Source organism: Nocardia noduli, from assembly GCF_019038455.1.
In the GTDB taxonomy this organism is placed as follows: Bacteria; Actinomycetota; Actinomycetes; order Mycobacteriales; family Mycobacteriaceae; genus Nocardia; species Nocardia noduli.
In genome coordinates this window covers 57,672-115,342 of sequence record NZ_JAFMPL010000009.1, presented here as the reverse complement: position 1 = coordinate 115,342, position 57,671 = coordinate 57,672, and the positions used below count along the sequence as shown (strand labels likewise).

The 57,671-nt window shown below is 67.6% G+C and carries 55 protein-coding genes (2 of these 55 cut by a window edge); 20 read left to right on the top strand and 35 right to left on the bottom strand.

The genetic code is table 11. From position 1 onward, the window contains the following. Nucleotides 1–322: the 3' portion of an STAS domain-containing protein gene (locus JZ792_RS08365; RefSeq protein WP_216908496.1), read on the top strand. The gene continues 212 nt to the left of window position 1, outside the view; only the last 322 of its 534 coding nucleotides appear in the window; its start codon lies off the left edge, out of view; its stop codon occupies nt 320–322. On the opposite strand, the gene JZ792_RS08360 is transcribed toward JZ792_RS08365, so the two are convergent. The 3 genes from JZ792_RS08360 to JZ792_RS08350 are packed head-to-tail and all read right to left on the bottom strand — an operon-like array spanning nt 244 to nt 2,253. Continuing rightward, nucleotides 244–486 (bottom strand): helix-turn-helix transcriptional regulator, encoded by a 243-nt coding sequence (locus tag JZ792_RS08360; RefSeq protein WP_109527074.1) that lies wholly within the window; start codon nt 484–486, stop codon nt 244–246. The genes JZ792_RS08365 and JZ792_RS08360 overlap by 79 nt on opposite strands. Further along, the gene (locus tag JZ792_RS08355; RefSeq protein WP_216908494.1) at nt 476–1,327 is read right to left on the bottom strand and encodes an ABC transporter permease; all 852 of its coding nucleotides are present in this window, start codon (nt 1,325–1,327) and stop codon (nt 476–478) included. Before JZ792_RS08355 ends, JZ792_RS08360 begins: the two co-directional genes overlap by 11 nt. Beyond that, nucleotides 1,324–2,253: an ABC transporter ATP-binding protein gene (locus JZ792_RS08350; protein ID WP_216908492.1), complete on the bottom strand. Its 930-nt coding sequence runs from the start codon at nt 2,251–2,253 to the stop codon at nt 1,324–1,326. Before JZ792_RS08350 ends, JZ792_RS08355 begins: the two co-directional genes overlap by 4 nt. A gap of 618 nt (nt 2,254–2,871) precedes the next feature. Here JZ792_RS08350 and JZ792_RS08345 point away from each other — a divergent pair. Next, a complete protein-coding gene (locus JZ792_RS08345) occupies nt 2,872–3,123 on the top strand; it encodes a hypothetical protein (protein ID WP_216908490.1) in 252 nt (83 codons plus the stop codon). Nucleotides 3,124–3,219: 96 nt separating this feature from the next. Then, entirely contained in the window at nt 3,220–3,483 is a 264-nt protein-coding gene (locus JZ792_RS08340) for a hypothetical protein (RefSeq protein ID WP_216908488.1), read from the top strand. A gap of 181 nt (nt 3,484–3,664) precedes the next feature. Here the strand turns inward: JZ792_RS08340 and galK are convergent, their stop codons facing one another. Both galK and galT read right to left on the bottom strand, forming a co-directional pair. Further along, on the bottom strand, nt 3,665–4,825 hold the full coding sequence (gene galK, locus JZ792_RS08335; protein ID WP_308165204.1) for a galactokinase: 1,161 nt from the start codon (nt 4,823–4,825) through the stop codon (nt 3,665–3,667). Between the two features lie 118 nt (nt 4,826–4,943). Beyond that, nucleotides 4,944–6,065 (bottom strand): galactose-1-phosphate uridylyltransferase, encoded by a 1,122-nt coding sequence (gene galT / locus JZ792_RS08330; protein ID WP_308165203.1) that lies wholly within the window; start codon nt 6,063–6,065, stop codon nt 4,944–4,946. 41 nt (nt 6,066–6,106) lie between these two features. On the opposite strand from galT, the gene JZ792_RS08325 reads away from it, so the two are divergent. After that, on the top strand, nt 6,107–7,033 hold the full coding sequence (locus JZ792_RS08325) for an aldose 1-epimerase family protein (protein WP_308165202.1): 927 nt from the start codon (nt 6,107–6,109) through the stop codon (nt 7,031–7,033). Between the two features lie 9 nt (nt 7,034–7,042). Here JZ792_RS08325 and JZ792_RS08320 read toward each other — a convergent pair whose 3' ends face one another. Further along, nucleotides 7,043–7,441: a winged helix-turn-helix transcriptional regulator gene (locus tag JZ792_RS08320; protein WP_216908486.1), complete on the bottom strand. Its 399-nt coding sequence runs from the start codon at nt 7,439–7,441 to the stop codon at nt 7,043–7,045. A gap of 104 nt (nt 7,442–7,545) precedes the next feature. Here JZ792_RS08320 and JZ792_RS08315 point away from each other — a divergent pair, with 104 nt between their 5' ends. The 4 genes from JZ792_RS08315 (at nt 7,546) to JZ792_RS08300 (ending at nt 13,039) form a co-directional block, all read left to right on the top strand. Continuing rightward, a complete protein-coding gene (locus JZ792_RS08315; RefSeq protein WP_216908484.1) occupies nt 7,546–8,886 on the top strand; it encodes an MFS transporter in 1,341 nt (446 codons plus the stop codon). 131 nt (nt 8,887–9,017) lie between these two features. Continuing rightward, nucleotides 9,018–10,094, top strand: coding sequence for a phospho-N-acetylmuramoyl-pentapeptide-transferase (mraY, locus tag JZ792_RS08310; protein WP_216908482.1), 1,077 nt, complete (start codon nt 9,018–9,020; stop codon nt 10,092–10,094). A gap of 62 nt (nt 10,095–10,156) precedes the next feature. Then, nucleotides 10,157–11,599, top strand: coding sequence for a CYTH and CHAD domain-containing protein (locus JZ792_RS08305; RefSeq protein WP_216908480.1), 1,443 nt, complete (start codon nt 10,157–10,159; stop codon nt 11,597–11,599). 105 nt (nt 11,600–11,704) lie between these two features. Next, nucleotides 11,705–13,039, top strand: coding sequence for an NAD(P)/FAD-dependent oxidoreductase (locus JZ792_RS08300; RefSeq protein WP_216908478.1), 1,335 nt, complete (start codon nt 11,705–11,707; stop codon nt 13,037–13,039). 17 nt (nt 13,040–13,056) lie between these two features. On the opposite strand, the gene JZ792_RS08295 is transcribed toward JZ792_RS08300, so the two are convergent. The 3 genes from JZ792_RS08295 to JZ792_RS08285 all read right to left on the bottom strand — a co-directional run bounded on the left by JZ792_RS08295 (nt 13,057) and on the right by JZ792_RS08285 (nt 15,234). Next, nucleotides 13,057–13,512: a F0F1 ATP synthase subunit delta/epsilon gene (locus JZ792_RS08295; RefSeq protein WP_216908476.1), complete on the bottom strand. Its 456-nt coding sequence runs from the start codon at nt 13,510–13,512 to the stop codon at nt 13,057–13,059. A 108-nt stretch (nt 13,513–13,620) separates the two neighbouring features. Then, complete coding sequence (locus JZ792_RS08290) at nt 13,621–14,082, bottom strand: hypothetical protein (RefSeq protein ID WP_216908474.1); 462 nt, start codon at nt 14,080–14,082, stop codon at nt 13,621–13,623. A gap of 234 nt (nt 14,083–14,316) precedes the next feature. Then, nucleotides 14,317–15,234: a DUF1206 domain-containing protein gene (locus JZ792_RS08285; protein WP_254189487.1), complete on the bottom strand. Its 918-nt coding sequence runs from the start codon at nt 15,232–15,234 to the stop codon at nt 14,317–14,319. A gap of 604 nt (nt 15,235–15,838) precedes the next feature. On the opposite strand from JZ792_RS08285, the gene JZ792_RS08280 reads away from it, so the two are divergent. Next, nucleotides 15,839–16,048: a (2Fe-2S)-binding protein gene (locus tag JZ792_RS08280; RefSeq protein ID WP_216908472.1), complete on the top strand. Its 210-nt coding sequence runs from the start codon at nt 15,839–15,841 to the stop codon at nt 16,046–16,048. Between the two features lie 58 nt (nt 16,049–16,106). Then, on the top strand, nt 16,107–16,586 hold the full coding sequence (gene bfr, locus JZ792_RS08275) for a bacterioferritin (RefSeq protein ID WP_109527060.1): 480 nt from the start codon (nt 16,107–16,109) through the stop codon (nt 16,584–16,586). A 182-nt stretch (nt 16,587–16,768) separates the two neighbouring features. Here bfr and JZ792_RS08270 read toward each other — a convergent pair whose 3' ends face one another. Further along, nucleotides 16,769–17,605 (bottom strand): SMP-30/gluconolactonase/LRE family protein, encoded by an 837-nt coding sequence (locus JZ792_RS08270; protein ID WP_216908470.1) that lies wholly within the window; start codon nt 17,603–17,605, stop codon nt 16,769–16,771. A 257-nt stretch (nt 17,606–17,862) separates the two neighbouring features. Here JZ792_RS08270 and JZ792_RS08265 point away from each other — a divergent pair, with 257 nt between their 5' ends. Further along, nucleotides 17,863–19,395 carry a sensor histidine kinase gene (locus JZ792_RS08265; protein WP_216908557.1) on the top strand — a complete coding sequence of 511 codons (1,533 nt, stop codon included), beginning with the start codon at nt 17,863–17,865 and terminating at the stop codon, nt 19,393–19,395. Nucleotides 19,396–19,398: 3 nt separating this feature from the next. Here the strand turns inward: JZ792_RS08265 and JZ792_RS08260 are convergent, their stop codons facing one another. Next, nucleotides 19,399–20,151 carry a DUF1889 family protein gene (locus JZ792_RS08260; RefSeq protein WP_216908468.1) on the bottom strand — a complete coding sequence of 251 codons (753 nt, stop codon included), beginning with the start codon at nt 20,149–20,151 and terminating at the stop codon, nt 19,399–19,401. Nucleotides 20,152–20,743: 592 nt separating this feature from the next. Between JZ792_RS08260 and JZ792_RS08255 the strand changes: the two genes are divergently transcribed. Both JZ792_RS08255 and JZ792_RS08250 read left to right on the top strand, forming a co-directional pair. Further along, nucleotides 20,744–21,808, top strand: coding sequence for an LLM class flavin-dependent oxidoreductase (locus JZ792_RS08255; RefSeq protein ID WP_216908466.1), 1,065 nt, complete (start codon nt 20,744–20,746; stop codon nt 21,806–21,808). Further along, entirely contained in the window at nt 21,805–23,094 is a 1,290-nt protein-coding gene (locus tag JZ792_RS08250) for an MFS transporter (protein ID WP_308165200.1), read from the top strand. The genes JZ792_RS08255 and JZ792_RS08250 overlap by 4 nt, the downstream gene beginning before the upstream one ends. Here the strand turns inward: JZ792_RS08250 and JZ792_RS08245 are convergent. The 10 genes from JZ792_RS08245 to JZ792_RS08200 form a co-directional block, all read right to left on the bottom strand. Next, complete coding sequence (locus JZ792_RS08245; RefSeq protein ID WP_216908464.1) at nt 23,029–24,366, bottom strand: NtaA/DmoA family FMN-dependent monooxygenase; 1,338 nt, start codon at nt 24,364–24,366, stop codon at nt 23,029–23,031. The two genes, JZ792_RS08250 and JZ792_RS08245, sit on opposite strands and share 66 nt — an antisense overlap. Nucleotides 24,367–24,476: 110 nt before the next feature. After that, nucleotides 24,477–25,508 carry an aldo/keto reductase gene (locus JZ792_RS08240; RefSeq protein ID WP_216908462.1) on the bottom strand — a complete coding sequence of 344 codons (1,032 nt, stop codon included), beginning with the start codon at nt 25,506–25,508 and terminating at the stop codon, nt 24,477–24,479. Between the two features lie 41 nt (nt 25,509–25,549). Further along, nucleotides 25,550–26,776, bottom strand: a complete 1,227-nt coding sequence (locus tag JZ792_RS08235) for an acyl-CoA dehydrogenase family protein (protein WP_216908460.1) — start codon at nt 26,774–26,776, stop codon at nt 25,550–25,552. After that, on the bottom strand, nt 26,773–28,029 hold the full coding sequence (locus JZ792_RS08230; RefSeq protein WP_216908458.1) for an acyl-CoA dehydrogenase family protein: 1,257 nt from the start codon (nt 28,027–28,029) through the stop codon (nt 26,773–26,775). The genes JZ792_RS08235 and JZ792_RS08230 overlap by 4 nt, the downstream gene beginning before the upstream one ends. Next, on the bottom strand, nt 28,026–29,639 hold the full coding sequence (locus JZ792_RS08225) for a dipeptide ABC transporter ATP-binding protein (protein ID WP_216908553.1): 1,614 nt from the start codon (nt 29,637–29,639) through the stop codon (nt 28,026–28,028). The genes JZ792_RS08230 and JZ792_RS08225 overlap by 4 nt, the downstream gene beginning before the upstream one ends. A gap of 50 nt (nt 29,640–29,689) precedes the next feature. After that, a complete protein-coding gene (locus JZ792_RS08220) occupies nt 29,690–30,583 on the bottom strand; it encodes an ABC transporter permease (RefSeq protein ID WP_308165199.1) in 894 nt (297 codons plus the stop codon). Continuing rightward, a complete protein-coding gene (locus tag JZ792_RS08215) occupies nt 30,580–31,617 on the bottom strand; it encodes an ABC transporter permease (protein WP_216908456.1) in 1,038 nt (345 codons plus the stop codon). The genes JZ792_RS08220 and JZ792_RS08215 overlap by 4 nt, the downstream gene beginning before the upstream one ends. Nucleotides 31,618–31,661: 44 nt before the next feature. Continuing rightward, a complete protein-coding gene (locus JZ792_RS08210) occupies nt 31,662–33,299 on the bottom strand; it encodes an ABC transporter substrate-binding protein (RefSeq protein WP_216908454.1) in 1,638 nt (545 codons plus the stop codon). A gap of 151 nt (nt 33,300–33,450) precedes the next feature. Then, on the bottom strand, nt 33,451–34,086 hold the full coding sequence (locus JZ792_RS08205) for a cytochrome b/b6 domain-containing protein (RefSeq protein WP_216908452.1): 636 nt from the start codon (nt 34,084–34,086) through the stop codon (nt 33,451–33,453). Beyond that, nucleotides 34,070–34,804, bottom strand: coding sequence for a molybdopterin-dependent oxidoreductase (locus JZ792_RS08200; RefSeq protein WP_216908450.1), 735 nt, complete (start codon nt 34,802–34,804; stop codon nt 34,070–34,072). Before JZ792_RS08200 ends, JZ792_RS08205 begins: the two co-directional genes overlap by 17 nt. Nucleotides 34,805–34,967: 163 nt before the next feature. Here JZ792_RS08200 and JZ792_RS08195 point away from each other — a divergent pair, with 163 nt between their 5' ends. Next, entirely contained in the window at nt 34,968–35,558 is a 591-nt protein-coding gene (locus JZ792_RS08195) for a TerD family protein (protein WP_308165206.1), read from the top strand. A 130-nt stretch (nt 35,559–35,688) separates the two neighbouring features. On the opposite strand, the gene JZ792_RS08190 is transcribed toward JZ792_RS08195, so the two are convergent. Then, nucleotides 35,689–36,630 carry an alpha/beta hydrolase family protein gene (locus tag JZ792_RS08190; protein WP_438804306.1) on the bottom strand — a complete coding sequence of 314 codons (942 nt, stop codon included), beginning with the start codon at nt 36,628–36,630 and terminating at the stop codon, nt 35,689–35,691. 151 nt (nt 36,631–36,781) lie between these two features. On the opposite strand from JZ792_RS08190, the gene JZ792_RS08185 reads away from it, so the two are divergent. Further along, nucleotides 36,782–37,369: a TetR/AcrR family transcriptional regulator gene (locus tag JZ792_RS08185; RefSeq protein ID WP_308165198.1), complete on the top strand. Its 588-nt coding sequence runs from the start codon at nt 36,782–36,784 to the stop codon at nt 37,367–37,369. Between the two features lie 528 nt (nt 37,370–37,897). Further along, nucleotides 37,898–38,299, top strand: a complete 402-nt coding sequence (locus JZ792_RS08180) for a group I truncated hemoglobin (protein WP_216908444.1) — start codon at nt 37,898–37,900, stop codon at nt 38,297–38,299. A gap of 61 nt (nt 38,300–38,360) precedes the next feature. On the opposite strand, the gene JZ792_RS08175 is transcribed toward JZ792_RS08180, so the two are convergent. From JZ792_RS08175 to JZ792_RS08150, 6 genes are all read right to left on the bottom strand, one after another. Then, entirely contained in the window at nt 38,361–39,026 is a 666-nt protein-coding gene (locus tag JZ792_RS08175; protein ID WP_216908442.1) for a TetR/AcrR family transcriptional regulator, read from the bottom strand. Between the two features lie 75 nt (nt 39,027–39,101). After that, nucleotides 39,102–39,872: an ABC transporter ATP-binding protein gene (locus JZ792_RS08170; RefSeq protein WP_216908439.1), complete on the bottom strand. Its 771-nt coding sequence runs from the start codon at nt 39,870–39,872 to the stop codon at nt 39,102–39,104. After that, nucleotides 39,869–40,684 (bottom strand): ABC transporter ATP-binding protein, encoded by an 816-nt coding sequence (locus JZ792_RS08165; protein ID WP_216908437.1) that lies wholly within the window; start codon nt 40,682–40,684, stop codon nt 39,869–39,871. Before JZ792_RS08165 ends, JZ792_RS08170 begins: the two co-directional genes overlap by 4 nt. Further along, on the bottom strand, nt 40,674–42,686 hold the full coding sequence (locus JZ792_RS08160; protein ID WP_216908436.1) for an ABC transporter permease: 2,013 nt from the start codon (nt 42,684–42,686) through the stop codon (nt 40,674–40,676). Before JZ792_RS08160 ends, JZ792_RS08165 begins: the two co-directional genes overlap by 11 nt. A gap of 88 nt (nt 42,687–42,774) precedes the next feature. Continuing rightward, nucleotides 42,775–44,034, bottom strand: a complete 1,260-nt coding sequence (locus tag JZ792_RS08155) for an ABC transporter substrate-binding protein (protein WP_216908434.1) — start codon at nt 44,032–44,034, stop codon at nt 42,775–42,777. A 261-nt stretch (nt 44,035–44,295) separates the two neighbouring features. Next, nucleotides 44,296–45,741, bottom strand: a complete 1,446-nt coding sequence (locus JZ792_RS08150) for an MFS transporter (protein WP_216908432.1) — start codon at nt 45,739–45,741, stop codon at nt 44,296–44,298. Nucleotides 45,742–45,907: 166 nt separating this feature from the next. On the opposite strand from JZ792_RS08150, the gene JZ792_RS08145 reads away from it, so the two are divergent. Continuing rightward, entirely contained in the window at nt 45,908–46,813 is a 906-nt protein-coding gene (locus JZ792_RS08145; RefSeq protein ID WP_216908430.1) for a helix-turn-helix transcriptional regulator, read from the top strand. 99 nt (nt 46,814–46,912) lie between these two features. On the opposite strand, the gene JZ792_RS08140 is transcribed toward JZ792_RS08145, so the two are convergent. The 5 genes from JZ792_RS08140 to JZ792_RS08120 form a co-directional block, all read right to left on the bottom strand. Next, nucleotides 46,913–48,367 (bottom strand): glyceraldehyde-3-phosphate dehydrogenase, encoded by a 1,455-nt coding sequence (locus JZ792_RS08140; protein ID WP_216908428.1) that lies wholly within the window; start codon nt 48,365–48,367, stop codon nt 46,913–46,915. A gap of 155 nt (nt 48,368–48,522) precedes the next feature. Next, nucleotides 48,523–49,956, bottom strand: a complete 1,434-nt coding sequence (locus JZ792_RS08135) for an ABC transporter ATP-binding protein (protein ID WP_216908426.1) — start codon at nt 49,954–49,956, stop codon at nt 48,523–48,525. Nucleotides 49,957–49,964: 8 nt separating this feature from the next. Beyond that, nucleotides 49,965–50,771 (bottom strand): ABC transporter permease subunit, encoded by an 807-nt coding sequence (locus tag JZ792_RS08130; RefSeq protein WP_308165197.1) that lies wholly within the window; start codon nt 50,769–50,771, stop codon nt 49,965–49,967. Further along, on the bottom strand, nt 50,768–51,697 hold the full coding sequence (locus JZ792_RS08125; protein ID WP_254189485.1) for an ABC transporter permease: 930 nt from the start codon (nt 51,695–51,697) through the stop codon (nt 50,768–50,770). Before JZ792_RS08125 ends, JZ792_RS08130 begins: the two co-directional genes overlap by 4 nt. Continuing rightward, a complete protein-coding gene (locus tag JZ792_RS08120; RefSeq protein WP_216908545.1) occupies nt 51,694–53,178 on the bottom strand; it encodes an ABC transporter substrate-binding protein in 1,485 nt (494 codons plus the stop codon). The genes JZ792_RS08125 and JZ792_RS08120 overlap by 4 nt, the downstream gene beginning before the upstream one ends. An 868-nt stretch (nt 53,179–54,046) precedes the next feature. Here JZ792_RS08120 and JZ792_RS08115 point away from each other — a divergent pair. Further along, nucleotides 54,047–54,955: a CE1 family esterase gene (locus tag JZ792_RS08115; RefSeq protein WP_216908424.1), complete on the top strand. Its 909-nt coding sequence runs from the start codon at nt 54,047–54,049 to the stop codon at nt 54,953–54,955. A gap of 339 nt (nt 54,956–55,294) precedes the next feature. On the opposite strand, the gene JZ792_RS08110 is transcribed toward JZ792_RS08115, so the two are convergent. Next, nucleotides 55,295–55,993 carry a TetR/AcrR family transcriptional regulator gene (locus tag JZ792_RS08110; RefSeq protein WP_216908422.1) on the bottom strand — a complete coding sequence of 233 codons (699 nt, stop codon included), beginning with the start codon at nt 55,991–55,993 and terminating at the stop codon, nt 55,295–55,297. A 68-nt stretch (nt 55,994–56,061) separates the two neighbouring features. Between JZ792_RS08110 and JZ792_RS08105 the strand changes: the two genes are divergently transcribed. Then, entirely contained in the window at nt 56,062–56,868 is an 807-nt protein-coding gene (locus JZ792_RS08105; protein WP_216908420.1) for a DUF4386 domain-containing protein, read from the top strand. A gap of 38 nt (nt 56,869–56,906) precedes the next feature. Beyond that, entirely contained in the window at nt 56,907–57,245 is a 339-nt protein-coding gene (locus tag JZ792_RS08100; protein ID WP_216908418.1) for an STAS domain-containing protein, read from the top strand. A gap of 63 nt (nt 57,246–57,308) precedes the next feature. Here the strand turns inward: JZ792_RS08100 and JZ792_RS08095 are convergent, their stop codons facing one another. Beyond that, a protein-coding gene (locus tag JZ792_RS08095) for an LLM class F420-dependent oxidoreductase (RefSeq protein WP_216908415.1) crosses the window boundary here: on the bottom strand, nt 57,309–57,671 show its final stretch. The gene runs 675 nt beyond the window's last position; the window shows 363 of its 1,038 coding nt (coding positions 676–1,038); its start codon lies off the right edge, out of view — the gene reads right to left on this strand; the stop codon is at nt 57,309–57,311.

The window sequence follows — 57,671 nt, the reverse complement described above, 5'->3', positions numbered from 1 at the left end:
CGGGCATCGTCACCTGGTCCTGGACATGTCCGCGGTCGACTACGCCGACCCCTCCGGCATCAACGCCGTGCTCGACCTGCTCTACGGCGCGCACGATCGTCGCGGCACACTGAGGTTGATCCACGTGCCCGATCGACTGGAACGGCAACTCCGTCTGACCGGCCTGGCCGAACTCGTCGTCACCACATCCCGACCGGGGACGCCGACGGCCGACGACTCCGCGTCGCGGCCGCCGACCGAAGCTCACGCGGTGTCGGCACTCGATCCGAGACGGGGGAACGGCTCGGTGGAGAACACCACTTCGACCGCGACCTCGAAATAGGCGGCGATCCGTAGCGCCAGGTACAGACTGGGGCTGTACTCGCCGCGTTCGAGGTAGCCCACCGTCTGATAGTGGACTCCCAGCGCCTCGGCCAGTTCCCGTCGCGAGATGCCACGCTCGGCGCGCAACATCGCGAGACGGTTGTGGATGACCTCAGAAGGCACGCTGCATCGCTTTGTCACGCCGCGTGGCCATGCTCGATCCGGATTCGTGTCGCGCCATGCGTCCCAACACTATCGGCGCGAGCACCAGCCCTACCAGGGCCCACCCGCCCAGCACCCCGACCATTTCCGGATGCCGCCACGAACCGCCGATCTCGACGGAGACCGCCTCGGGCGGCAGCAGGACCGAGCGCATGCCGAGTCCGGTCCAGTAGATCGGGAACACCTGCGCCAGCCCCTGCAACCATCCGGGCAGGGCCGTCAGCGGATAGAAGATGCCCGAGATCGCGACCAGACCCATCAGCGGCATGGTCAGCAGGAATGTGGCGCGCGGCCCCTCGAGCACGCCGCCCAGGATCGCACCGGCGGGCAGGGTCGCCAGCAGACCGAGCAGCACGATGCCGGCGAAGCCCGCCCACGCCCCCGGACCGTCGAAAGCGGAACCGCCGATGATCACCGCGCCCACGGCCAGCACCACGACCACCTGCGCGCACACCGATCCCGCACTCGTCACGATCTTGCCGACGAAGTAGCTGATCATGCCCTTCGGGACGGTCTTGGCCCGCAGCAAGGTGCCGTCCTCGCGATCGAGTACCAGCACATTCGTGATGCCGAACAGGCCGTTGAACGCGACGATGCTGCCGATCAGCCCGGGCAGGGCGAGTTCGGCGATCGACATGCCGGTGTCGGCGTAGTCGCGGCCACGGATCAGGTACAGCACCGCGAGCGTGATGGCGGGAGTGAGGAATTGCCCGATCAGGTCGGGGGCGGCGGTGAACAGTTGCCGCAATTCGATTCGCCCGCGCGCCAGGCCGACGCGGAAGGCGGTCACGGTGGGATTCATCGCCCTACCTCCGCGAGAGTGCGGACGGCACCGTCGATCTCGCCCGATTCGTGGCGACGCACCAGGGTCATGTAGACCTCTTCCAGCGACGCCCGGCGCACCTCCAGTTCCCGGACCTCGGCACCGTGCTGGCCGAACAGTTCGTGCACGAATTTCGTCGACTCCGAGGTGGTGTGGACGAAATGCTGATCATCGAGGGTCCATCGCACTTCGGCTTCGCCCGCCACCGCGCGGGTCAACTCCGCCGCCGACCCTTCGGCGATGATGCGACCACCGGCCAGGATCAGGATCCGGTCGGCCAACTTCTCCGCCTCGTCGAGGTCGTGGGTCGTCATCAGCACCGTCGTCTCCTCCAGATCGGCCAGCCGATGCACCAGATCGTGGAAATCGCGGCGCGCGGCGGGGTCGAAACCCGCGGTGGGCTCGTCCATGAACAACAACTCCGGGCGGCCGAGCAGCCCGATCGCCACATCCAGCCTGCGGCGTTGCCCGCCGGACAGGGTGGCGATCCTGGCAGCGCCCTGGTCGGTGAGCCCGACGAGATCGATGAGTTCGTCACTGCCCCAGGGCGGGCGGACGCCCTCGCCGCGATAGGGGAGATACAGCGCGCCGAGGTGGCCGAGCAACTCGCGCACCCGCCACCTGGCGTGATCACGCCACGACTGCAACACCACCCCGATACGCGCACGCCAACGCTCGTCACCGTGCTCGGGATCGACCCCGAGCACGCTGACCCGCCCCGCCGAACGCTTACGGAACCCCTCCAGGATCTCGAGCGTGGTGGTCTTGCCCGCCCCGTTGGGACCGAGCATCACCAGCACCTCCCCCCGCTTCGCCCGGAACCCCACACCGTGCAGAACATCCGCGGTGTCGTATCGCATCCGCAGATCCTCGACATCGAGCACCACCCCGTCGGTCGACCTCATGAGCCCTCCCATCATCGACATACAATCATTCGTAGCATATGTACTACATTCCGTCCTGGCAAGACCCTCTGCGGTGGTCGGGTGGGGATTTGATTCGAAAACGGCGCCAGGTGAGCGTCACGGATATTCAGTGGAGTATTCGGAGCATTGGAATGCTCACGGTCGACTCATAGCGTTGTCGGTGCTGGATCGTCCTGAATCCGGCGCGCGAACAGATCCCCGCCGATATCGCCGAGCTCCGGGCGCTCGCGGAGGAGTACGAGAGGCCGACACCTACGGTCACCGTCGTCGCTCCCACCCTGCCCACCGACCTCACGGCCGCCGCCGGATTCCTGCACGATTACGCCGCGCTCGGCATCGAACGGGTGATCCTCGCCCCGACCGGCCCCGACTGGCAGCGCGATTACCACTTCGCCGCGAATCTCCGTGCCGCGCTCGACTGAACAGAGTGTGATATGTAGTCACCGACACCCGCTTGTTGCCGTCCGGTCTCGGAATGTTTTCCCACCCGAGTGGCGGGGCACACCACGGAAGCGAGCGAGCGTGTCGGACCGGCTCAGGCCTGGTGCGACACCTGGTCGTCATCCTTGACACACACCGAACACCGAGGTCGCGCCCATGCAATACATCCAAGGCCCTGAAGACAACCAGCCGTACGAGTCCGGGCAACGACCTACGCTCCCCAAGCGTGCGGCACAGGGCGTCCCGTCGGCCCCGACCACCCGGGGCGTGACGCGGATCGATGAGGTCTCCCGCGCGGCGGCCGCCATCGCGATGTGGGCGGACAACCCCGCCGTCGAGGAAAACCCCTCGACGGCGCCCACGAGACCTCCGACCGAGCTCGGATACACCGAAACCGACTACCCGTAGCGGGCACTCGACGGGGAACCAGCCGATCCGGCCGATTCGTCCACCCCGTTTGCCGCCGGACCCAGCGGGTAGGCGCGACAGAGGAGGTGACGGTCCATGGCACATCACATGCCCGGTGAATCGGACGATCGGCCCGGTCCCGTATCGGATTCCCTCGACGACACGGTGACGCGGTTCCCGCATCTGGTCGGCGCGGAGACGTTCGATCAGGAGCTCTCGAAGGACTCGGTGCGGGACCCGCTCGACGCCCTCGGCAAGCACGTGGAGGATTCCGCACGCAGGAACCGCGTGCCGATCGCCGCGCTCGCCGCAGGATCGGCGGCCGTGCTCACGTGGATCGTGCTGCGCCGGAAGCGGTGAGCACCGGCGTCACCGACAGCGAACCACGCGCCCGCACCTCGGGTGTGGGTCGCGACCGATCTCGGCGTGCAGGCGTCGCCGACGACCCGCACCGGTGATCGGCACCCCGCAGGCCCGGGGTGAGCACCTGGTAGATCGGCGGCCGCGTACGCGTCTCGCGTGACGATCGCGCGTTTCGTCCTCAGCCGTCGCGGCGCGCGCCGTCGGACGGGGTCACGGTGAACCGGGTGGGTATAGCCAGCCCCCTTGTCGCGAACGCCTTTTCGACGGCCTCCGAGATCGCGGGCACGGCATCGACCGGGGCGAGCGCGATCGCGGCGCCTCCGAATCCGCCCCCGGTCATCCGCGCCCCGATCGCCCCGGCCGACGTGGCGGCTTCCACCGCGACATCCAGTTCCCGCACCGAGATCTCGAAATCGTCGCGCATCGACACGTGCGAGGCGTCCAGGAGCGCGCCGATCGCGGCCGGGCCGTCGGCGCGCAGGGTACGCACGGTGTCGAGTACCCGCTGATTCTCCGTGACGACGTGGCGCACGCGCCGAAACGTCGTCTCGTCCAGCAGATCCCGCGCCCCGCTCAGGTCATCGATTCCGACATCACGCAACGCGGGCACCCCGAGCGCGGCGGCACCCGCCTCGCAGGCGGCCCGCCGGTCCCGGTAGCCGCCGGTCGCGTGCGCGTGCCGCACCCCGGTATCGATCACCAACACCACCAGGTCCGCTTCCGCGAAACCGAGGGGCACGACCTCGGCCACCAGGGAACGGCAGTCCAGGAAGACCGCGGCGTCGGCACTGCCGAGCAGCGAAGCGGACTGGTCCATGATGCCGGTCGGCGCGCCGACCACGTCGTTCTCCGCCCGCTGCCCCACCCGCGCCAGCGTCTCCCGGGAAAAGTCCAGACCCCACAGCTGCGCCAGGGCCAGCGCCACCGCGCTCTCGATCGCCGCCGACGAGGACAGGCCCGCGCCCACCGGCACGGTGGAATCGATGACGAGATCCACACCCGGCACCCCGGACAGATCGACGCCGAATTCGCCCAGCGCCCACGCGACCCCCAGCGGGTAGGCCGCCCAGTCGCGCAACCGCCCCTCCGCGTGCACGCGCGCCAGGTCCGTCAGCTCGACCTGCACCGGTTCCTCGGCGAAGGTACTCGCCACCCGAACCAGACCGTCGCCGCGCCGACCCGCCGCGACCACCGTGCGCCGATCGATCGCGAACGGCAGCACGAAACCCTCGTTGTAGTCGGTGTGCTCACCGATCAGGTTGACGCGGCCCGGAGCCGACCACACCCCGTCGGCGGCCCCGCCGGTGAGTGTGGCGAAGAGTTCGCGCACATCGCTCACGCCGAGACCACCGCCGCCACACTGTCCCCGGTCCACCCGGTGGGTACGCCGAACAACACGTGCACGCTCACGCCGCGACCACCGCCGCGACACCGCCTGCGTCGAACAACTCGCACGCTCACGCGGAAGCCACCGCCGCCCGGATACTCTCCGCCGCGACCTCGGGCGGGATATCGCCGACCCACGCGCCCATCGCCGCTTCCGAACCCGCCGGATACTTCAGTTTGTCCGCACCGCGCCTCGGCGAGGTCAGTTGCAGATGCAGACGCAGCGCGTCGCGCCCCGCCCGCACCGGCGCCTGATGCCAGGCCGCGATATAGGGGGTCGGTGTCTCGTAGAGCCCGTCCACCCCGCGCAAAAGACGAGGGAGCAGGATCGCGAGTTCGACGCGCTCCGCCTCGCTGGTTTCCGCGAAATCCGGGACGTGACGGTGCGGCAGCATATGCACCTCGATCGGCCAGCGGGCCGCGAACGGCACGAACGCGGTCCAGTGCTCCCCCTCGAGCACCACGCGCCCGCCGTCGCGCTCGAAGTCCAGAATGCGCGCGAACAGATCGGGGCCGAGCCGCGCGGCGGCGTCGAGCAGGCGCGCGGTGCGCGGGGTGACATAGGGGTAGGCGTAGATCTGGCCGTGCGGATGATGCAGCGTCACCCCGATCGCCTCACCGCGGTTCTCGAACGGGAACACCTGCTCGACGCCGGGCAGCGCGGACAACTCCTCGGTGCGGTCGGCCCACACCTCTATCACCGTGCGGGCACGGCTCGTACCGAGCGTGCCGAAGGAACCGCGCTGTTCGGGGCTGAAACACACCACCTCGCACCGTCCGACGGCCCTCCGCTCCCGGCCGAGGCCGAGCGCGGTCGTGTCGTCGAGCCCGGACGGGGCGGGCGGCTCCCCGGTGACCTGCGACGCCAGCGCCGGACCGAAGGACGGCGAGCGGTTCTCGAAGACCGCGACATCGTAGATATCGGGCACCTCCGACGGATTCTCCGGCGTCTGCGGCGCGAGCGGATCGCGATCCGAGGGCGGAAGGACGACCCGGTTCTGCCTGGCCGCGGCCATGGAGATCCACTCCCCGGTGAGCACGTCCTGACGCATCACCGCCGTACCGGGACGCGGGTCCAAGCGCCTGGCGTCGATCCGGCGCTGCGGGCCGAGCACGGTATCCGCGTCGTCGTAGTAGAAGAGGTCGCGGCCGTCCGCGAGCTTCGCCGCGCGCTTGACGATTCCGGAGGGCACCGCCCCACGATAACCACCGATGGGCACCGTAGGCTCGCGACGTGCTCGAATCGGTTCCCACCGCCACCGGTCGAACGGTCCTGCTCGAGGCGCACGGCGCCCGTGCCGAGATCGGAACGGTCGCCGCGGTGCTGCGCTCGCTGACCGTCGCCGGTGTCGCGGTGACCGAACCCGTGTCGGCGGACGCGCCACCGCCGCTGGGTTGTGGCATCGTCCTGGTGCCGTGGGCGAACCGGGTGCGCGACGCCCGCTGGACCCTGGACGGCGTCGAACAGCGACTCGACGTCACCGAACCGGCCCGCGCCAACGCGGTCCACGGTCTGCTGCGCAATACCGAGTACACGGTGCTCGACCGTTCCGAGGACGCCGTCACCCTGGGCGCGCTGATCCCGCCGCAACACGGGTGGCCGTTCCTCTTGGACACCCGGGTCCGATACGAACTGCGCCCCGACGGACTCACCGTGACCCACGGCGTGGTCAACCACGGTGATCGCCCCGCGCCGTGGTCCGTCGGCGCGCACCCGTACCTGCGCGTGGGCGATACCCCGATCGAGGATCTCGTGCTCACCGCGCACGCGGGCACCTGGTTCGAGGCCGACGACCGCAAGAACCCGGTCGGCGAGCATCCCGTGGACGGAACCGGCAACGATCTGCGCGCGGGCGTACGGGTCGGGGATCTCGATCTCGACACCGCCTTCGGCGACGTCGTCCCGCACGAGGGTGTCGCGGCCCGGCTCACCGCGCCCGACGGTGCCACCGTCGACCTGATCCAGGGCGACCGATGGGGTCACCTCCAGGTGTTCACCCCGCGCAACTTCCCGCGCCCCGACGGTATCGGCCTCGCCGTGGCGATCGAACCGATGTCCGCACCACCGGACGCACTCAACTCCGGTCACGGCCTGCACTGGCTGTCACCGGGCGAGTCGACCGAACGAACCTGGGGTATCCGCTACACACCCGCACGCTGATCCGCCCACTCACGACACGCCTGCACCACGCCCCGACCCTACGGCCTCCGCCCGGGCGGACAACCCGGCGATGTACTCACTCCCCCACCGATTCAGCTCGGTCACGAAGCCGCGCAGGCCCTCTCCCGTGGGTGTCAGCGAATATTCCACGCGGGGCGGCACTTCCGGATACACGCGGCGTGTCACGATGCCGTCCTGCTCGAGTTCACGGAGCTGCCGGGTGAGAACCCTCGGCGTGACCTCGCCGACACGGCGACGCAGTTCCCCGTAGCGCAGCGTGCCGTCGAGCAGATGTTTGACGATCGTCATCTTCCACGCGCCGCCGAGCACCGCGACACTCACCTCGATCGGACAGACCGACAGCGCGCGCTGCACCGGCCGTCGGATCTCGCCGTCTCCGGAACTCATACGACTCCTACTCGACTCCCCGACCTCCGATGGTATCCATTCTGTCCATATGGACAGAAAAGTGCATACTGACCATTCACGCCGTAGAACGCTATACCGGATATATGGACGTTGCGAAGGATGTGCGGGCACAACACCTGCCGCACAACGGATTCGACGAAAGCCATCCGACCGGCAACACCCCGTCCCGTTCTCGGCGCGCACCTCGATTCCATCCCGCGTGGACGATGGTGGCCGTCGCCGCCACCGCGCTGATCGCCGCCGGATCGTTCACCACCATCGCCGGACTGATCACCGCCCCGCTCGTGGAATCGAAGGGGTGGAGCCGGACGACGGTCGGCGCGGGCGTCGCCGTCGGCATGGTTCTGTACGGGCTCGTCGCGCCGTTCTCCGCGACCATGATGGACCGCTACGGTGTCCGCCGGGTCACCGCGTCCGCGCTCGCCCTGCTCGTGGCGAGCGCGATTCTGACGGTGACGGCGACGCCGTCCGCACCCTGGTTCATCCTGTGGTGGGGCGTGTCGGCCGGCCTCGGCACCGGTTCGCTCACCATGGTGTTCGGCGCGACGATCGCCGATCGGTGGTTCCATCGCAAGATCGGATTCGCGACAGGACTGCTGACCGCGGCGAGTGTCGTGGGCCAATTCGCGATACTTCCGCTGCTGTCGGTCACGCTGGCGCGCACCGATTGGCGCGGAGCGGTACTGGCCTGTGGTTTCTCAGCAGCCGTCGCGCTGATCTGCGTCCTCGCGTTCCTGCGTGAGGATCCGCACTCCGTCGGCGCCTCACGATACGGCGCCACCGAGGAGCGCGACGCCGATCGCCCACGGCCCGGCGCGACGGCCGATCCTTTCGCCCGCACCGTGACGGCTCTTCTCACCTGTCTGAAGGATCGGCGATTCTGGATCCTGGCACTGATGTTCGCGCTCTGCGGGGCCACGACGAACGGGCTCATGTGGAGCCACTTCACCCCGGCTGCGCACGACCACGGCATCACCGCCACCGTGGCGTCGAGCATGCTGGCGATCATCGGATTCGCGAATATTCTCGGCACGCTCACCGCGGGGCGGCTCACCGACAGCGTCGACCCCCGACGGCTGCTCGCGCTCTTCTTCCTCGGCCGTGCGGTCGCGCTCGCGCTGTTGCCGTTGTCGTTCACCACCGATCTGATCGCGTTCGCCGTCGTTTTCGGAATCCTCGATGTCGCCACGGTGCCGCCCACCCTGGCGCTGTGCCGCCACTACTTCGGTGACGCCGGCGCGCAGGCGTTCGGGTGGGTCAACGTCTTCCACCAGATCGGCGCGGGCGCGATGGCGCTCGGCGCGAGTGTCATCCGCGATGTCGACGGGTCCTACACGCCGGTCTGGATCGTCTCGGCCTGCGCCTGCCTGGTCGCGGCCTGCCTCGGCGCGACGACGTCCGCGGTCCGTCCGACCAGCGGGTAACCCGTTACCAGGGGCGCGGAGTGCGGGTGATCTCGCGCAGGACGTGCCGGAAACCCGTCGGCTGGTTATGGTCTGACGGGCGGTCGACCCGAGGGGTCGCGGCCGAGTATTCGGCGGTAGTGAGGGTGTGGATGAGGCAGATCTTGTTCGCGGCGTTGATCGCGCTCGCGGTGTCGATCACGTTGACGCCGTTGCTGATCCAGATATTCGCGCGCCGCGCGCTGGGGCAGGAGATCCGGGTCGAGGGCCCGCAGAGCCACCAGGGCAAACGCGGTACGCCGACGATGGGCGGTATCGCGATCGTCATCGGGATCTGGGTCGGATATCTGGGATCGCATCTCATCGAGATGGGCGGTGAATCGACCGGCCCCTCGGCGTCGGGATTATTGGTGCTGAGTTTGGCCACGGCACTGGGATTCGTCGGATTCCTCGACGATTTCATCAAATTGCGCAGGCAACGCAATCTGGGATTGACCGCGACCGGCAAATACGTCGGACAGATCTCCGCGGCCGTGATCTTCGGCGTTCTCGCACTGCGCTTTCCGGACGCGACCGGCGCGACACCGGCGAGCAGGCATCTGTCCGATGTCCGTGACATCGCGACGGTGCTGCTTCCGCCGTCGCTGTTCCTGATCCTGGTCTGTTTCCTCGTGGTCGCGTGGTCCAACGCTGTCAATATCACCGACGGGCTGGACGGGCTGGCGGCCGGTTCCATGGGAATGACCCTCGGCGCGTACATGATCATCACGTTCTGGCAGTACACCAACGCGTGCTCGCGCACCCCCGACGTCGGCTGCTACACCGTGCGCGACCCGCTCGACCTCGGTGTCGTCTGTGCCGCGGGCGCGGCCGCGTGCGCGGGTTTCCTGTGGTGGAATGCCGCGCCCGCGAAAATCTTCATGGGCGACACCGGATCGCTGGCGCTGGGCGGATTGCTCGCGGGCCTGTCGATCACCACCCGCACCGAACTGCTGACCACCCTGGTCGGCGCGTTGTTCGTCGCCGAGATCATGTCGGTGATGATCCAGATCGCGATGTACCGCACCACCGGCAATCGAGTGTTCAAGATGGCGCCGTTCCACCACCATTTCGAACTGAGCGGCTGGAAGGAATCCACGGTCATTATCCGCTTCTGGCTTCTCTCCGGAATTTCGGCGGCCCTCGGCCTCGGACTCTTCTACAACCAGTACCTGTCCGACGTCGGCTGATATCCGTTGATATCGGAGGTCCGTGCCCGTTTCGGTCGCCCCGTTCGGGGAAGGCCGTATGGATGAAGGAAGACTTGGAGCGTGAGAGCAAATGGGAGGTCGATCGCGACTTCGCCCTCCCCACGCTGGAGGAGCTCGTCCCGAAGGGCCGGGTCGAGAAGACGTCCGTCCAGCTGACGAGTACCTATTACGACACCGACGAGCTCGATCTGCTCGCCGACAATGTGACATTGCGGCGGCGCGAAGGCGACGACGAGTCGGGATGGCAACTCAAGATCCCGCATGCGCGCGGACGGGTCGAGTTGGGCGCGGCGGTCTCGGAGGATTTGCCGAGCGAACTCGGTGATGTCGTCCGTGGCGTGAGTCTGGGGAAGCCACTGCACGCGGTGACGACCATCTACACGCTGCGCGACCGTCATCGCGTGCTCGACGCGAGCGGTGAGCTGATCGCCGAAGTCGCCGACGACACGGTGGAGGCGACACCGTCCGACGGTTCGGCGGACACCTTCGCCTGGCGCGAGGTCGAGATCGAATTGGGGCCGCGGACCGAGCGGGTTCCGGCGGCGCTGGTCGACACGCTCGCGCGGGCGGGGGCCCGCGCCTCGGAGTATCCGTCGAAACTGTCGCGGGTGCTGCCCGGTCGTCCGGGCAGGCCGGGCGGCGAGTCGACCGCCGAACGCGCGATCGGCGACTATCTGACCACCCAGATCGACCTGATCATCGCGGGCGATATCGAATTGCGCCGGGGACGCGACCCGATCCACGACACCCGCGTGGCATGTCGGCGGCTGCGCAGTACCCTGCGCGTTTTCGGCGACCTGCTCGAAGACGCCGCGATCGGCGCGGTCGAGGACGAGGTGAAGTGGTACGCGGGCCTGCTCGGCGAGGTGCGCGACTGCCAGGTGCAGCGGCGTCGCCTCGGCGGCAAGGTCGCGGCACTGGAACCCGAACTGGTGCTCGGCCCGGTGGCGGCGCGGATCGAATCCGAACTGCTCGGCAGACAGGTCGTGCGGCGTGACGAACTCGCCGAGGCCATGGACTCGCGACGCTATCTGGACCTGCTCGCCACGCTGCACGCGTGGAAGTCGAATCCGCCGTTCGCCGACCGCGTCCGCGGACGCGATCTCGTGCGGCGAGCACACAGGGCCGCGCGCAAAGCCGACAAACGCCTGGCGAGCGCGATCGATGATCAGCGCGACGAATCACTGCATCGCGCGCGTAAGGCCGCAAAGCGGGCCCGCTACGCCGCCGAACTCCACGGCCCGGTCCGCCGGGCCGAACGCGCGAAGGCGAATGTCGCGTACTACAAGAAGGTGCAGCGGGTGCTCGGCGATCACAACGACGGCGTGGTCTCGGCCGAATTCCTCTGGCGCACCGCGACTGTCGCGAGCACGGCACAGGACGAGAACGGTTTCACCTTCGGTCTGCTGTACGCGAACGAGAAGCGCGAGGCGGACGCGGCCGAGCAGAAGATCACGAAGATCGCCGCCGAGCACGACCGGTAGTCGCCCGTCTCCGGGCGGTGTCGTTCGTCGCGGTGTCGTTCGTCGCGGCTGTTTCACATCCGGCGAGCCGGGAATCGCATCCCAAACGACCGATGGGAGACGACGGTGACGGAGGACGCAACCGGACAGGCCGTACGGGTGGTGATCGTCGGCGGTGGCTTCGCCGGTTTCACCTGCGCGCGACGGCTGTGCAAGACGCTCGCCCACGCCGGACGGGATATCGAGATCGTGCTGGTCGACCCGCACGACTACATGCTCTACACCCCGCTGCTGCCCGATGTGGCGGGCGGTCTGATCGACCCCAGGTTCGTCACGGTGCCGCTGGCCGACGCGCTGCCGAAGGTCAGGCTGGTGGTGGCCGAGGTGGAATCGGTGGATCTGCTCGGCCGGACGATCACCGTGCGCGGCGAACACCACCCGCCGCGCGAGATCGGCTGGGACCGGCTCGTCCTCACCCCCGGTTCGGTGACCCGGCTTTTCGACGTGCCGGGTCTGCACGAACACGCCCGCGGCCTGAAAACCGTCGCCGAGGCCCTCTACCTGCGCGAGCAGCTGCTGCATCAACTGGAGGCGGCAGAACACGACGACGATCCGCAGGTGCGACAGGCACGCCGCACGGTCGTGGTGGTCGGCGCCTCCTACGCGGGCACCGAATTGATCGCCCAGTTGCGCGCCCTCGCCGACGCCTATGCCGATCGACGCGGTCTCGAACGCGCGCAGGTGCGCTTCCTGCTGTTGGACACCGCGGAACGGGTGATGCCGGAAGTGGGCACGCGACTCGGCGACAAGGTGCTCGAGGTGCTGCGCGCCCGCGGTATCGAGATCCGGTTGCAGACCTCGCTGCGGTCGGTCGCCGCCGATCACGTGGTGCTCACCGACGGCACGAAGGTGGCGACCCATACCGTCGCCTGGGTGACCGGGGTGACCGGAGCGCCGCTGCTGAGTTCCCTCGGCCTGCCGCTGGAACGCGGACGTCTCGTGGTGGACGCGGACCTGCGGATTCCCGGCTTTCCCGAGGTGTTCGCCGGTGGCGATGCCGCCGCGGTGCCCGACCTGACCAAGGACGGGAAGGCGATCACGCCGCCGACCGCCCAGCACGCGATCCGCCAGGGCAAAGCCTTGGCGCGCAATGTCGCCGCCGGGCTCGGGCTCGGCAGGTCGAAACCGTACAAACATCGGGATATGGGACTCGTCGTCGATCTCGGCCCGGGATTCGCGGTCGCCAATCCGCTCGGCATTCGCCTGTCCGGCCTGGCCGCCAAGGCGGTGACCAGGGCGTACCACACTTACGCGGTTCCGCGCGGAGTCAATCGCTGGGCGATCACGCTGACCTATCTGACCAATACCGTGGTGCCGCGGCCGTTGACCCGGCTCGGGCTGGTCAGCCCCGAGGAATCGAGTTTCGCCGGGAGCGAGGGCATCAGCCACGAGGCGTCGTGACCGCGCGCGGGTGTGTCCTACCCGCGCACCCTGGCCGCTACGGCCAGCCGCAGGTTCGCCCGGCGCAGTGCCGCGTGGGCGTCCGCGTCACCGTGATCGTGCCGTAGCCGTTCGGCGGCGTCGGCCTGGGCCCAGCGGGCCCGCTCGACGTCGATGCGATCGGCGAATTCGATGCGGTCGGCGGTGATCCGCAATTCGTCGTCCTGGGCCGACAGCGTTCCGGTGTGCACGGCGGCCAGCCACGTCCGGTCGTCGGCGCGCAGCGTCAGCGCGCCGTGCTCGAGCGCGATGGCGCAGGGTTCATGGCCGGGTTCGATGAGATATTCGCCGTGCACGGTCGGCGCGAGGACCGCGCTGACCCCGACGGTGAAATCGCGGTAGCCGGGCACGCTCAGCGTCACCGCCAAGCGTTCGGCGGCGCGCCGCCGGTCCGTCGTCGTCGCTGCCGACTGCCGGGAAACGATGTCACGCATGGTGAGATTCCTCCTCACGACGCCTGTCGCGGTATCGACCGACCACCGCTCAGTACCGGGCCTACCCCGGATACGGCCGATCGAAAACAACGACATCGCAAGCCCCCTCTACTTCGGCGGCGTCGGCTCCTTCGGCACCGCGGCGGCGTCGATCGTGACTTCCGGGGCGGGCGCGCCGGGCGCGGGCGGCGTCTGCATCCCGTCCAGGGCCGACGCCAGCGTGTCGTAGACGGTGGCGGCCAGTTCCTTGTCCTGCGCCATGAAACCGCCGTGCGCGTTGAAATCGAGCATCTGGAGATATTCGACCAATTGCGCACCGGTCAATTCGACGGTCGCCATTCCGTTCGGCTCGTCGGTCAGCCGCTGGGGATTCTCGATGGGCTTGTGTCCCGCGCCGGTGCTGGTCTGCTCCCAGAGATCACGGGGCATGTGCAGGGTGATGACCGACAGGGCGGCGGCCTTGTCCTGCCGGTCCGCCTGCCCGCTCGGCGAATCCGTCGCGCAGGCCGCGAGGATCACGATGAGAACGATCGCGGTGACGACCGTGGCGAATGATCGAAGAATCGACACACGACGCATAGCTGTTGTCCGGCCTTTGCCCTCGGCGCTCGAGCGGAGTCGCCCGATCTGTCCAATACATACCCCTTACCACGACCGACAAGCGGTAACCCGATCATGGTCCACGCGCCGGACGCGGGTTTTCACGGCGCGCGAAAAAGGGTGACCCGCAGCCGTGCGTGTCACCCTTTTCGATCGGACCGGTGAATTCGCATGCCCTCCGGTATCACTGTCGGAGGAGCCGCGTCACACCGGCACGCCGCCGTAGGTCCTGCGATGTTTGGCTTCGAGGAACGACAGCACACCGAAGGCCATCAGTCCGACCGAGACCAGGATGAGCAGCCACGGGCCGAAGGGCTTGTCCGCGAAATCACGCAGGACCGCGTCGACCCCCTTGGCCTCGGCCGAGTCGTAGTTCGCGCCCGCCACGATGGCGGCCAGCCCGATGCCGATCACGATCGCGCCCCTGGCGAGATAGCCGAGCCTGCCCAGCCAGATCACCGCTTCGCGCGAGCCGTGGGTCATCCAGCCCATGCGCAGATCGTCGACGAACTCGAGGCGCAGGCCGCGGATCGTCTGCCAGATCCCGAAGGCCAGTACGGCAAGACCGATGAGCAGCACGACGACCTGCCCACCGTCCCAGCTCAGGATGCGGCCGGTCAGATCGCGGGCGGCGGCGTCGGTGGGGGTGGGGTACCTGCCGTGCACCACGAAGCGCAGGGTGGCGAGAAAGGCGAGGGCGTAGATGATTCCGGAGACGACGGCGTAGAGCCGGTGCCCACCGGAATAGGTCCGCCGCGCGGTCGCGACCTGCGCGATCCGCCACACGGTCAGGGCCGCGAAGCCGAAGACGAGCACCCACAGCAGCAGGTAGCCCAGCGGTTTGCTCGCGATCGCCGCCAGCGCGCCGCCCGCGTCCGGCTCGTGCTCGGCGGTGCCGATGGCCAACATGAAACCGAGAATGCCGATCACGATGTAGGCGACGCCGCGTGCGAGGAATCCGAACCGCGCCGCGGTCTCTATCCCCGCCGAACCCGTGGACCGGCTCCTGCGGTAGTCGGAGGCGCGCCTGCCCCGGTACCCGCCGCCGGTGCGCCACCGGCGGCGACCCCCGGTGGTGACCCGATCACGTCGTCGATATCTGGTATTGCGGAATATGCTCATGGCTCCTCATTTCTTCACGGCCCGTAATGCCCCCACTTCGCCGCGAATAACACGGCGGGCGATATTTCCGGACCGGGCGGTCGATCCGAGGGGTGTTCGCGGCATGCGGCACGGATATCCCGGGAAATGCTCTCGCCCAAGCGATCAGCGCACCGGACCGGCGCGGACCGCACGATGTCGGGTATTCGCCGAGTCGTCACCTACGCGATATCGGTGCGCGAATACGCTGTGGCACAGCGCATCAGAGATCGACGCCCGCGGCGGGAACCGGATCCTGAACGGCCCGGCAGAATTCCGGGCGCACCGCAGGCGACGCGCGCGCACCGGCCCCGCCGCGACACACGCGACACCCTCCCGTACGGCACGCTCCTGCCCCCGCGCGCCGATAGGTGTCATGCCATCTTGACAGCCTCGATCACCGGATTCCCGACGCCGCGACCGAGCGGAGACGCTCGGCACTCACCCGACGCACCGTCCTGACCTGCCCGAATATCGATCCGCGCGGGAGGTTCCGTTCCGCCGCCTCACCTGCTATACATTAGGGGAGGCTAACCTCCAGAGCGGAGCCTAACCTCAGGAAAATCCACAAAGTTGTGAGGGTGTCATGTACGTCTGTATCTGTAACGCGGTCTCCGAAGGAGACGTTCACGACTGCGTTGCGGCAGGTGCGTGCACCGTCCGCCAAGTGAAGAAAGCATGCGGCTGGAAACCGGGCTGTGGCAGTTGCACCACCCGGTTGGCCGAAGTTATCGGCCGAGCGCGGCTGACAGAGGCACTACAGGTGTCCGAGGTGTCCGAATCCTCGGCTGCCTGACCCGACACGCCCTCTCGTCCGAGCGCGCCCGGGGTAGATCTGTGTCACCATCTCACCCATGGAAGGCGACCAGGACATCCTCACGCTGCTCAACGAGCAGCTGACGGCCGAACTCACGGCGATCAACCAGTACTTCCTGCACGCCAAGATGCAGGACAACTGGGGTTTCAAGAAACTAGCGAGCCACACGCGTCACGAATCCATCGATGAGATGAAGCATGCGGAGGTCCTCACCGACCGCATCCTTTTTCTCGAGGGCCTGCCGAACTACCAGAAACTCAACCCGCTGCGGATCGGGCAGAGCGTGCCCGAGCAACTGCGGGCCGATCTGCAGATCGAATTGGAAGCCGTCGAACGGCTCCGCCGTGGCATCGACCTGATGCGCTCCCGCGGCGACGTCACCTCGGCCCGCATCTTCGAGCACATTCTCGAGGACGAGGAATCCCACGTCGACTATCTGGAGACCGAACTCGACCTGATCGAGAAGCTCGGCGAACCGCTCTACCTGCAGCGTTACACCGAACCCGCCCACGACTGACCCGCTCGATCAGCGCCCGGCGAACACCGCCGGGCGCGCTCACGGGTCGACCGTGAGGGTTGAACCGCCGGTCGGCGGGTAATAGACATAGTGGAGCTGCCCAACGGCGGCTCCGAGGGTGGGGCAGTCGACACCGCGCTGTCGGGGCACGGTGTCGACGCCACCACTTCGAGAAAATTCCGTCACGGCCTGCCCGCGCCGGGCGCGGGTGCCGGGAACACCGCGACCACGCCGCTGGGTTCCTCGGTCTCCGCACCGCCCCAGTTCTGGCCGACGACGTACAGGTGCGGATCCCCGCCCCGATCGAGGGCACACGCGAAAGCTCCGCGGTCGAACGCGACCCGCTGCGCGACAGCGCCGCCCTCGGCGACCCTGACGCAGTGCCTGTTGCCCACATCGGCGTACCAGACCAGGCCCTCGGCGTCGACGCAGATCCCGTCCGGATGGTCGCCGGGGGTCTCGGCCCACACCCGCCGGTCGGTGAGACCGCCGTCGTCGGCGATCCGGTAGGCGGTGAGCCTTTCGGCGTAGGACTCGGCGACGATCAGCGTCGCGCCGTCGGCGGTGACCGCCATGCCGTTGGGGAACGCCAGGTCGTCCGCGACGCGCCGCACGCCGCCGTCCGGGCCGACGAGCACGATCAGCCCCGGCGCGAATTCGCCGCCGGGAAAATCGAACCCGATGCTGTTGACATAGGTATTGCCGCGCGGATCGACGACGATGTCGTTCCACGGCTTGTCCGATATCGCGGACAGGTCGGCGTAACGCCGCATCGAGCCGTCGTCGTCACGGCGCAGCACCTGCCGGTGGGCCGAGTCCACCACCAGCAGCGCTCCGTCGGGCAGGAAATCGATACACATCGGGAACGAGTCGACCCGCGCGATCGTCTCCTGTGCGCCGTCGGCATCGAGCGCGATCACCCGACCCGCACCCCAGTCCGAGAACCACAGCCGTCCGTCGTGCCAGCGCGGTGACTCGCCGAACACGATTCCTCGCGTCAAGATCCTTGGTTCGCTCACGCGCTGACATCCTTCCCCGTCGGTACCACTACCGACCGTTCTCGCGCCGGGAAATCATCTGTCGTTCCACAACTCGGTCTACCGATGTCGCCCGCCGATTCCCCGTACTCGCCCCCGATGTCGCGATCACGATCGTGCACCTACGCTGAGCCGGAACCGAATCGAAAGCAGGGCCAGCGTTGACAACCGTCGAGAGCAGGACTTCATTCATCGGCCGCTTCACCGTGCAGACCTGGTTTCAGCTGGTCCTGGCCTCGATGGCGATCGTCGTGATCATCGGAGCGGCGGTGGGCGCCCAGGTGATCGCCCACACCGGCACGGTGACCGACCGGTTGCTCGATCACACCCAGCCCGCGTCGGTGGAGACCTATCGGTGGCAGAACGCGCTGATCAATCAGGAGACCGGCGTCCGTGGCTTCACGATCACCGGTGACCAGCAATTCCTCCAGCCCTATCTCGACGGTCAGCGGGAACAGGCCCGCGCGGCCGACCGAATCCGCAGCCTGCTCGCCGACCGTCCCGACCGGCTCGCCGAGTTGGACGCCGCCGAGAAGGCCGCGAACGACTGGCGCTCCGGCTACGCGGCCGCGGTGACCGCGGGCGCACCGGCGCCGGGCACGGCGAGTTCGTCGGCGCGCGGTAAAGAACTGTTCGACACGCTGCGGGCGGCCTTCGACAGACAGAACGAAGGTATGTCCGACGCCATCGCCGAGGACCGTCGCGAACTCGAGAACGCGCGGGTGCTGCGCGATACGGTGCTCACGCTGATGGTGGCGGTCTTCCTGATCACCGGGGTCGCGTTGACGATTCTGGTGCGCAGGCTCGTCGCCCGGCCCATCTCGGCGTTGACGGAGGCCTCGCTGCGCGTCGGCGGGGGCGATTTCACCCACCACATCGGCGTCGCGGGTCCCGCCGACGTCACCACGGTCGCGGCGGCGGTGGAGAGTATGCGCACGCGCATCGTCGCGGAACTGGAGTCCTCGCGCGGCCAGGAGGCCGTCCTGTCCCGGCAGAAGGCCGATCTGGACGCCCAGACCGAGGAGTTGCGCCGCTCCAACACCGAGCTGGAACAGTTCGCCTACGTCGCCTCCCACGACCTCCAGGAACCGTTGCGCAAGGTCGCCTCGTTCTGTCAGCTGCTGGAGAAACGCTACGGCGACCAACTCGACGCGCGCGGCAAGCAGTACATCGACTACGCCGTCGACGGCGCCAAACGCATGCAGATCCTGATCAACGATCTGCTGACCTTCTCCCGGGTGGGCCGGCTCACCGACCGGACCGAACGCATCGGCCTCGGCCGCACGCTCGACGCGGCGCTGACCAATATCTCCTCGGTCATCGAAGGCACGGGAAGCCGTATCGAACTACCGGCCCGGCTGCCCGAGGTCGTCGGCGATCCCACGCTGCTGACCATGCTGTGGCAGAACCTGATCGCCAACGCCATCAAATTCCGCACACCCGATCTCACGCCCGCCATCCGCGTCGACTGCGAACTCGACGGTGGCACCGGCATGTGGGAGTTCTCGGTGGCCGACAACGGGATCGGCATCGCGCCCGAGTTCGCCGACAAGGTGTTCGTCATCTTCCAGCGCCTGCACAATCGCGACGAATACGGCGGAACGGGCATCGGGCTGGCCGTGTGCAAGAAGATCGTGGAGTACCACGGCGGCAAGATCTGGATCGACACCGACTACACCGGCGGAACCCGATTCCGGTTCACCCTGCCCGCACCGGCCGGGCCCGAGGACGATTCCGCCGACGCGGTCATCCCGGAACGAGCGGCCGAATAGCGGTCAGCGGGTTCCGGCGAGGTCACGTACCTCGGTGCGGGAGGTCCATCCCGATCGGATACTCGTGTGCGCGGCCTCGGCCGACCTGGCCTGCCACAGTTCGATGGCGCCGGGATGGAACGGGTTCCCGCCCGGCAGCGGCGGCGGATTCCCGGTGTCGAAACTCGACGCCAGTTCGGCCAGCCGTCCCGCGCCGAGTGCGGGCCAGCCGTGCGCGAGCGCCCACGTGTAGATGGCGTCGGCACTGAATCGGTGGCCCGCCCGGTGCAGGATGTCGAGAATGGCCGTCGCGTCGCGGTGATCCGAGGGTGAGGTGAGCGTCAGCGGCGTGGTGAGCATGCCGCTCATGGTGATCAGCGCCTGGGCGACGATGGGATTCGTGGTGGGCGGTGTCGGCGGTAACACGGCGTCGGCGAGCAGTTCCGGATCGGTCAGGGCCGCCCAGGCGACCAGGTCGGCGTTGCGCGCCGGTGCGACGCACAGCGCGGTGGTGCGCGGGTCGTCGGCGAGTTCGGCGAGTTCGGCGCGGCTCGGCCAGACCGTGAGTACCGGACCGCGGTGCCATTCGGGGGCGGGCTCGCCCGCGACGGCGGCGACGACGCGCTGGGTGTCGACGAATTCACGTAGGGCGGCACAGGTGTCGACGGTCGAATCGTTCGGTACCCACACCAGCACGGTGCCACCGATACGGCGGGTCACGGCGGTCACCCAGTCGACGGCCTCGGCCAGCCCCTGACAGGTTCCCTCGGTGGTCACGGCCGTCGGATACAACCACCTGCCCCCGGTAGCCGTCGCGAAACCCTCGTACACCGGCGACGCAGACAACGGGAGGACTCGAGCCATGGTGGTACCTCGTTCCGCGTGAACATGCAGGCTCGGCACTGTCGTCGACGTGTCCCTATCGCGCGCTGAGGCGAACCGCATATACGAACTTCCGATCGAGTGCCACGGTAACAGGGTTACCCACCCTCCGCTAGTAACTGGCACCAAAATTCGGGACCGAATGCCCTACCGAGTGAGATGACAAGTCGATCATGTTCTCGCTGCATCAGGGGAGTTTCGACGCCCGGCGACGGCCACGAATACATACCGCGCCACCTGTTTGCTACGCGAACCACCACCGCCCACCGGGCTCACCCGGGCACAGCCGCCGCGCACGCGGGATCGGTCCATCGAATCTCCCGGAATTTATTTCCGATCGGGTCGGTCGTCGCAGATCACGGGTTCCCCCTCCCGCCGTGGCGCGTTCGGCGCCGGATCCGGCCGGACATCCGGGTCGATAATCTCGATGACCGGATGTCGGTCGTCGTCGACCCGGTGACCGCACCACCGAACAGGATCAACCCGCATGAGTCTCGAATTCCTCTGGTACATCCCCAATCAGGTCACGCCCGGACACTGCGGCGAACCGGTCACCGCCGATCACAACAGCCTGGACACGCTGACCGCGCAGGCGAAAGCACTCGAGGCGCACGGATGGAAGGGCGCGCTCGTCGGCACCGGCTGGGGACGGCCCGACACCTTCACCGTCGCCACCGCGCTCGCCGCGCGGACCGAGACGTTCGAGCCGCTGGTCGCGATCCGTCCCGGATACTGGCGTCCGGCCCATTTCGCCTCCGCCGCGGCCTCGCTCGACCATCTGTCCGGAGGACGGTTGCGCGTCAATATCGTGTCCGGCAAGGACAATCTCGGCGCGTACGGCGAAGCCGAGGAAGATCAGGCCGATCGCTACGCCAGGACCAAGGAATTCCTCCAGCTCGTCCGCAAACTGTGGACCGAGGACAACGTCACCTTCCGCGGCGAGCACTACCGCGTCACCGATTCCACCGTGACCCCGAGGATCGCCCGGCGCGGCGAGCGGCGGCACCCGACGCTGTATTTCGGCGGCGCGTCCGAGGCCGCGCAGCGGGTGGCCGCGACCGAGGCCGACGTGCAACTGTTCTGGGGTGAGCCGCTCGCCGGTGTGCAGGAGCGGATCGAACACCTGCGGACGCTGAGCGCCGAACTCGGCCGCGAACACGCGCCGCTCGAATTCGGTTTGCGCGTCACCACTTTCGTCCGTGACACCACCGAGCAGGCCTGGGCAGAGGCGGAGGCGAAGGTCGCGGAGATGGCGAAGAACCAGCCCGATCCCGCGCAGAACCCGCACCGCCGCACCGCCGTCGGTCAGCAGCGACTGCTCGACCTGGCCGCGCGCGGCGATGTCATCGACGACAACCTCTACACCGCGCCCGGCCGATACGGCGGTGGCGGCGCGGGCACCACCTGGCTGGTCGGTTCGCCGGAGGATGTCGCCAAATCGCTGCGCAGATACCGCGACCTCGGCATCACGCATTTCGTACTCTCCGACACCCCGTATCTGCGGGAGATCGAGCGTCAGGGCGATCAACTGCTTCCGCTGCTCGGAGAGTGACGGCGGACAGCACCACCACCGCCCCTCCCCCGCAACGCGAATCGCAGCACTGGCGACGCCTGGTCGTCGTCTTCGCCATCACCCAGACCGTCGGGTACGGCGCGATGATCCAGGCGTTCACCGTGCTGCTCATCCCCATGTCGGAAGCCCTCGGCGTCTCGCGGACGGCGGTCACCGGCGCGGCCACGATCTCGACGCTGGTCGGCGCGCTCGCCGCGGTTCCGGTCGGCGCGCTGCTTGACCGATACGGCGGCAGGGTGCTCATGAGCACCGGTTCGGCGATCGGCGTCCTCGCCGTGGTGCTGTGGTCGCAGGCCGACAGCCCGGCTCAGCTCTATCTCGCGTTCACCCTCGTCGGGCTCGCCCTGGCGATGTCGACCTACGAGGCGGCGTTCGCGGTACTGGTCGTCGCGACCGACGCGAAACACCGCGACGGCGCGATCGTCGCGGTGACGATGATCTGCGGCCTCGCCACCAGCTTCTACTACTTCCTGGCCGGCTGGCTCGACGGCCATCTCGGCTGGCGCAACACCTTGCTCACCCTCGCCGCCGGTCTCGCGCTGATCGCCGTGCCCGCGCACCTGTGGGCGGTGCCGAGCACCGCCGCCCACACCGGCCGGGTCACGCAACGCAGCGGTGTCCCGGTCGGCAGCGCGCTGCGCGATCGCGACTTCTGGCTCCTGGTCATCGCTTTCGTGGCACAGAGCGGGTCGACCTCGGCCTTCCTGCTGATGATGGTGACCTACTTCCGCGATGTCGGGCATTCGGCGACGACCGCCGCCGCACTGCCGATCACGGTCGGTGTCGCCCAGATCTTCTCCCGGCTCGCACTGGCTCCGTTGGCCCGCCGCTACGGGATGACGCGGGTGACGGCGGTGTCGTTCGCCGTCCAGGGGCTCGGTCTGGTGCTGTTACCGCTGATGGGCACCTCGTTGGCGCTGACCATGTCCTGTGTCGTGGCGTTCGGACTCGGCTACGGGATCAGTGTCGTCGCGCGGCCCTCGATCGTCGCCGACACCTTCGGCGTCGCCCGTTTCGCGAGCATTCTGGCGGTGATGACGGTGCCGATCGCGCTGTCACGGGCCGGGGCTCCGCTCGCCGCGGCCTGGCTGAGCGACTGGCGGTTCCTGCTCCTGGTCGGTGCGGCGGCGCTGCTCGCGGCCGCGGCGTTGGTGCCGCTGTCCCTACCGGGTCGGGCCGGTAGGGACGACGCGATCCCGTCAGGCGGGCAGGCTGTCGGCGGCGCGCTCGCGATGCGGGAAGGGCAGACCGAACCGCTCCCGTAGCGTCGGCGCGGTGTATTCCTTCTGGAACAGGCCCCGCTCCTGGAGGATCGGCACCACCAGTCCGGTGAAATTCGGCAGGTCGATGGCGGTTTCCGCGGGCATGACGGTGAACCCGTCGGCCGTGCCCGCCTCGAACCACCCCGCCAGATCGTCGGCGACCTGTTCGGCCGAGCCGACGACCAACCGGTGCCCGGAACCGCCCGCACCGCGCTGGACGAGTTCGCGCGGAGTGCGCGGCCCCTCCGCGATGAGCGCGCGGGTGGAGATACCGAATCCGGTGGAAAACGCTCCGGCGGGAAGGGTTTCGGGCAGATCGTCGACCCCGATCGGATCGTCGGGGCCGAAACTGTCCTGCGGCAGACCGAGATTGGTCAGCAGCGCGGCGGTGAGCCGGTCGATGGGAAGCCGGTCGTAGAGTTCCTGTTCGCGGCGGCGGGCCTGTTCCTCGGTTGCCTCGACGAGCACCACGACGCCCAGGGAGATCTTCACGTCGTCGGGATGACGCCCGGCCGCCGCGGCGCGCTGCCGGATATCGTTGCGGAACGCGACCGCCTTCGCCCGGGTCTGCGCGACGGTGAACACGACGTCGGCGAAATCGCCCGCGAGTGTGAGTCCACCCTCGGACCCGCCCGCCTGCACCACCACCGGCCTGCCCTGCGGGCCGGGCGCGACCGGCAGCGGGCCCGCGACGGAGAAGAATTCGCCCTCGTGGTCGATCGGGTGGATCTTGCCGAGGTCGGCGTAGTGACCCGACTCCTTGTCCGCGACGAGCCACCCCGATTCCCAGCTGTCCCACAGCCGGGTGACGACATCGAGGAATTCCCAGGCCCGGCGATAGCGAGTCTCTTTGTCCGGATGTTCGGTCAGGCCGAAATTGGCTGCCGCGGCGGGGGTTCCGGTCGTGACGATATTGACCGCCGCCCTGCCCTTGGTGACGTGATCGAGCGCCTGGAAGCGCCGCGCGAGGTTGTAGGGCGAGTTGTAGGTGGTGGACGAGGTGATCACGACGCCGAGGTTCTCGGTCACCGCCGCCAGATTGCCGAGCAGCACCAGCGGGTCGATGCCGGTGCCCGGCGCTTCCTCGATCTCGCCGCGCAAGGCCGGACCGTCGCCGAGGAAGACCGCGTCGATCTTCGCGGCTTCGGCGATCTTCGCCAGCCGCTGGAAGTAGTCGATATCGAGGTAGGCGAGCGGATCGGCGTGCTCGCGCCGCCACGCGTGCCGGAAATGCCCCGGCGTCATCAGCGACAGATTGAGGTGGAATCCGGACATCGTCGACCTCTCGTATGTGAGCTACGGCAGGCGTGGTGATACGGGGACGCCGCGAGAACGGTTACCTGCCTGGGGTTCTCGCGGCGTCGTGTCGTCGGGCTCGGGACGGGTCAGAGGTTCAGACCGGTCCCGTGCACGCCGTGTTCCTCGATGAGGGCCAGTTCGTCGTCGGTGAAATCGGGGAATTCCACGGCGGCGATATTGTGGTCGAGTTGCGCGGTCGAACTCGCGCCGATCAGCGCCGAGGTGACTTCGGGCCTGCGCAGCACCCATTGCAGCGCCAGCTGGGCGAGCGACTGCCCGCGTGCCTCGGCGATCTTGTTCAGTTCGGAGGTGCGCTGCCGGTAGGTCTCGTCGATCACGTCGGGAGACAGGAAACTGCTGTTCTGCGCCCGCGCGCCCGCCGGAATCGTCTCCAGGTACTTGTCGGTGAGCAGACCCTGCGCCAGCGGCGAGTAGACGATCACGCCGAATCCGTCCTGGGCGGCGGTGTCGAGCAGTCCGTCGCGTTCGGGTCGCCGGTCGTAGATCGAATAGCGGGCCTGGTGGATCAGCAGCGGAACGCCTGCCTGCCGCAGCAGTTCGGCGGCCTCGTGGGTGCGCTCGGCCTGATAGTTGGAGATGCCGATGTAGAGCGCCTTGCCCTGTTCCACGGCGCTGACCAGCGCGCCGACCGATTCCTCCAGCGGCGTGGTGAGGTCGGGGCTGTGGTGGTAGAAGATGTCGACGTAGTCGGTGCCAAGATCCCGCAGGCTGTGGTCGAGCGAGGTGAGGATCGATTTGCGCGAGCCGCCGCGCAGGTACGGGCTCGGGCCGATGGGGTTGCCCGCCTTGGTCGACAGGATCAGCTCGTCACGGTAGGCCGCCAGATCCTTGGACAGGACGGCGCCGAAATTCTTCTGGGCGGCGCGATGCGGCGGACCGTAGCGGTCGGCGTTGTCGAAATGGGTGATGCCGAGATCGAAGGCGTGCAGGATGATCTCGCGCTGCGTGGCGAACGGGTAGTCGGTGCCGAACTTCTGCCACAACCCGAAGGAGAAGGCCGGGAGATCCAGGCCGGATCTGCCGGTGCGGCGGTAGGGAACCTTCTCGTAGCGGTCGGCCGCGGCGGCGTAGGTCAGGTCGTAGGGGCTCGAGCTCATCGGTATGTCGTCTTCCGTTCGATGTGTTGTCGGGTGGGAACTCAGAAGAGGCCGGTGGTCGGCGGTTCTTCGCCGGTCAGGTGATAGGCCCCGGCGACCGCGTCCTTCCACTGTCTCGGATTGTGATTGGCCGCGGTGCGGGAATTGCGCCAGTGCCGGTCGAAGCCGAGCGCGCGATCGGTGATCGAACCGCCTCCGACGTCGAAGAGCAGTTCGGCCGCGTTCAGCGCGGATTCGATGGCGATCGTTCCCGCCTGGGCGACGTGCACCGCGGCGGCCGCGCCCGCCTCGCGCGCGGCGGCGCCGGTCAGACCCCGGATCTCTTCGAGCGCCTCGGCCGCGAGCAGGACGACGGCCCGCGCCGCCTGCGCACGCGCGGCGATCCGGCCGATCGTCTCCCTGACATAGGGATCCTGCGCGCTCGTCGACGCGGAACTGTGCTTGATCGGCCGCGCCTTCTCCCGCACGTATCCGACCGCGTCGTCGAGGGCTCGCGCGGCGATCCCCGCCTGTACCGCCGCGAGATAGAGCTGGGCGAACGAACCCGCCCACGGATTGTCCGGCTGACTGTCGCCGAGCACGGTCACCTCGTCGTCGGACACCCGCACCTCGGTGAAGCGGGTGGTGCCGCTGGCGGTGAGCCGCTGGCCCACGGCGTCGAAATCGTCGAGCCGTTCCACCCCCGCGCGATCGAGCGGCACGGTGAAGCGCACCGGGGTGCCGTCCTCGGCCGACGCCTGGGTGGAGAACCAGGACGCGTAGAGACCGCCGGTGGAGTAGTACTTCTCGCCGGTGACCACCCAGCCCGCGCCCTCGCGGCGGGCGGTCGCGTTGGTCTGTCCGCTCGGGCCACCGGTACGCTCGTTCACGGTGCCCGCGAACAGATCCCGGTCACGCAGCCGGGCCAGGATCAGCTCGCGGTGCGGCAGGTCGGGTCGGCTCGCGACCTGGTTCGCGATCAGGAACGTGCTGCGCAAGGCCTGCGCGACACTGGAATCCGCGCGCGCCACGTCGATGATCACCTCGGTCACCTCGCGCAGCGATCCGCCCGCGCCGCCGTCGTCCTCGGCGATGCCGACGAGTCCGATTCCGGCGGCTGCCAGGGCCGCGACGTCGGCGAAGGCGTAGTCGCGGGTCTGTTCCCGCAGCGCGGCACTGTCGCCGAGACGGCGCAGGACCGGACCGATCGCGGCACGCACGCCGTCGACGGTGAGCACCGAATCCGTTGTCGCCGCCCCTGTTTCGGGTTCGGCGTGCAGGGCCGTCATCGCGAGGTCTCCGTCCGCTCGGCGGTGTCGGTGACCGACTGCCGGTTGCGGTAGTAGCCCGGTACCGGTGCGACATCGTTGACGAGGAAATTCCCGATCACCCTCGGCTTGTAGACCACCGGATTGTGCGAGGCGAGGGTTCTGGCGTTGCGCCAGTGCCGGTCCAGGTGGACGCTGTTGCGCGCCGCCGACGAGCCGACCGCGTCGAAAGCCCTGGTCGCCGCGTCGAGTACCGCTTCGATCACGGCGACCTGCGCCGCCGAGGTGTCGAGGTAGGCCCGGGTGAAATCGGCTTCGGCGCCGCCCGTGTGCGCGTCCTCCAGCCGTTGCGCGGCCAGCCGCAGCAGCGTCTCCGCGGTGAGCCTGCGGGTCTCCAGCAGGCCGATCACGCCGAGGACCTCGGGATCCTCGGTCGCCGTCTGCGTGAGGGCGTGCAGGCTCGTCCTGGTGCGCGCGCGAACGAGATCGACCGTCTCGGCGACGATGCTGCGCGCGATCCCCGTCAGATTCGCCAGGTGCACGATCTGCACGAACGAGTCGAGCCCGCGCAGCGATTCCTTGAAGGCACCGATATCACCGTGCGGCTCGACCGGCACATCGTCGAACAGTGTTGTGCCGCTGCCGGTCTGGCGCTGCCCGATCCCGTCCCAATCGTCGACGTGGGTGACGCCCGCGTGCCCGGCCGGAATGACGACGAAACCGCGCGTGCCCTTGTCGTCGGCCACCGCCGCGCGGATGTGATCGGCGAATCTGGCTCCGGTCGAATAGAACTTGGTGCCGGAGACGAAACGATCGCCGTTCTCGTCGGTGCGCACCCGCGTCGTCGTCGCACCCCATTCCCGCACCGCCGCGCCAGCGGCGACGGCCTCGGCGACCACGGCCGACGGCTCGGACTGGGCGTTGCCGAATACCGCGCCCGCGCCGACGCGGCGCAGCCAGTACTGCCTCACATCCTCGTCGATCTCCTCGCGCAGTATCTCGACGGTGGTGAAATGGCCGCGCCAGATCTGCGGGATATTCGAATCCGCCTGTCCCGCTTCGGCGAGCAGGTCGAACAGCGTCGGCAGGTCGACGTCGAACCCGCCGAATTCGACGGGAACCCGCAGCCGCCCGAATCCGGCGTCGGCCAGTTCCCGCACCAGTTCGTCGGGATGTTCGAAGGCCAGGTCGCGCGCACCGACACCGAGGGCGAGTTCGGCCAGCACCGACCGGATCCGCACCAGCGCGTGGTCCAGACGAGACGGAGCAGTCATGACAAACCTCCTACGGTGAGTTCGCGGCCCGCGATCGCGTCGATCAGTCGCACCGTGTACTCGTTGGCTGGATCGGAGAAGACCTGTTCCACCGCGCCCTGTTCGACGATGCGCCCGTGCCGCATCACCGCCACCCGATCCGAGATGGCGCGGACGACGGCGAGGTCGTGGGAGATGAACAGGTAGGTCAGGCCACGTTCCTCTTGCAGGGTGCGCAGCAGATCCAGGATCTGCGCCGCGACCGAGACGTCCAGTGCCGAGATCGGCTCGTCCAGGACGACGACCTTCGGTTCGAGGACCAGTGCCCGCGCTATCGCGACCCGTTGCCGTTGGCCGCCGGACAGTTCGCCGGGGTGGCGGTTCACGAAATCGGCGGGCAGCGCCGCGGCCTCCAGCGCGGCGACGACCCGGTCCAGGTCGGGACGCCGACCGCGTGGGCGACGGGTGGACCGGAACGAGCGCAACGGCTCCTCGACGACGTCGTACACGTCGAATCTCGGGTCGAACGACGAGAACGGATTCTGGTAGACGATCTGCACATCACGCCGCAGCGGCCGGAACCCACGTCGGCCGATCCGGGTGATGTCGTTGCCCAGCAAGGAGACTCGGCCCGAGGTCGCCTCGGTGAGTCCCGTCAGCACGCGGGCGGTGGTCGATTTGCCGCTGCCCGACTCGCCGACGAGGGAGAACGTCTCGCCCCGGCGCACCTCGAACGAGACGCCGTCGACCGCGGCGACGTCGCCGTATTCCTTGCGCAGTTCGGATACGTCGATGACAACGGCGCGGTCCTCCCCCACCGCCGCCCGGGTCCGCGTCCCGACGCGCCGCGCGGGCACGCTGTCGAGCAGTCGGCGGGTGTAGTCGTGGCCCGGATTCGCGACGACCCGCGCGGTCGGTCCCGCTTCGACGAGTCGGCCGTCGCGCATCACGCCGATGATGTCGGACCGGTCGGCGGCCACGCCGAGGTCGTGCGTCACCAGCACCAGAGCGGTGCCGGTGCGCACGCGGATGTCGTCGATCAGGTCGAGCACCTGTTTCTGCACGGTCGCGTCGAGGGCGGAGGTCGGCTCGTCGGCGATGATCAGATCCGGCTCGGCCGCCACCGCCGTCGCGATCAGCACCCGCTGGCGCATACCGCCGGAGAGTTCGTGCGGGTACTGCCGGAAGCGGCGTTCGACATCGTCGAAGCCGACCAGTTCGAACAGTTCGTGCACGCGCGCCCTTCGCGCCTCGGCGCCCAGGTCGGTATGCAGCAGCAACACGTCTTCGACCTGGTCGCCGACGCGGCGCACCGGGTCGAGCGAGACGGTCGGATCCTGCGGGATGAGACTCACCGCGCGGCCGCGGATCTCGCGCCAGCCCTTCGCCGACAGATCGGTGAGAACCTGGTCGCGGAAGGTGATGCGGCCGCCGATCACCTCCCCGTTGCCGGGGAGCAATCCGAGGACGGCGTGCGCGGTGGTGGTCTTGCCGGAGCCCGACTCCCCCACCAGTGCCAGCACCTGTCCCGGCCCCACCTCGAAGGACACGTCGTGGACGACCGGTTCGACACGCCGTTTCACGCGGTAGCCGACGCTGAGGTTCCGCACCGCGAGAACCGGAGCGGTCACGGCGGATTCGGTGACCGGGTGTTCGACGACGAGATGTTCGGGGACGACGCTCACGATGACGTCCTCCTGGTGATGTGGTGCGAGATGTGATTGGTCGCGAGGACGACGACCACGACGGTGAGTCCCGGCCACAGCGTCAACCAGCCACGGGTGGCGATGTAGTTGCGCCCGTCGGAGACCAGCCGCCCCCATTCCGGATCGGGCGGCTGCGCGCCGAGGCCGAGGAAACTCAGCGAGGCGATCCAGACGATGGCGATTCCGAACTGCACGGTGATCAGCGAGACGGTCGGCGCGATCGAATTCGGGATCACGTGGCGGCGCAGAATATCGAAAGTGGAAGCGCCGCTGGTGATCGCGGCCTCGACGTAATTGCTGGTGCGCGCCTTCATCACCTCCGAGCGGATCAACCGCGCGAAGGTCGCCGACACGGTCAGCCCGACCGCGACACCGGCCTGGAAGACCCCGAAGCCGAGCAGGACGACGATGGTGATCGCGAGCAGGAAACCCGGAATCGACAGCACCACGTCGATGATCCGCATCAGGACGCTGTCGGTGAATCCGGCGAACCATCCCGCGAGTACCCCGAGCAGGGTGCCGACCGCGACACCGACCGCGACCGCGACCGCCGATCCGGTCAGCGACGCGCGCGCACCGTAGACGACCCGACTGTAGAGGTCACGGCCGAGTTGGTCGGTGCCGAACCAGTGCTGCCCCGACGGGGGTTTCAGTTTGCTCGCCGGATCCACCGCCAACGGGTCGTAGGCGACGAACAGGCCCGGCACCAGCGCCCACAGCATCACCACGGCCACGACGGCGATCGCGAGCAGCAGACTCCAGTGTCCGCCCAACCAGCGCACGGCCGTGATCACGCGCTCGCGCGAACGCTTCTCGCTCGTGAGCGGCGTTGCCGCACCGGACTTCCCGGTCTCGACGACGGCGGTCACGGCATCGCCATTTCCGGCGGAAGACGGTGCGGCGTCGGCGCGACCACCCGGGCGACGGGTTTGCGTCCGCGGGTGCGGTGGACCCGCGTCACCCGCTGCGTCCTGCCGTCGATGAGCACGCGCGGGTCGACGAACGGGTAGATCAGGTCGACCGCGAGATTCACCAGGACATAGGCCGCCGTCGACAACAGCACCACGCCCTGCACGACCGGCAGGTCCTGGGTGTCGACGGCCCCGACCGTGAGCTGCCCGATACCGTCCCTGGCGTAGACCGATTCCGTCACGACCGACCCCGCGATCAACTCCCCGAGCGCCAACCCGAGCAGGGTCAACACCGGCAGCGACGAATTGCGCAGCACATCCTTGCGGAAGATGTACCCCTCGCCCGCTCCCTTCGCGTGCAGCACGTGGACGAACGGCGCGCGGCGGGTGGCGTGGATCGAGAGCGCGAAAACCTGTGAGATCGGCGCGGCGATCAACAGTCCCAACGTCGCGGCGGGGGCGATCAGTGCCAGGAGACTGCCGTCGTCGACCGAGGGGATCAGGTGGAACCGGAAGGACAGGAACTGGAGCGCCAGGATGCCGACGACGAAGGTCGGCACCGAGGCGAACAGCGCGGGCGCGGCGCCGAACAGGCCGCGCAACCACGCCCACGGCGCGTAGTTGCTCGCCAGCGCGACGACCACCGCGAAGAGCAGGCCGAAGACCAGACCGAGCGCGGTCAACCGCAGGGTGCTCGGAAGTACCTCGGCGAGCAATTGCGTGACGGGTTTGCCGTTGACGAGCGAATAGCCGAATTCCCCGGTCAGCACCCCGCGTATCCCGAGCAGATACTGCTCGAGGATCGGCCGGTCGAGGCCGTAGAACTCCAGCATGATCCGTCCGGCCTCCGGCGAGATCTGCGCGTCCGGATTCTGGATCCGGTTGTTGACCGAATCCCCCGGCAACGCGCTGAGCAGGACGAAGGACAGGGTGTAGGCGGCCAACAGCACCAGCACCGCCTGCCCCAGCCGTCTGACGACATAGCCGCGCATTCGCTCACCTTCCGTAACTGTTTTTCGACTGCCCCGGTCCGCCGCTACTCCGAGATCCAGGTGTCGTAGAGCCAGGTCCGCGCGGTGGACTCGGTACCGAATCCGTGCACGTTCGACGCGAGGCCGAACACCTGGGTCTCGTCGTAGAGCGGGATCACATAGCCCTCCGCGAACAGGTGATCCTCGATGGCTTGCACGGCCTTCGCCCGGGCCGCTGGATCGAAGGAGAAGGCCTGCGCGCGCACCAGTTCGTTCAATTTCTCGTCGGGTGTGGTGGCGTGCAGTTCGTTCGTGCCCGCGCTGTCGAACGCGGTCCGCAGCACATCGGGTTCGGCCCGCGAGGTCTGGCCCTGCACCAGCGCCCATTCGTCCGGGCGTGCGGTCTGGGTCGCCTCGTACTCGGTCAGCGACGTGCTGTGGATATTCAGCTCGACGCCCGCCTTCTTCCACTGCGATTGCAGCAGTTCCAGAACCGGTTGGGAGACCTGGTAATACGGCGCGACCCAGATCTCGAGCCGCAGACGCTTGCCGTCCTTGACCCGGATGCCGTCGGCGCCCTTCTTCCAGCCCGCCTGTTCGAGCAGTGACTCGGCCCTGCCCTGGTCGTAGCCCAGATACTTGGTCGCGTCACCGCGACTCGGCGTGCCCTGCACCAGAATGCTGGTCGGGATCGGGTAGCTCGGCGAGAGCACCGTCCGGTTGATCTCCTCGCGATTCGTGGCCGCCTGCAACGCGAGTCGCACATTCTTGTCGAGAATCGGCGCCGTGGAATCGAGCTGCACCGAGAGTTTGTTGGTCTGCCCCTGCACCGGGAAGGCGAGGATCTGACCGCCCGCGCCCGTCACCGACTCCTCGTCGTAGGGCGCGATATTGCGCGCGATATGGGCCTGGCCCGATTGCAGCGCGCCCACCCGCGTGCCTGCCTCGGGAACGGTCTTGAAGACGACGCGCTCGAGGTACGCCTTGCCCTGATGCGCCGATCCCTCCGGCGCCCAGTTGTAGTCCTCGCGCCGTTTCAGCGTGATTCCCGTTGTGCCGTCGACGGATTCGACGACGAAGGGACCGGAGCCGATCCAGTTCGCGGCGAGCCCCTGCCCGTTGAGATCCTTCTCCAGGAACGGTTTCGCCAGAATGGATCCCGCGCGGTAGAACGAGGCGACCTGGAGGAATCCCGCGTTCGGCTTGGTGAAGGAGATCTCCACCGTCAGCGGATCGATGACCTGGGCGCCCTGGTAATCGGAGAAGAAACGATCCGGCGGGATGCCGAGTCGCTGGTCGCCGAAGCCGTGCTGGTCGTAGTTCGCCTTGACGATCGCGGCGTCGACCGGGTCACCGTTGCTGAAGGTCACACCCTCGCGCAGCCGGAACCGGTACTTCAGTTTGTCGTCGCTGATCTCCCACGATGTCGCCAGCCACGGCTTGATCGCACCGGTTTTCGCGTCCTGCCAGGTCAGCCGCTCCGCCAGATTGTTGGTGACCTGACTGTTGGACCAGATCGAATTCGTGGGGAGCCACGCCGTGTACTGCACCGGATCGTAGAACTGCAAGGTCGAGCCGAAGACGGGTTCGCCCACGGAATCGCCCGACGAGGACGACGAGCCACCGCAGGCGGCCAGTGCCGTCGCGAGGGCGGTGGCCACCGCGGTCGTGGCCAGGAGTTTGCGGAATCGAATGTTCCTCATTGCGGTGGTGGGTCTTTCATCCGGATCGGACGCCGAACGGGTGGTCGCGCGTTGTCCAGTGAGTGGACCACCGACCGCCACCGCAGTGCGATGGGTCAGCTCACGATGATTGAAACCCGGCGACCGAGGCCGAGCCGACCGCCACCTATCGCTATCGGTCGCGCCGTTCCGATTCCGCGCGCGCGGCCCACAGCATGTGCTCGCGCGTCGCCCAGGATTTCGACACCGTACCGACGAGCATGCCGCGCATGGCTTCCCGATCGCGCAGCGCGTACACGAGATGGCCCGCGACCAGCAGGCCGAACGCGAGCGCGAACCAGTCGTGGACGAAGGTCGCGCCGGTGCGCCAGGTGAGCCGCGTCCAGTCGGGGAAGAACATGATCACCCCGGTCCCGAGCAGCACAAGAATCGATCCGGCGCTCAGCGCGGCGTTGAGTTTCTGCCCCGCGTTGAACTTCCCGACATCCGCACCGGAACGGCGGCGGGTTCTGGAGCGCAACCACCGATAGTCGGCCGGGGTGAAGCGGTTCAAGCGGCGCAGATCGGCGCGATAGGCCGCGGAAACCAGACCCGCGACCAACGGGATCGGCAAGGCGAAACCGCTCCAGACATGGACGGTTTCGACGATGTGCCGATTGCCGACCAGCACCGCGAGTGGGCCGTTGTAGAGGATGGCGGCGGTCACCACGCAACTGACGACCAGCAGTCCGGTCAGCCAGTGCACCGCGCGTTCGACCCGTCCGAACCGGTGCAGGCGGACCGCCCCGGATTCAGCCGGTCGGGTCATCGTCACGACCGTTCGAACTGCCGACCCACCCGTCGACGGCGTACCCGTTCTGCTCCCAGTAGCCGGGGATCACCTTCGCGGTCACCTCGATGCCGGACAGCCATTTCAGACTCTTGTACCCGTACATGGGGGCGACGTAGAGCCGGACCGGCCCGCCGTGGTCATGGGTGACCGGCCCGTCGATCATCTCCAGCGCGACCAGCACGTCGTCGCGGCGGGCCTGTTCGAGGGTCAGGCTCTCGGTGTACTCACCGTCGAACGAGGTGAATCTTACCGCCCGAGCCTCGTCGCGCACCCCGGCCGCGTCCAGGAGATCGGCCAGAAGTACTCCGCTCCACCGCACTTCGGGCACGCGCCACCCGGTGACGCATTGGAAATCCCGCACCAGCGTCGTCTGCGGCATGGCCCGCAGTTCCTCGAGCGTGTACCCGCGCGGCGCCCCGACCAGACCGGTGACATCGAGCCGATAGTTCCCGGCGTCGCGATGCGGGACGCTGTCGGTGACCGAGTAGAACCGGAACGAGTCACCGACCGGGATCAACCCGACCAAGCCGGTCGGATCGCGGTTGCCGATCGGTCCGAGTACCGCCGACAAACCGGTCTGCACGGTGGCGCCGCCGAGCACACCGGCCACCCCCGCCGCGAGTAATCCGAGGATCACGCGACGGCCGACCGGCGCGCCGGAGATATCCGGATCGGAGTCGTGCGCGGCGGCCATATTCCCAGTATCCCGGTTCCGGCACGGTCGTGACCTCCGGTCGTGTGCACACGGCCGACCGGTGGGTCGAATTGTCCGTATTTGCCACAGACGTGGTGCATAGGGCATCTTTAGAGGTAGGTGTGCCGGGAAGTCTGGTCGGCAACTCGATCCGAAACCACGGATCGGGTTCGATCAGTCATGGAGGCACCACACGATCACCCCGGCCCCGTTCCGTTTCCCCACCCCACTCGCGCATGTCACGATGGGCCTCGGGTGGGATCCCGTCCGTCGCAGAGGCCTGTTCGGCAGGAGCCGCAAGGACATCGACCTCAATGCCGCGGCACTGATGTTCGCGGGACCACGCCTGCTCGACGTCGCCTACCACGAGAAGCTGACCTCGAACGACGGCGCGGCACGGCACCTCGGTGACAGCGTCACCGGCGACGGTGACGGCGACAACGAGGTGATCGTCATCGACCTGACCGCGATGGACCCGCTCGTCACCACGATCTTCTTCGTCGTCAGCTGCTACTCCGGCCACACCTTGGATCAGGTCGAGAACGGCTTCTGCCGAATCACCGACAGCGTCACCGCCACCGAACTGATCCGATGCGATCTCGCGGACACCGGGCCGCATACCGGCGTCGTGGTCGCCAAATTGCAGTACCGCGAGGGTGATTGGGACTTCACCCCGATCATCGACCCCATCTCGGCTCGCCACCTGACCGACGCCATCCCCCACCTCGGAGACCACCTGGTCGAATCACACTGATTCACCCCGATCCGCTGTTCGGCAGCCGGGAGCCGGGAGCGCCGTCCGGCTTTCCCGAGCCGTCGGGCGAAACCGATGGGGTCGCGTCGAGAGCGCACCAGGTTCGGAAACCTGTGCGACCTCGAAGATCTCACTTCGACTCGATGCGGCCCAGAGACGAATTACCCTCCAGCAGTGCCGAACACGCCTGCTTCCAGCCGATGTCGTCGATGTCGAGGGCTTTCCGCAGGTAGGCCAGCGTGACCCGTTGGATCAGGTCGACCCGTTCCGGACTCTCGTCGGTCGTCTCGGCGGCTTCGTAGCCGGGGATTCCGCCGAGGGAGTGTTCGGCGCCGAACACTGTGAGCAGGCTCTTGCTGCCGGGGCTCGCGTGGTACGCGTCGGTGAGCCAGTCCGGTCCGCGAACCGTCAGCGGGGAGTCGTCGTGGTCGCCCGCGACCACCAGCGCCGGGGTGGTCATCGCCGCGAAACTCGGGTGCATGAACGGGAAATGCTCGGCGGCGAACGGGCTCAGGTCCGCACCTCCGTGTCCGGCGGTGGCCAGGAGGACACCTGCCGCGACGCGGGAATCGGACAGGTCGACGCCGTCCCCGCCGTCGGGTTCGTGGACGCGCGCTCCCAGGAGATTGCCCGCGGTCTGGCCGCCGAAGGAGTGGCCCGCCACCGCTATCCGGTCGCGATCGACCCGACCGGCGAGGCCGGGAACCGAGGTCTCCAACTGTTCGAGCCGGTCGAGCACGCGGGTCATATCCGCCACTCGCGACCGCCAGATCAGCGGTGTGCGGGGATCGTCGGGGGCGAGGCGCAGGGTCCGGGAGTCGAGGTGGGTCGGTTGGATCACCACGAAACCGTGCGCGGCCCAGAAGTCGGCGAGGGGGCCGTAGCCGTCCGACGACGAGCCGAAGCCGTGCGAGAAGACGAGCACGGGCAGTGCCTGCCCGGTCACCGGCGCGGATACTCGTACCCGCAGGTCATCACCTCGTTCCGGCGCGGGCAGGACGATCGGCTTCACCGACACGACCGGCGCGGGCGATTCGATACCCGCGATCATCGTTGTGTTCGACTGGTTCACGCAGAATTCCTTCCGAGATCTGTCCCGCTCGACGGGCGCAACGGCAGGGCCGTCGGCGCGATCTGACAGAATGGAGAAACGGGACGCTGTCACGTTTGACTATACGGGACACTGTCCCGTTTATCGACCGCGCCGCGAAAGAGAGGACGAGGTGAACGACGACCGCACCACCGAGGGCACGACCCGCCCCAGAAGGGCCGACGCACGGCGTAACGAGAAAGCGCTACTCGACGCGGCGGCGGCGGCGTTCGTCACCTCGGGTGTCGAGGTGCCGATCCGGGATATCGCGACCAGGGCGGGCGTCGGCACGGCCACGATCTACCGCCACTTCCCCACGCGCGCGGACCTCATCATCGCCGTCTACCGACACCAGGTGGACGCCCTCGCCGTGGACGGCCCCGAACTCCTGGCGACCAGCGCGACACCGTACGCCGCCCTGCGATCCTGGATCGACCGCTTCGTCGATTTCGTCATCACCAAACAGGGACTCGCCGCCGTACTCCAATCCGACGACCCCTGTTTCGACCCGCTGCACTCGTACTTCCTCGATCGACTGGTCCCCGTCTGCACCGAAATACTCGATGCCGCAGCCGCTTCCGGGGAGATCCGCCCCGATCTCGACGCCTACGAACTCATGCGCGGAGTCGGAAGCCTGTGCGCGGGCGCGAGTGCGAATCTGCGTTACGACGCACGGCGGCTTATCGAATTCTTGATCGCGGGACTTCGCCGGACCGAATGAACCGCGGGACGCTCCCATGCCGACGGATCCCAGCCGTCGGCACCCGGCAGTTCGGCCACTCCCGCGTGCTCGCCGCTCCGCATTCGCCCACTCGGGTGCCATCAGCCAGCAACTAGCAACTAGCAACTAGCAACTAGCAACTAGCAACTAGCAAGCGATTATGTGACTGACTATTCATAGCTCGCGACGAATGGCCAATTCTTGCCCCACCACTCGCCGAGCTAGCTTTCACCTGTAGCCGACAGTAGGCATAGCCTATAAACAAGGATTATCCGACTAACAGGCAGATGCGCGCCCATCCGAAGCCTCGTCATCCACAGTTCTAATAGCCCACCTGAGGCCATTAAGTTAGTATAAATTCTCTACCACCTGCCAGCGTGAGCACCTCGTGCTCCCGCACCGGGTGATGCTCAACTCAATGAGGAGTGGCGACGATGCACGGACTCACCAGACGTCTCGGATCGAGAGTCGAAAACGAACCGAAACCTGACCGGTCCCCGTCGACGACCAGAAGCGGGCGCTGAAATCATGTGTTCCGCAGCGCCTTTCGCCTCCGACCCGCCTACGTCGGAGAACGTATCGATCTACGACCGGATCGGCGGTCGCCGAGCCATCGAAGTCGTCGTCGAGGACTTCTACGCGCGCGTCCTCGACGACGCCGCACTGTCGGAGTTCTTCGCGGGCGTGAACATGGCACGCATGCGAGGACGTCAGGTCGAATTCTTCGTCGCCGCCCTCGGCGGTCCCGAACCGTATATCGGCCCCTCGATGAAACAGGTCCACCGAGGTCGCGGCATCACCCGGCACCATTTCGACCTGGTGGCCCACCACCTCGCGGACGCACTGTCGGCGGCGGGAGTACCTGCCGAGACGACCGGCCTGATCATCGCCGCCATCGCACCGTTGGCCGACGACATCGCCTCCGGCTGACCGCCACCCGAGGACTCGTCAGTCGACCCGGCACACGCGTGCGTGCGTCGACCGGTGGTCGTTACGAACCGTGCCGCACCGGCGAGGTATCGATCGCGCGCAACTGTTCGGGTTCGACGGCGCGCAGCACCGCGAGCGACGCCGTCACGGCGAGGTCGCAGGCCGCGTCGATATCGGCGCCCGCCACGATGACGGCACGGTAGGCGATATCGAGGCTGATCCCGAGGAGCATGGTGGCGAGGGTGTCGGCGCCGCCGTGGATGGGTGTCCCGCGTTCGGCGTAGTTCGCTCGCAACCGCTCGGCGATACGCGGTTCCAGGGCGGCCGAGAGCCGTCGCCCCGGATGGCTGTCGTCGTATCGGTTGTCGAGCAGTACCCGGAAGCCCTCGGGGTGTCGGCGCGCGTAGTCGAAGAGCGATTCGACCGAGTAACGGGCGCGCTGCCCGTACTGCATCGTCTCGCCGTTGTCGTAGATCTCGAACATCCAGGCGGTCAACGCCTCGAGTTCGCGTTCGATCACCGCGTCGACGAGTGCGTCGCGAGAACCGAAATGGGCGTAGAGGGTCACCCGGGAGGTGTCGGCGCGCTGCGCGATGGTGTCCATGGTGGTCCGGGCGACGCCGACTTCGGCGATCACCGCGCAGGCCGCGTCGAGCAGTTCGTTGTCGGTGGGGCGATTGCGGGTACTGCGACGTGCCGTCTTCCCGCGGTCCGGCTTTCCGGTCACGCTCCCCCTCCCTGGTGTGCCGCACGCCCTCGCCTGCGGTCTTCCGATCGAACGCGGCCACCGTGGTGGCCCGCGTCAGGTCATGGCGGGACCAACCGCGGATTCTCCGACATTACCGAAGTACGCCGCCTCGACCATATCCCGGCGATCACGCAACTCGGTCGCCGAACCCGACAGCGCGGCCCTGCCGTGGTGGAGCACCACCGCGGAGTCGGCGATCGACAGCGCCAGTTCGATATGTTGTTCGACCAGGACCACGGCCATGTGCTGGTCGTCGGCGATCACCCGCAGTCGCGGCAGCAGATCCTCGACCGCGATCGGTGAGAGCCCGAGGCTGAGTTCGTCGATGAGCAGGATTTTCGGCGCGCACAGCAACGCTTTCGCCAGCGCGAGCATCTGTTGTTCACCACCGGACAGGGTGCCGCACCGCCGCGAGCGCATGGACCCGAGCTTGGGGAAATAGTCCAGGACGTCGGCGATCGACGGACCGTGTTTGCGTCGGGCCAGGCGCAGGTTGTCGTCGACCGAAAGGCGGTGGAACACCCCGCGACTGTCGGGTACCAGGACGACGCCGCGGCGCGCGTTTCGCTCGACCCGTCGATCCAGCGGTTCGCCGAGCGCGGTGATGGTGCCCGAGAGCACCGGCAGCGCCCCGACCGAGGCGAGCAGGGTCGTGGTCTTGCCCGCGCCGTTGGGCCCCAACAGCGCGAGTATCTCACCCGGTCGCACCTGGGCATCCAGTTCGCGCACGGCGGGCACACCGCCGTACCCGACCGTGAGCTTATCGATGCGCAGCGCCGGATTCGTCTCGGACACAGGTACTTCGGCGATCGCCGAGCCGGTCATTCGGTCTCTCCTGCCGGTCGGGCGGCACTCGTCGTCGCCGTGGTTTCGCTCTCGCCCGGCCGGGCGGTGCCCAGATAGGCCGCGATCACACGGGGATCTTCTCGGATCAGGGCGGGCGCTCCGGCGGCGATGACGACGCCGAAGTCCAGCACATACAGTCGCGTACAGATGTCGAGGACCAGCGACATGTCGTGGTCGATGAGCAGCACACCGACGCCCGCCTCGGCGACCCGGCGCAAATGCCGTCCGAACTCCAGGCTTTCGTGCGTGTCCAACCCGGCGGCCGGTTCGTCGAGCAGCACCACCCTGGTGCCGCCGACCAGGGCGCGCGCCACGCCGACCAGTTTCTGCTGGCCGAGCGTCAATTCATCGGGACGCCGGGCGGCCACGCCCGGCACGCCCACCAATTCCAGTGCCGCGTCGACGGTTTCGCTCGGCAGCGCCGAACTTCCGAAGATATCGGAGAACAGCGTGCGCAGACCGGTCGGCGCGACGGCGACGGCGAGGTTCTGCGCGACCGTCAGATCCCCGAACAACTCCCCCGCCTGCCACGTCCTGGCCAGTCCGGCGCGGCGCCGGCGGTGCGGGCCGAGCTTGTCGAGTGCGACACCTTCGAGGCCGACATGTCCGGTGTACTCGGTGAATCCGGTGACGGCGTCGACGAATGTCGTCTTGCCCGCACCGTTGGGTCCGATCAAGCCGACGATCTCACCGGCGTCGACGGCGATATCGATATCGGTGTTCGCCACGACGCCGCCGTAGCGCACCGACAACCCCGACGTGCGCAGCAGAGGCGTCAGGTCATCCGACATGGGCCACTGCCTCCTTTCCGGTGTCTGCGACGGGTTCGGTGACCGGTTCTCGGGCCGGTCGACGCGAAAGAGTCGCGGTGAGAGACTCTTTCGCGGAGGCGAGCGCGCCCGCGATGCCGACGGGATTGAGCACCGCCATCAGCAGCAGTACCCCCGCGGCGATGAGGTCGTAGTACTCGCCGAGTTCGAGAGTCTGATTGAGGAATACGTAGCCGACGCCGAGCGGGCCGACCGTTCCCGCGAGGAACGCGCCCGAGACCGAGGTGATGCCGCCGACGTAGGTCATCGCCAGTACCGTCAATCCGATCATCACGGTGAACGATCCCGCCGAGAGCTGCCCTCGGCTGTAGCCGATCAGGCAGCCGCCGATACCGGCGAGGAAGGCCGAGACGGCGAAGCCGAGCAATTTCGTCGCCGCGACGTCGATGCCGACCGATGCGGCCGCGCGCTCGTTGGACCGCACCGCCAGCAGCGCGCGGCCGGTCGCACCGCCCATGATCCGCATCACCGCCAGCGTGCAGATCGCGACGACCACCAGCACCATCAGCGCGAAACGCAGGGTGACCAGGTCGGTGCCCTCGCGGACGCCCAGGTCGAGGCCGAACAGGGTCGGATCGGCGATGAGATTGCCCTGCGCGGGAGTCAGCGACGGGTTGTTGAACACGAAACTCTGGATCGCCAGCGCGGCGGCCAGGGTCACCACCGCCAGTTGCGCGCCGCGAATGCGCAGCGCGGGCACCCCGACCAGGACACCGAGCGCGGTGGCGGTCGCGGCCGCGGCGATCATTCCGAGCGGAAACGGCACGTGCCAGCCGTCGGACAACTTCGACAACGCGAATCCCGCGGTACCCGCGAAAGCCATACTGGCCAAGGAGATCTGACCGAGATACCCGGTCAGCAGCACCAGTGACAGCGCGATCAGCGACAGGATGATCGAGGTGACGACGCCGTAGCGCCACGTGCCCGTCGTCGAGACGATCGCGAGGACGGCGACCGTCAGGACCCCGGCCGTCGGCACGATCCTGATCCGCGGGATCCGCACCGCGGGCATCTTCACCGCCCCGAGCGAGCCGCGCGCGGGAATCCGGCCGCCGAGCAGGAACAGCGCGATCACGACGATCACGAAGGGCACCGCGTCACCGAGCCCGGCCTGCGCCCAGTTCGGCAACCAGTCCTTGGTGTCGATCCACAGCACGACCGCCTGGAAGGACCCCAGTCCCAACCCGGCCGCACAGGCGACCGCGAACGACGACAGCCGTCCGACCAGCGCCGCCGCCAGCGCCGGGATCACGTAGAAGGTGTAGCTCGTCTCGTTCAACCCGATGGTGTACGCGGCGAGTACCCCGATGAGCCCGCAGGCGGCGCCGGTCAGCGTCCACACGATCGCGGCGAGCCGATCGGGTGAGTATCCGGTCAGCCGGGCCGCGAGTTCGTCCTCCGAGCCCGCGCGGGTCGCGATACCGGCGGTGGTCAGGGTGAAATACGCGCGCAGGCCGACCGCGACGGCGATCGCGATCGCGGCGAGAACGAGATCGGACACATTGATCATCGCACCGGCCACCGTGACGGTGTTCTCCGGCAGAATCGGTGACGCGAAAAGGTTTTCGGTGTCGAACCGCAACCCGACCAGCGCCTGGATGAACAGCATCAACCCGACCGAGGCGACCACCTGCGCCAGTACCGGCGCGTGACGCAGCGGACGGAACACCACCAGGTGCGCCAGCAGCGCCCAGACCGCCGCCGAGGCGATTCCCAACGCGACCGCCGCCGCCATCGGCGTCGGATGCTCCTCGCTGCCGAATGCGAGACTGCCGATCGGCAGGACGAACGTCCCGTCGGTCCGCAGTGCCGCGACGACATACACCGCCCACAGCGCGAACGCGCCCTGCGCGAAATTGATGATTCCCGTCGCGGCGTGCACTCCTACCAGCGACGTGGCCAAGACGGCGTATACCGCGCCGACCGCGAGGCCGAGAAAGACGAACTGCAAGAACTGGCCCATGTGCCCTTATTTCTGTGGATGGCCGAGGCCGTGGCGGGTGGGCCGCCGAAAGTCCGGCGGCCCACCCCTCACGGTCATCCCCCGTCGATTACGCCGCGCCCGGAATCAGTTTCAGGACTTCGGGACTCGGGGTGATGTACCCGCCGGCAACCGGTGCCTGCTTCTTGTCCCCGGTGACCTCGAACAGCAGCATGTCCGTGGTGCAGTTCGGCGAGGTCGCCTTGCCGCAGGTCAGTTTCGGGCCGAGGAAGCTCTGGTAGTCGGTCAGGCTCTTGAGCGCGGTCAGGATCGAAGGACCGGTGAACTCGGCCGGGGCCGCCGAGGCCAGCCCCTGGGCGAAGTCGACCAGTAGCGAGAAGGTCCCGTAGGCGTAGAAACCGGCTGTGCCACCGGCGTTCTCGATGAATTTCTCGGCGGTCTTCAGATTGGATTTCGCGGGCTCGGGAGCCGAGTCGACGGCGGGCGGCAGCCACACCGGCGAATAGGACTGGGCGCCGACCGCCTGCGCGCCCATGATGTCGACGAATTCCGTGCAGGCCGCGAGAAATACGGTGCCCGAGTACTTCACGGACTTCAGCGCCTGTGCCAGCTTGTTACAGGTGTTGTCGTTGGGTGCGGTCATCAGACCGCCCGCGGCGGGTGAACCGTCCGCGATCGTCGACGCGAGCGCGGTGAAGTTCGGGCCGGTCGGCGGGTAGTACGCGCTCTTGACCTCGATGCCCAACTGCTTGCCCAGCGGAGTGAGCAGGTTGTCGAAGACCTGATGCGCCTGGGGCAGATCGGAATTCACCAGGGTCAAGGAGTTCTTCCCTGCCTGTTTGAGCGATTGCAGGAATCCGACCAGGAAGGCGGCGGGTGGCGGGCCGAAGAACACCCGGTTCTCCGGTACCGCGCCGGTCGCGGTATTGAACGGAATCTGGCCGACCAGCGGAATTCCCGCCGACGTCAGAATCGGCATGGCGGCGGACGATTCGGCGTTGTAGCCGTCGAGCGCCGCCACCACACCGGCCTGCACGAACTGGTTGGCGCACGAGATCGTCGACTCCGGCGAGGTGTTGTCGATACCGCAGTCGACCACCTCGATCGGATGTCCGCCGATTCCGCCGATCTGCTTGTTGATGTATTCGATCGCCGCGTTCTTGCCCGTCGTCACACCCGCCTGGGTCGCCGGGCCTTTCGACGGATTGAACAGGCCGACCTTGATCGGCGTGCCCGTGGCCTCGACGCCCGGGGCGATCGAGGTGCCACCGCCTGCCTCGGAACTGCTGTCGTCGCCGCACGAAACGACGGAGAACACGCACGCGGCGGCCAGCGCCGCCGCCGCGATTCGACCGGATCTACTACCCATGCTGAATGCCCTTCCAGGCCGGGTCGTGCCGGGCGATCAGCGCCGGGCACCCCGTCGAGCTACATGTTTCGACGCCGAATCGCACACTCGGCGATATCCGGCGACCCGATCCTGATTGTGATCTGGGCCACTAGAAGCTAACTCAGCCTTACACGAGTGTCAAGCTGAATCCCGACAGCAATTTCTCGGAGAAACACGAGGTGAGATGCCTTGTATCCCAGGCGATGAGTCGCGCCCGCGCGGCCCGGGGCGGGCCCGTGTCTAGCGCGCGGCCCTGGCCGCGAGCACGGCCGCGACCAACACCGTGACCCCCTCCGCGATCGCGGTGCCCCCGAGCGCGTGCGCGGCCGAGACCGTCGTCGCTCCGGCCAGACCGAGGAATACCGTCCCGAAGCAGGCGATGCCGACGACGATGCCCAACTGGACATTCGTGACCAGGATGCCGCTCGCATCGGCGGCCAGATCCCTCGGAATCCGGGCGAGTGTGCGCGTCATCAACGGGCTGAAGGCGAGGCCGTTGCCCAGTCCCATGAAACCGGACAGGATCAGCGCCGCGACCCCGAACTCCGCGCCGTCGCGCAACAGCATCCCCATCGCGACCATCGACACGGCGGCCACGACCAATCCGGCGGGAATGGTCCTCGCGTGCGACCGGGCCGGAAGGCGCTCCCAATACAGGCTTCCCAGCGCGAAGGTCAGGCCCATCGGTATGAAGAGCACTCCCGCGTGCAGGGCGCTGTAGCCGAGCGTGTTCTGCAAGTGGATGGCGATCACGAACATCCATCCGCCGAACGTCGCCATGACGACGAACAGCGTCGCCGCCGTGAGCAACAGCCGAGGCGCACGTAGTGCGCGTCGCGCGAAGAGCGGTTCCCCGCCACGCGCCGCCACCACCCGCTCGATCAGCAGGAACGCGCCGACCGCGATCACACTGGCCCCCAGGCTGATCCAGGTCCACAGCGGCCAATCCTGTTCGTGTCCCAGCACCAGCGGCAACACCAACAGCAGCACCGCGACCGTGAGCATCCCCAAGCCGGGGAGATCCACCGCACGGTGGTAGCGCACGGAATCGGCGGGCAGCACCTTCGGCGCGGCGACGAGCAGTGCCAGGCCGATCGGCACATTCACCAGAAAGACACCGCGCCAACCACTCTCGAACAGATCCGCGTACACGATCAGCCCGCCGAGCACCTGCCCGACCACCACACCGCCGGAAATGATCGCGGAGTACAGGCTCAGCGCCTTCGCGCGGGCGTTACCGGTGAAATCGCGCTGGATGAGCGTCATCACCTGCGGCACCATGGCCGCGGCCCCGATCCCCTGCGCGAATCGGAACACGATCAGCGCCGTCTCGTCCCACGCCAGACCACAGGCCAGCGATGCCGCCGTGAACGCGGCGAGCCCGGCGATGAAGACGCGGCGCTGACTGAACCGATCACCCAGCCGCGCACCCGTCACCAGGAGTACGGCATAGGCGATCACGTATCCGGCCACGATCAGTTGCAGCGACGATCCGCTGGTGCGCAGATCGCCGCGAATCGAGGGAATGGCGACATTGACGATGGAGGAGTCGAGCACCGCCATGAACTGTCCGGTGAGTATCACCGCGAGCAGCGCGACGGTACGGCGCGCGCCGTACCCGGTGGGCGTAGCCGCGGCGGTATTCGATACGGCCGAGGCCGGTTCGGGCGGCAAGGTCTGAGTCATGACCACGAGCATGCGTCTTCACCGGCACCGGTAACAGGAGCCCGGTGACACCGGTACCACCGACACCCGGATACGCGCGGCAGAACCCGCACCGGTAGTACGGCCACCCTGAAACGGGTACCGGTGCCACCTGGATAACCCTCGGCGATTCGGCGACGATCGAAGGATGACGGACACGGTGGACGCGGGCACCCTGCGTAAAGCCCGGCGTAGCGAACTCGGCGCATTCCTCAAGTCGCGCCGCGCGCGCATCACCCCCGGCGACGTCGGCCTCCCGCCCGGCCCACGCCGTCGCACCCCCGGCCTGCGGCGCGAGGAAGTCGCGCAACTGTCGGGGGTCGGCGTCACCTGGTACACCTGGCTCGAACAGGGCCGCAACATCAATGTCAGTGTGCAGGTGTTGAACGCGGTGGCACGGACACTGTCGCTCGATCCCGCGGAGAAGGCGCACCTGTATCGCTTGGCGGATGTGCCGACGGTACCCATGGCGCACGCGGACGCGGCGCTGCCCGAGGAATTGCAGGTGATCCTGGACCATCTCCAGCCGCTGCCCGCCGTCGTGTTGAGCGCGCGCTATGACGTGCTCGCGCACAACATCTCCTACGAGGCGCTGTGCCCGGGATTTCTGCTCGGTGAGCGCAACGTCGCCCGGCGAATCTTCCTGACTCCGGAATGCTGCAACGCCCATCGCCACAATTGGGATGATCTGCGGCGCATGGTCGGATATCTGCGCGGCGCGTACGCGAAGAATCTCGGCGATCCCGACTGGGAGCGGTTCATCTCCGAGTTATGTTCGGAGAGCGCGAGTTTCGCGGCGATCTGGGCGCGCAACGATGTGGCGAGCCCGGCGAGCCGCACCAAGCAGATCCGCAATCTCGCGGTCGGTGAGCTGGAGATGTTCTTGACCAGCATGTCGCTGCCGTCGGTTCCGCACGCGTGGATGCAGGTGTACACACCGACCGATGACGCGGCGTGGGAGAAGTTGCGTGAACTGCTGGCGATGAGCGAACAGGAACGCCATCGGCCGTGGAACGAGCACCGGGAGCGGTTCCACGCGGCCGCGGCGGGATAGGTTCCGCGCCGAGCGGTCGACGCTATCCGGCGGTCGCGGGGGCCGTACGCCGCCGCGACCGCCGGATTCACCCGGGATCCGGCCGAAAGACGCGGGGCGTCAGACGCTTTCGAGGATCGCGTCGACCCGCGGGTAGGTCGGATACTCGATGCCCGAGATGTATTGCACCGTGCGCACCACCTGGCACGAGTAACCGAATTCGTTGTCGTACCAGACATACAGGATCGCGGTGTCGCCCTCGACGATCGCGGCGTTGGCGTCGATGATCGATGCCGCGCGCGACCCGATGAAATCGGAGGACACCGCGTCGGTGGCGGCGGTGTAGTCGAGGTTGCGGCTCAACGGTCCGGTGAGCGAGACCTGTCGCAGGTACTCGAGCACCTCGCTCTTGTTCGTCTCCCGCTCGAGTTGCAGGTTCAGGATCGCGACGGAGACGTCGGGGGTGGGGACCCGGATCGAGTTGCCGGTGATCTTGGCCTTGAAATCGGGCATCGCCTTCGCGACCGCGGAAGCGGCGCCGGTTTCGGTGAGCACGAGATTGAACGGCGCGGAACGGCCGCGACGGTCCGCGCTGTGATAGTTGTCCAGCAGGTTCTGATCGTTGGTGAACGAGTGCACCGTCTCGACGTGGCCGCGGACGATACCGTACTCGTCGTCCATGGCCTTGAGCGGCGGAACGATCGCGTTGGTCGTGCAGGACGCGCACGAGAAGATCCGCTGCGACAGGTCCAGGCTGCGGTGATTGACGCCGTGCACGATATTCGGGACGTCACCCTTGCCGGGGGCGGTGAGAACGACCTTCGCGATACCGGGGCGCAGATGCTGCGACAGTCCATCCCGATCACGCCACTTGCCGGTGTTGTCGATCAGGATCGCGTCGTCGATCCCGTATTCGGTGTAGTCGATCGTCGTCGGATCGTCGCTGTAGATGAACTTGATCACGTTCCCGTTGGCGATGATCGTGTCGTTGTCGGTGTCGACCTTGATCGTGCCGTTGAACTGGCCGTGTACCGAATCCCGTCGCAGCAGCGACGCCCGCTTGGCGAGATCGCCGTCGCCGCCCCGGCGCACCACCACCGCGCGCACGTTCAACCCGTTGCCGGATCCGACCTTCTCGATCAGCAGGCGGGCGACCAAGCGGCCGATGCGGCCGAAACCGTAGAGGACGACATCCTTCGGGCCGGGAGGCTGCGCCTTGTTGCCGTTGGTGACGTCGACGAGGACCGAGGCGGTGAAATCGCGGATCGACAGTCCACGATCGTCGGCGCGGTAGGTCGTGACCAGGTGACCGAGGTCGATCTTGCACGGCCCGAGGTCCAGTTCGGCGAGCACCCGCAGGAAGGGCAGGGTCTCGTCCACCGACAGTTCCTCGCCCTCGATCTGCCTGGCGAAGCGGTGCGTGCGCAGAATGCTGATCACCGACTTGTTCACCAGCGATCGGCTGTGCAGCAGGACCGTCACGCCCTTCTCTCGATACAACGTGCCGATGATCGGACTCATCGCCTCGGCAGCGGCTTCCTGTGCGTTCCAGCGGTCAAGTTGTTCGGTAGTCAACGCAAGTCCTCGGGTTCGCTCGATGTGTTCGCCGACTCGACTCTAATCAGCGCCGCGATATCACCGAGGCCGGATACCCACCGGTGAGGTGGGCGTTTCACCGTCGACATCGTCCGCGACCGCGGACCGGAGGACTACTTCGGGGTGGGCCTCGGTCACACCAGCAGGGCCTTCGTCTCGGCGGCGGCGGGGTCGGCGAGCACTTCGGCGGTATGGCCGCGCTCGACCACCCTTCCGCGCGCGAGCACCACGATTCCCGGGCAATACCCGGCCACGACGCTCATGTCGTGGCTGACGACGAGAATGCCGATTCCTCTCTCGACGCGGGTGCGTTCGACCAATTCCATGATCGAACGCGCGGTCGCCGTGTCGAGGGCCGAGGTGATCTCGTCACAGACGAGGATCTCCGGTTCGGCGGCCAGGGCGCGCGCGATGGCGACACGCTGCCGCTGACCACCGGAGAGCTCGTCGGGATACCGGTGCAGCAGATCCTCGTCGAGTTCGACGCTGTCCAGCAGTTCCGCGGCACGCTCGGCGATCTCGGACCGCACGGACATCCCGGTCAGGCGCAGCGGCCGCGACAACGATTGCAGCACCATGTGTTTCGGGTTCAACGTGGACAGCGGATTCTGCGGGATCAGCTGTATGCGTCTGCGTTCACGGCGAGACCGGCGCGCACGCCCGACACCCAGTGCGCGACCGTCCACCTCGAGGGTGCCCGACGCCCCGGTGTGGATTCCCGCGAGCACCCGCGCGAACGTGGTCTTCCCCGCCCCCGACGGCCCGACGACCGCCACCGACTCCCCCTCGGGGATTTCCAGGTCGACCGCTTCCAGGAGTTTCCTGCGGCCGACCGTCGCCGATATCGCGCGCGCCCGCAGCGCCGGTGGCCCCGAGGTGACCGGATCGCGCAGCCGCGCAGCCGAATGCGCCAGCTCGGCGGGCGGCTCGCCGAGCGCGACGACCTGGTCGGCCAGTCGGTGCAGGATTTTCGTGTCGTGACCGGAAACCACCACGGCGACACCGTCATCGGTCGCGAGCGAACGCAGCAGATCGGCGATGCCGTTGCGCAATTCCCCGTGCAGGCCCGCGATCGGTTCGTCGACGACGAGCACCCCCACCTTGCGGGCCAGTGCCAACGCGAGCGCGACCCGCCGCTGTTCACCGCCGGAGAGTTCACCCGGACGCCTGCGCAGACAGTGCTCGGGCAATCCGACCCGGGCGAGCACAGTGCCCGGCACGAGATCGGTGGCTCGGTGCGCCGCTTCGCCGAGCAGCGAACGAATACGCATCGTCGGATTGAGCGCCGCGCCGGGATCCTGGCCGACGAAGGCGATGTTCTCCCGCCGGAAGGATTGCAGCGCGGTCGGACTCAACGCGAAGACGTCCTGTCCGGCGACGTGCACCGAACCACTCGTTCGTGTCGTCCCACTGGACAGATGACCCAGTACCGCGCGCATCAGCGTCGTCTTTCCGACACCGGACGGCCCGGTCAGCGCCGTCACCGATCCCTGCGCGACCCGAAGCGAAGTCGGCGCGAGCAGCACCGCGCCCGACACCGAACGAATCGACAGGTCCTCGACCGTCACCCCGCCGGTCATACGCCGCGCCGTCCACGTCCGAACGCCGCGACGGCGCTGTTCACGCTGACCGCGAGCAGACCGATCGCGAGACTGGGAGCCAGGACCGCGGCGGGATTGAGCAGGATCCCCGACGCGTTCTCGCGGACCATCACCGCCCAGTTGGCGTCGCCGAGGGTGGTGGGAAGTTGCAGGAAAGCCGCGGTACTCACGAGATACATCGCCTCCACGAATCGTAATCCCAACTGGGTCAGCAGTGTTTCGCGCAGATTCGGCAGCACTTCCCGAAAGACGAGATAGCTCAACCGTTCTCCGCGAGCCTGCGCCGCCTCGATGAATCCGGAGGCCGCGACACCGGAGGCCGCGGCGGCGAACACGCGCGCGGAATACGGGGTACCGGCGATCACCGAGACGACGACCAATCCGACGGCGCCGGATTCGGGCCAGGAGAGCATGAACAGCAGAATCGCCAGCACCGGGGGCAGCAGCATGCCCAGGTCGGCGGTCCGCTCGATCCACGAGCCGGTCCTCGGATACAGGGCCGCGATCGACCCGAGGATCGCGGCGAACGCCGTGACGAACACGGCGATGGTCGCGCCGAGCAGCAGCAATCCCCAACCGCCGCACAACAGCTGGCTCATGACGTCGCGCCCGAGCCGGTCGCCGCCGAGCCATGCGCCCTCGCCCGGTTTCTCGAACGAGATGCCGACAGGGTGGTCGACCGAATTCGGCGCGAGGGCTGGACCGACCACCGCCACCGCGACGACGAGGGCCGCGGGCAGTACGGCGAGCCACCACCGTCGGGAGCTGGTCGACGTCGTCACGGCCGACCTCGATTCGACCAGGCGCGAACGGCATCGGCCATCAGCAGGACACACATGATCGTCGTTCCCGTCAGTGCCACGACGGCCGCGACGAGGGCGGTGTCACGGTCGGAGACCGATCCCGCGACCATCGCGCCCATCCCCGGGTAGTTGAATATCGTCTCGACGACGAGCGCACCGCCGAACAGGGTGCCGACCGAGGTCGCGAACGACGCCGCGATGGTCGGCAGCGCGAACGGCAGCACATGGCGCAGCAGGACCGTTCGCTCGTCGAGGCCGTTCAGGACGGCGCTCTCCACATGCGGCGCGGAGGCGGCATCGGCCAGCGCGCCGCGCACCACGCGCACATTCCAGCCCGCCTGCGGTATCGCCAGCGCGAGCACGGGCAGGATCAGCATCTCCGCGCTCGCCGGATACCCCGATCGATCGGTGAAAGTGACCGCGGGCAGCCAATCCAGCCAGAGCGAGAAGACCAGAACCAGCAGGGTCGCGACCACGAATTCGGGAACGGCGATCACGAACGCGGACCCCGGTTGCAGCAGACGAGCGGCGGTGCTCGTGGGCCGCGCGGCCCACCACAGGCCGAGCAGCAGCGAGACCACCACCGTGACCGCGAGCGCGATCGACGCCAGCAGCAGGGTCTGCGGGAATTTGGCGGCCAACAGGTCGTTCACCGATTGGCCGCGGGCCGTTGTGCCGAAATCGCCGGTGGCGGCCCCGCTGAACCAATTCCAGAACCGGACCGGCAACGGCCGGTCGAGTCCCAGCTCACGCTCCTTCGCCGCGATCCGTTCGGGCCCCGCGTCACGTCCGAGCACCGCTCGCGCCGCGTTACCCGGCAGGAGATCGACCACGACGAAGACGAGGGCGAGCAGTGCGACGAGCAGACCCACTCGTCGCACCACCAGTCCGGAGACTGCGATCAACTCGACAACCACACTCGTTCGAGCTGCACGCGGCCGTAGCCTCCCAGTTTCGGCAGATCCTGGACCGACCTGGCGGCGACGTCGATTCCGTCCGCCATGCCCCACACGATGTAACCACCGCGGTCGTACTGGATCTTCTGGATCGCCTTGCTCGCCTCGGTGAACTTCGCGCCCGCGGGCGCGGCCAGAGCGTCGGTGTAGGCCTTGTCGAAGGCCGCGTCCTTGAAATTCGTCTCGTTCCACTTCGTCCGCGAGGTCAAGACCTTGCTGGCGTAGAACATCACCGAGTCGTTGGTGCCCCAGTTCACCGTGTACAGCGGCGCTTTCAGCCAGGTCTCGTCGTAGAAGGCGTTGGCTTCCTGGACGACGACCTCGAGTTTCACGCCGATGTCCTGGATCTGGCGGGCGAAGACCTTGGCCGACTCCACCTCGCCCGCCGCCTCGGACTTGGTGACCAGCGGATAGGTCTTGCCGGTATCGAATTTCGCGTCCGCGAGTAGCTGCCTGGCCCGGTCGACGTCACGTTTGCGCTGTGCGAGCGCGGTGTCGTAGGTCGGATCACCGGTGCCGAGAACGTCGTTCGCGACGGCGCCGTAGCCCGAGAGAACCTGGGCCACCATGCCTTCGCGATCCACGCCGAGACGCAGCGCCTCACGGACACGCGGATCGGCGAACGGACCGTCGGAGGTACGCATCGCGATCACGACGGCTATATCGTTCGGACGCCGGATGACCTGGAGATCACCCCGGGCCTCGGCCGTGCGCCCCGCCACCGCTCCGACGCTGGATGCCACATCGATCTGTCCTGCCATGACCGCGTTCGCCATGGATTCGGGGCTCTCGAACAGCGTGACCTCGATCGCGTCGAGCAGGGGCGCGCCACCGTGCCACTTGTCGTTACGGACCAGGCGAGCGTTGCCGTTGGTGTAGGACTCGAGTTCGAACGGCCCGCTGCCGATACCCTTGCTGTAGTCCGTTGTCCCCTTGGGCACCACGAAGGTCATCAATCGCAGCAGCAACGGCAGCTGACTGTTGGGACCGGCGGTCGTCAGCACCACCGCGTTCGGGCCCGCCGGATTGATATCGTTCACCGACGCGACGGGCACCTTGGTCTCGCCCGCCACCTCGCGCAGTGTGCGCAGCGACCACACCACGTCGTCCGAGGTGACGGGGCGGCCGTCGTGGAACGCGGCGCCTTCCGCGATCGTGAAGGTCCAATTCCGCTGTTCGGCATCGGATTCCCATTTCGACGCCAGGCGCGGCGCGACATTCGGGTCGTTTCCCGGAACGGTCAGCGGGTCGTAGATCAGCGACATGATCAGGAAGTCGCTCTCGTTGCTGATGGTGGCGTAGGGATCACGCTCGGTCTTCGACGACTTTCCGATCGCGCCGATACGCAATGTGCCGCCGGATTCGGGAGAGCCACCCGACGACGATCTGGAATTGTCTCCACAGCCCGCGATCGCCAGTATGGCGCTCATTCCGAGGCCCGTCTTGAAGAGATTGCGCCTGTTCAAATCCACTGCTCGACCTCACCCATACTCACGCTACAACAAAGGTTAGCCTCCGCTAACTCAGATGAGGCTAACCTCCGAACGACCCGGCTGGCAACAGATTCGGCCGCACAGGCACGATCGTGATACGAGATATCAAGGGGCAGAGCATGACAATTCGGGTCGCTACCGAAAAATGTTGCACCCCAGCCGGAAATGCGACGATATCGAATTGCTCGCACACCGATATGGCGCATTGTCCGATGCGCCGATCCGAAGACCTCGCGCAGACAACGCGCCGACGGAATTCGACTATTCGGCCGCGTCGGTGATCACGGACGCGGCCGTGTCGACGAGCCGTGAATCGACAGGACGATCGCCTGAACGGCACTCTGTCGGCTCCTCGAAATCGGTGTGGCAAGTTCCGCTATCGCACCTCCGTCGATCGATACGTCGTCGATCCGCGCGCCGGGCTCGTCCCGGCAGAACGACCGCGCCCGAACCACGTTCGCGGTCCCGCGACAGCAGTATCCGACCGATGACCCGCGCGAGGAGGACGACCGGATAATTCAGAGCCATCTCGTGACCTCGGGAACTCCCACAGCGCACGGCCGGACGCCGCGCAGCCGGGGTTCACCGTGTCCGTCACGGCCGCGACCGTACCGATCGACAGCTGTGACGACGCTGAGAGACGATCCGGCCCACCGCTTGCCAGCGTGGGTATGTATGCGATATGGCGCGGCGCCGGTCGACGTCCGGGGGTGTGCCCATATATCCGGGGCCTCGATCTCGCGCGCCATCCGCCCTACGATTCAGCGAAGCGGCCACGAAAGCCGTTCGGAGGCAGGGGCATTCCATGCGTTGGAACACGATCAGAACGATATCGGCCGTCGCGGGCGCACTGCTGACGGTTTCCCTGGCCGGACCGTTGGCCCCGGCGTCGGCCGAGGTCACCGGCGACGGCCCGTTGCCCGCGCCGTCGGCATCGTGCTCGACCTCGCCGACCGGCGGGAGCGTCGAGCGCCCCCTCGTCCACGAGGGTGAGTCGAGGCCGTACCGACTGTTCGTTCCCAGCGGCCTGACCGGGCCCGCGCCGCTGATCGTGGCGGTACACGGCGGGCAGAGCAGCCCGTCGATCTTCGAGCCCCAGACCGGCTGGAACTCCTTCGCGGAGACCAACAAGGTCATCGTGGCCTATCCGCGGGGCAGCAAGAGCGAGGGCGCCGGCAAGTGGGCGTGGGAATTCGCGAGAAATGTCGGTCCCGACGTCTCTTTCCTGCGCAAAGTCGTCCACGACGTCGCCGTCTCCTACTGTGTGCTCCCGAAACGGGTTCACTTCGCCGGCCACTCCAACGGCGGCCAGATGACCTCCCGAATGGCATGTGACGCAGCGGATCTGATCGCCTCGGCCGCGGTCTGGGCAGGCCCCAAGGGCGCCTGGGACCTCGCCGATTGCCCCGCCTCGCGCAAGATCGCCTTCGGCGTGATGCTCAACGACAACGACCCCGTCGTGTGGCAGTGGATAGCCGAGCAGCATCGCGACCACTGGCGACAGATGAACAACTGCGGAACCGAACACGGTGAAACCGGCCCCGGCGTACTCACCGGACAACGATTCGACTGCGCCGCGGGAACTTCGGTGATCTACCGACTCTACGACGGTCCCGACGACGTATCCCAGGCCCACGTGTGGCCCAGCGGCGCGCGCGGCACCGACGTCCGCGCCCGAATGTGGTCACTGTTCACCGCCAACCCACTCCCCTGATCGACACCGATAGCGGCACAGTCGATCTCGCTATCCTCGCCAACGGAATATCGAGCGGTCCGATCGGACTCGGCATATGCGCGGCAATCGAGGCTGATAGGTTGCGCAACCTCACTCGTTCAACCTGTTCTGCCGCACCTCATCGGTGAACTGATCGGCGATGCGTCGAGCGCGGTGCGGGGTCCAGAACATCGAGGATCGTGCCCAATTCGCGATCGAACGGTTCCGTTCGTGATTTCGCCATCGAATCGGCCGATTGCGTGGCGTAGCGATAGTGCGGGCGCGGATACGCGCACCACCGCCTCGGCGGTCGGCAATAACTGGCGCATCCACTCGTGTTCACCGGACGTCGGCTGCACGGACCGCGATGCCCTCGAGAAGCGCGCGCAGGCTCCATTCGAACTGGTCGGCCGAAATCCATTGGGCCATCACGTCGACACTCGCCGCTGTGCGTGGCCAGCGCACGGCGTCGACAGCCTCGAACGCCTCGCGACGCGCCGCGACGCGGTCCGGCACCGGGTGTATCGGCGGCTTGCCGTCGGTCTCGGCGACTTCCAGGGCAACCGCGCCGATGACCTGCACCATGATCGAGTAAGCCGCGCGCGCCGCGCCGGGCTCGGAGAGTCCGGCACGAGCCAGACATCCCAGGAGGGCTTCACCGAGGTCGGTTGCGGCCGGGCCGTCCATCGGCGCGCTCATAAGCAGGGTCGCCACGGCCGGATGGTCGAGCAGCAAGATCCGCAACGCATGCGCGAATTCGACAACGGCCGTGGACCATTCCTTGTCCGGATCGGTGAGCGGATCGAGTGCGGCCGCGCCGAGCACGCGTTCGACAACGGCGCGTTCGAGATCGGCGCGGCTGGCGACATAGGTGTAGACCGCGTTCGGATTGACCCCGAGCCGGGTGGCGACCGAACGGATCGATACCGCGCTCATCCCGCGCTCGTCCAGCAGTTCCAGCGCGGCGTCGACCACGTGCTCCTCGGTGAAGGCGCGTCTGGTCGGCCTGATGCGTCGCCCCTCGGGTGTTGACTTCATTCCCACCACCCGTTTGACTGTACCCCGTACAGCTATCTGTACCCCGTACAGCCAGAATCGAGAGCGCCATGTCACCCCGCCCCTTCCCAACCATCGCTCTGCTCATTGCCGCACCCCTCACGCTCGACCTCGCGTTCATCGGCCTCGGCGCGGTCTTCGACTACCCCGATGTCCTGGGCGAACCCGGATTCACCGTGCTCGCGACCTTCCGCGCGAACCAGACCGCGATCGTCACCTGGTTCTGCGTGCTCGCTACGGCCGCCCTCACCCTGGCACCGCTGGCGGTCCTCATCGGTCGGCTCGAACGCAGCGCGAGCATGCGCGCCGCAGTCGGCCTCGGCATCGCTGCCTCGCTCGTCCAGGCCGTCGGCCTGCTGCGCTGGCCGCTATTGGCGCCTGGTCTCGCAGACCGGGCCGCCGCCGAAGGACCCGATTCCCCCGCCGTGCAGACCTTCGAGACACTCGGCATGGTTCTCGGCACAGCACTCGGCGAAACTCTCGGCTACACACTGACCGCCACGTGGACGGTCTGCGTCGCCTTCGCCCTGCGCGGCAGCCTGCCGCGCTGGTTCACCGCGTGGGCCCTGGCCTCGGCCGCGCTCATCGCCACCGGAGTACTCGCCCCGCTGGACAATCCGCTGCCCGGCCTCGCCAACTTTCTCGGCTACATATTGTGGAGCGGCTGGCTGCTTACCTTCGCTGTACTACTCGCCCTCGGGCGCCACCGTCAGGGACAGGTCGCGAACCGCGAAGTACGCATCGACGCCCGCGGTGCGCGCCGACTGGACAATCCGCCTCGAAAGCGAGCTGTGGTCAGCGCTATGAACACCACAAAGTTGCGGATTCTTCGCGCATTGTGTGTTGTTGAGGTGTGACCAACACTTCCGGAGACGCGTATCCCCTCGCGGACACGATGAATACCTCCGTCGCAACGCACGACGGTGCGACGGTGCTGACGGTGGCCGGCGAGGTCGACCTGGCGACGGCGCCCGCGCTGGAGACGGCGATCGAGGGTGTGCTCGCCACCAAACCCGGCACCCTGATCATCGACCTGTCCGGGGTCAGTTTCCTGGCTTCGGCGGGGATGGCGGCCCTGGTCGCCGCGCATCAGCGGGCCGGGGAGGCCACGACCATCGCGGTCGTCGCCGAGGGGCCCGCCACCAGTCGCCAGCTCAAGATGACCAGCCTGGATCAGGTCTTCGCGCTGCATTCCACCTTGGAAGCGGCGCTGGACAGCGTGCGGGGCAGCTGACCCACCGAACGAATCGAGGCCGCCCCGGTCGAATCCGGGGCGGCCTCGTTCTTCGCGTGCGGATCAGACGAGCGAGCGCAGCTCTTCGATCAGTTTCACCCGTTCGGCGGGGGTGGCGGCCATCGGCATCACGTTCAGCACGGTGACACCGGCCTCGCGGAACGCGGCGATCCGTTCCTTGACGTACCCGGCCGGACCGACCAGCGAGATGTCGCGCACCAACTGGTCGGGCACGACCTTGACGGCCTCTTCTTTCTTGCCCGCCAGGTAGAGCTCCTGGATGCGGTCGGCTTCGGCGCCGTATCCGTATCGGGTGGCCAGGTCGTGGTAGAAGTTCTTGCCTTTCGCGCCCATTCCGCCGATGTAGAGCGCGAGGTGCGGTTTGACGAATTCCAGCAGCGGCGTCACGTTCTCGCCGATGGCCAG

Coding starts and splice junctions, on each gene's coding strand:
- JZ792_RS08265 (WP_216908557.1), top strand. CDS start 17,863: ATGGCGATCGTCGTGATCATCGGAGCGGCGGTGGGCGCCCAGGTGATC.
- JZ792_RS08215 (WP_216908456.1), bottom strand. CDS start 31,617: ATGCGCGGCTATGTCGTCAGACGGCTGGGGCAGGCGGTGCTGGTGCTG.
- JZ792_RS08245 (WP_216908464.1), bottom strand. CDS start 24,366: ATGTCCGGATTCCACCTCAATCTGTCGCTGATGACGCCGGGGCATTTC.
- JZ792_RS08145 (WP_216908430.1), top strand. CDS start 45,908: ATGACGGACACGGTGGACGCGGGCACCCTGCGTAAAGCCCGGCGTAGC.
- JZ792_RS08165 (WP_216908437.1), bottom strand. CDS start 40,684: ATGTCGGATGACCTGACGCCTCTGCTGCGCACGTCGGGGTTGTCGGTG.
- JZ792_RS08240 (WP_216908462.1), bottom strand. CDS start 25,508: ATGAGCTCGAGCCCCTACGACCTGACCTACGCCGCCGCGGCCGACCGC.
- JZ792_RS08230 (WP_216908458.1), bottom strand. CDS start 28,029: ATGACTGCTCCGTCTCGTCTGGACCACGCGCTGGTGCGGATCCGGTCG.
- JZ792_RS08235 (WP_216908460.1), bottom strand. CDS start 26,776: ATGACGGCCCTGCACGCCGAACCCGAAACAGGGGCGGCGACAACGGAT.
- JZ792_RS08340 (WP_216908488.1), top strand. CDS start 3,220: ATGGCACATCACATGCCCGGTGAATCGGACGATCGGCCCGGTCCCGTA.
- JZ792_RS08255 (WP_216908466.1), top strand. CDS start 20,744: ATGAGTCTCGAATTCCTCTGGTACATCCCCAATCAGGTCACGCCCGGA.
- JZ792_RS08315 (WP_216908484.1), top strand. CDS start 7,546: ATGGACGTTGCGAAGGATGTGCGGGCACAACACCTGCCGCACAACGGA.
- JZ792_RS08160 (WP_216908436.1), bottom strand. CDS start 42,686: ATGGGCCAGTTCTTGCAGTTCGTCTTTCTCGGCCTCGCGGTCGGCGCG.
- mraY (WP_216908482.1), top strand. CDS start 9,018: ATGAGGCAGATCTTGTTCGCGGCGTTGATCGCGCTCGCGGTGTCGATC.
- JZ792_RS08355 (WP_216908494.1), bottom strand. CDS start 1,327: ATGAATCCCACCGTGACCGCCTTCCGCGTCGGCCTGGCGCGCGGGCGA.
- JZ792_RS08280 (WP_216908472.1), top strand. CDS start 15,839: ATGTACGTCTGTATCTGTAACGCGGTCTCCGAAGGAGACGTTCACGAC.
- JZ792_RS08110 (WP_216908422.1), bottom strand. CDS start 55,993: ATGAAGTCAACACCCGAGGGGCGACGCATCAGGCCGACCAGACGCGCC.
- JZ792_RS08120 (WP_216908545.1), bottom strand. CDS start 53,178: ATGAGCGCCATACTGGCGATCGCGGGCTGTGGAGACAATTCCAGATCG.
- JZ792_RS08100 (WP_216908418.1), top strand. CDS start 56,907: ATGAATACCTCCGTCGCAACGCACGACGGTGCGACGGTGCTGACGGTG.
- JZ792_RS08205 (WP_216908452.1), bottom strand. CDS start 34,086: ATGACCCGACCGGCTGAATCCGGGGCGGTCCGCCTGCACCGGTTCGGA.
- JZ792_RS08180 (WP_216908444.1), top strand. CDS start 37,898: ATGTGTTCCGCAGCGCCTTTCGCCTCCGACCCGCCTACGTCGGAGAAC.
- JZ792_RS08115 (WP_216908424.1), top strand. CDS start 54,047: ATGCGTTGGAACACGATCAGAACGATATCGGCCGTCGCGGGCGCACTG.
- JZ792_RS08150 (WP_216908432.1), bottom strand. CDS start 45,741: ATGACTCAGACCTTGCCGCCCGAACCGGCCTCGGCCGTATCGAATACC.
- JZ792_RS08295 (WP_216908476.1), bottom strand. CDS start 13,512: ATGCGTGACATCGTTTCCCGGCAGTCGGCAGCGACGACGACGGACCGG.
- JZ792_RS08200 (WP_216908450.1), bottom strand. CDS start 34,804: ATGGCCGCCGCGCACGACTCCGATCCGGATATCTCCGGCGCGCCGGTC.
- JZ792_RS08305 (WP_216908480.1), top strand. CDS start 10,157: ATGAAGGAAGACTTGGAGCGTGAGAGCAAATGGGAGGTCGATCGCGAC.
- JZ792_RS08210 (WP_216908454.1), bottom strand. CDS start 33,299: ATGAGGAACATTCGATTCCGCAAACTCCTGGCCACGACCGCGGTGGCC.
- JZ792_RS08170 (WP_216908439.1), bottom strand. CDS start 39,872: ATGACCGGCTCGGCGATCGCCGAAGTACCTGTGTCCGAGACGAATCCG.
- JZ792_RS08350 (WP_216908492.1), bottom strand. CDS start 2,253: ATGAGGTCGACCGACGGGGTGGTGCTCGATGTCGAGGATCTGCGGATG.
- JZ792_RS08320 (WP_216908486.1), bottom strand. CDS start 7,441: ATGAGTTCCGGAGACGGCGAGATCCGACGGCCGGTGCAGCGCGCGCTG.
- JZ792_RS08105 (WP_216908420.1), top strand. CDS start 56,062: ATGTCACCCCGCCCCTTCCCAACCATCGCTCTGCTCATTGCCGCACCC.
- JZ792_RS08345 (WP_216908490.1), top strand. CDS start 2,872: ATGCAATACATCCAAGGCCCTGAAGACAACCAGCCGTACGAGTCCGGG.
- JZ792_RS08155 (WP_216908434.1), bottom strand. CDS start 44,034: ATGGGTAGTAGATCCGGTCGAATCGCGGCGGCGGCGCTGGCCGCCGCG.
- JZ792_RS08285 (WP_254189487.1), bottom strand. CDS start 15,234: ATGAGCATATTCCGCAATACCAGATATCGACGACGTGATCGGGTCACC.
- bfr (WP_109527060.1), top strand. CDS start 16,107: ATGGAAGGCGACCAGGACATCCTCACGCTGCTCAACGAGCAGCTGACG.